A 57,671-nucleotide genomic window follows, 5' to 3' on the forward strand; every position below is an offset into this window, starting at 1 on the left:
GCGCCAATACTCTCCTTCGTCCCGACTGAAGACAAGGATATCTTTCGATACGCCAAATCCAGCCAATGCCTTCCACAGGCGGGTCGCCTCGGCGCGCCGGTCTCTCCCATTCCCAAACGGCATAGATTCCACCACTACAAAATCGTAATCGGAATCTTCTTTTTCGTCGCCTCGAGCACGGGAACCGAAAAGGATAACCGACTCGGGACTGACTTCATCCACGATCACACCTACCATCTGGCGGAGTACATCTTTTTCAGCCGATTTCACGCAATTCTCCTCCAAAGTCCCGCAACTCGTCGTCCCCGATCGGTACCAGAGGCGTGAAGTCCCTGTTGTTCTGGTACCACGGCCTCACCTCGCGCGTGCAGGCGTTGCCGACGGCGTTGTAGATCAGGTAGAAGATGGCCCGTCGCCAGGGCGAGACGTTGTCGGCCGATCCGTGGACGATGTTGCTGTGGATCAGGGCGACCGAGCCCGCCGGGCCGATCAGCGGTTCGATGCCGTTCTCGTCGGCCAGGTGCTGCAGCGTCGGCCGGTCGATGTGGAACAGATCGTAACCGCGGCCCTTCGCGTCCTCGTGCAGTTCAGAGTCCAGCAGGCCCCACCGGTGGGAACCCGGAATGATCAGCAGCGGCGAAGTAACGGGCGTGCAGTCGTCGATGAATACCGACGCCATGATGCAATTCGGCTCGGGCATGCCGTCGACCTTGTACCATGACGGGAAATCCTGGTGCCAGGTCCACGACGCCCCGCTCCCGAAGCCCTGCTTGGGATTCATGCGGGTCTGGTGGAGATAGACCTCGTCTCCCAGCAACTGGCGGACCGGGTCCATCAGGCGGGGAAGCCGCGCCAATCGTTCGAAGGGCTCGGAGTAGGTATGCGCTCCGAAGGCCAGCCGGGCGGCCGTGGGGTCGTCCTTCTCCCGCACCACCTCCGGTCCCTGCCGGCTGAGCACATCCGGTACCGCGTCCTTTAGCGCCCTCACTTCCTGTTCGTCAAGCAACCCCGCGAAAAACAGGTAACCCGATTCGTGAAAAGCGGCGATCTGCTGGTCGTTAAGCGTCATAGGTTTCTCTGCCGTTGTTCCCTTTTGGGTCTTGCTACCTCACGTCGAAAGCACAACTGAAGTCTAAGCACTTGGAAAATCTAAGTTACATCACGCCCGAAACGCCCGAAACAGACTCTGAAATGACGCTACCGTTGTCGGAATGGCATTTTTATGTTGGTAAAAGTGCTGAAATTACGCGTTTCTAGGTTGATAAAAGTGTAGTAGGAAGCACTTAGTATCGTCAAGGTCGAGGTCAAGAGCGCTTAACAGGCGGCCTTACCCTTCTTCCTTCTCCCGATCCCTCTTCCTCTCTTCCACCCGCTCCATCAAACGTTCCATCGTCGGCGCGGGAATCTTCGATTTGTCATAGACGTACGCCAGGGGTACCAGCCGGGCGCCGTCGGCGTTGGCTACGGCGTAACTGTCCCGTCCGGGGAAGTACTCCAGGTATTCATCCGGCATCTGGTACATGGTCGCCCCGCCGAACCGGCCGTCCTTGGCCACGGCGTAGAAGTTCAGGCTGAACATGGGCCGGCCGTCGTCCGTCAGCAGGCGGTCCTCCGTCATGGCCACGGCCCGTTCGAGCGTAGCCAGGCAGGCTTCCTGGGGTGATTTGCCCTGCCGCATGAACTCCACGATGAGAAAAGCACCGCAGACCTTGATGTTCGCCTCGCCACGACCCGTGGAACCGGCGGCGCCCACTTCGTTGTCGCAGTACTGCCCCGTGCCGATGATGGGGCTGTCGCCCACGCGGCCCGGGATCTTCCAGGACAGGCCGCTCGTGGTCGTCACGCTGCCGATATCACCGTTGGCGTCCACGCCGCACATGTTGATCGTGCCGCCCGGACGATCGATCACGATATCGTCCTCGTGGTCGAGCCAGTCGTCGTCCGGGTTGAGCTGTGACCGCCAGCGCAGCCAGTCCTGCCTGCTCTCCTCGGACAACAGGTTCTGCTCCTTGAAACCCATGCCCAGGGCGAAGCGCTTCGCGCCCTTGCCGACCAGCATGATGTGGTCGGTGTAATCCATGATCGCCTTGGCCACCAGCGACGCCGAGGCGATGTCCTCCAGCGCGGCGACGGAACCGGCCCGCCGGGTGGGTCCGTGCATGACGGACGCGTCCAGAGTGACGACGCCGTCCGCGTTCGGACGCCCGCCCAGACCCACGGACTGGTCATATGGATCCAGCTCCTGAATGTTCACGCCGGCGATTACCGCGTCGAGCGGGTCGGACTGGTCCGTCGTCATCATCTCGTAGGCTTTCCTGACGCCGCGGATCCCGTTGCGAGACGCGACAATGGTTGGCGGCGCGGGTGCGCTGTGGTTGGTGGGTACAGGTGCGGCGTGGGCCTTCGCGGACGCGGCGAGGCCGGTCAGCGCGAGGGCGGAAGTTTCCAGGAAGGCGCGGCGGGTAACAGGCATGGGGCGACCTCTTTGTTGTAGAATGATTATGCGGGGATTGCCAGAGTCAGGCCGGTATTATAAGTCGGCTGGTGCATCCATGACAAGGAAAAGTAGTTTTCCGATCTTCTACATTCCGCCGCAATACCGATCGTCGTGCAACCACGTCGATGCCGAATCCAATGCTGTTTTACTAAGGAGGATATTGCATGAGTGTCGCTTCCCCCGAAAAGGCGACGAACGATGCAGACGGTGCGTCCCTGGTTCTGGTCCCCGAAGGTGCATTTACGATGGGATCGGGCCGTAAGGCCGTGCAGGCGCTCTGGCATGGCATGGGATGGGACCAGAAGTGGTTTGATCATCAGGTCGGCGGGAATCGCTGGATCGGCGAGTTACACGAGCACGATGTCGAGATCAGTGCTTTCTGGATGTATGAGGAACCGGTCACCATCGGACAGTACCACGCGTTCATGGAAGATACAGAGAGAGAAGCGCCGGTCGATCAAGATATCCATGGTCCATGGAACAGTGCGTGGTCCGATGGGGCGCCTGTCCCGGGGAGCGAACCGCTTCCGGTCAGTTCGGTGAGTTGGGAAGACGCATGCGCCTATTGCGCCTGGGCGGGCGGCCGTCTGCCTACGGAAGCGGAATGGGAATACGCGGCGCGGGGCCCCGAAGGACGCGTCTTTCCCTGGGGAAACACGTGGATCGAAGATATTTGCCGATGTGCCAACGAAATTTCCGGTCGTCATTTCACCGATAACGATGAATGGAAGGAATGGCTTAACGGCGGCGGGTCCCGTAACAAGGATGGTTCTTACGACAACCCCTGTTGGCTTTCCGAACACGTCGCACAGCTTGAAGGTCCCAGGCCGGCCCTGGACTATCCCGGTGATCGTACCTGGTGTGGCGTTTCAGGCATGGCGGGGCTTGTCCGGGAGTGGTGCAGCGACTGGTACGATCCCGACTACTATCCCGAAAGCCCCAGAAAGAACCCGCAAGGACCGGAGAATCCGTCGAAGCATCCCTGTCGCGCCATGCGGGGCGGAGCGTGGCTCTGTGCCGCGTATCAATGCAGAGGGGCGCAGCGACTTTTCTATCCTCCGGATACAAGAAACACGAACGATCATGGGCTTCGATGTGTCATTGATGTGTAGGATAGGATCAGCCCTCGCCCCGCACCCGGCTCAACACCTCGTACAGCATCACGCCGGCGGCCACGGCCAGGTTCAGCGAATCGGCGCGGCCGGCCATGGGAATGCGCACCACGGTGTCGCAGATATTCACAAGCTCATCTGAAAGACCGTGCTGCTCGCCGCCCAGGCACAGGAGGAGGGGTGGGGCGTAGGTCGCTGACCGGAAGTCGGCCGAAGCGGCGTCCGAAGTGCCGATCACCGGGATTCCGATCCTGTGCTTCCACTGGATCAGCGCTTCGAGCGAGGAACGAACGACCTGCTGCGCGAAGACGGCGCCCATGCTCCCGCGGACGGCTTCCGGATCATAGGGATCCGCCGTGGTGCCCAGCAGGATGACCCCCGCCGCGCCCACGGCGTCGCACGTCCGCAGGATCGAACCCAGGTTGCCCGGGCTGCCTACGTCCTCGAGAATCACCCAGCCGAGCGAGCCGTTCGCGGTAGAATCGACGCGTCCCACACCCGCATCGTCGAGCGCCGTCCACTTCTGCCTGACGACAACCCCAATACCCGCCGGGCCATCTTTCCCGGACAACGATCGAAACACATCGGCGCTGACCTCCAGGATTTCGACGCCATCCTCCCTGGCACACCGCACCGTGTCCCGCCCGAAATCGCTGCGCAGCAGTTCCGGCGCAACCACCAGCGTCTCTATCTCGGCCCCGGTCTGCACGGCCTCTCCGGCAAGCCGGATGCCTTCCGCGAAGAACAAACCGGTTTCCTGTCGTTTCTTGCGCTGCGAGAGGGCGCGGATGGCCTTGATTCGGGGATTCTGCACACTGGTAAGGATCATGAATGACAACCGTAAACGAGGCGGAGGATAGCGTCAAGTCTATCTTCCATCGAAGTATGGCCGTCCGCCGCTCCGAGTAAGGAGAATGACCATGGGCTTCGCAAGAGACTACCCGCCCCTGGCCCGGCACCACGCGCCCGCGGCCACGGACAATCACCTTGACATCGGCTCTCCGGCCGCTATACCCTTTCCTTCACCGGTCGTCCTCGATGACCGACTTGCGTGATGTTCAGAACGCGCCGGCCCGAAAGGCTCCCCCATGTCGGTCACCCGTCCGGAAACAACCCCAGAAAAACGTCAATTCTCCACGCCAAGGGAGATGGTCACCCCACGCGCCGTGGCCGTCGGCATGGCCTGCTCCCTGATTCTGGGAATCGCCGATCCCTACTCCAACATGATCATCCAGGGATCGTACCTGGGCAGCAACTTCACGCCCATCGGCGTGGTCTTTCTCTTCGCCGTCCTCGTCGGGATCATCAACACGCTCCTGCGCACATGGTCGCCGGGCCACGCGCTCACACAGGGCGAACTGGCCGTCGTCTACATCATGTCGCTCATCGCGTCGGCCATCCCGTCTTACGGGCTGACCGAAGTCCTGCTCCCGGCCATGGCGTCCATGTACTACGCCACGCCGGAAAACCGCTGGCTCGAGACCGTGACCCCCCACGTCGAGCCCTGGCTGATGCCCCAGGATCCCGAGACCGTAAGGTCGTTCTACGAAGGTCTTCCTGGGGGCGGAAGCATTCCCTGGAGCGATTGGGCCGTGCCGCTCGCCGCGTGGCTCAGCTTCGTCCTGGTGCTGTACTTCGTGGTGTTCTGCCTCACGGTCATCCTGCGCAAGCAGTGGGTGGAACGGGAACGCCTCGTCTTCCCCCTGGTCAAGCTGCCGGCCGAGATGATCGATCCGGGCGACGACGGTTCCCGTTCACGTCTCACGCCGTTCTTCCGGAACCGGATGATGTGGGCGGGTTTCTCCATTCCCTTCCTGATCAACGCGTGGAACGCCGTACACAACTACATCTACTTTTTTCCCACCATCTACTTCCAGGAGACCATCGGGCTCTTCAACAATCAGTTGGTGCTGCCCATCAATCTCTCCTTCCCACTGGTGGGCTTCGCCTATCTCCTCAGCCTCGAGATATCCTTCAGCCTCTGGCTCTTCTTCCTGCTCAGCCGGCTGCAGAACCTGGCGAACGCGAGCTTCGGCATCGACCTGGCGGGCAGTACCACGCTACCGGGCGAATACCAGATGTTCGGCGCCCTGCTGGTCCTGGCGCTGTTCAGTGTCTGGCTGGCCCGGGCGCACATCCGCGAGATCCTGGGCAAGGTGCTTCGCGGGGGAGGCTCCCCGGACGACGCCAACGAATGTCTCTCCTATCGATTTGCCGTGATCGGCGGAGGGCTGGGCATCCTGTTCCTGCTCGGATGGCTGTGGATGATCGGCCTCTCCGTCTGGCTGGCCGTCATACTGCTGATCCTGGTGCTCGCCGTGTATGTCGGTTTCGCGCGGATCGTGGCGGAAGGCGGCGTGATCTTCGCGGAGACCTTCAACCCCCAGGAGTTCATGATCCACGGATTCACCGGGCCCCTGCTCGGCGCGCGCAATCTGGTGGCCATCGGACTGACCAAGTTCTGGTTGACACATACGCGCACGCTCATCATGCCATCCATGGCCAATGGCCTGAAGCTGGCCGACACGGCGGGGATCCGGAACCAGCGCTGGCTGACCGCGGCCATCGGACTGGCCATACTTTGCAGCCTGGCCAGCTCGATCTATACGGTCATGTACCTGGCGTACGAATACGGGGGCATCAACCTCAACTGGCAGTTCTTCGGGGTGCTCCAGCAAAACCGGTTCAGTTACTTCGCGACGACGATAACCGCCACGTCCGAACCCGCCGGACGATGGTTCTTCTTCGGGCTGGGCGCCGCCATCATGTGGGCGCTGATGTTCCTGCGGCAGAAGTTCATCTGGTGGCCTCTCCATTTCATCGGATTTCCCGTGGGCGCCTCCGCCCCGCTCCTCACCGCCTGGTTCTCCATATTCCTGGCGTGGATGATCAAGGGACTCATCCTCAAGTACGGCGGGATCGACATCTATCGCAAGATGCTGCCCTTCTTCCTGGGATTGATCCTCGGCGAGTTCGTCAGCGCGGGCTTATGGGTCATCATAGATGGATTGACGGGCATTACGGGGCATATCATATTCAACTGAAAACGCCACTGTCGGGCCGCGATACGCCCTTCTGGTCATGCGCTCAACTACCTCGCGTAACGCGACACGCACTATCCCAAGGCAGACCCCGGAGTTTCTCATGAACGGAACCTGCATGCAATCCGTCCTCTGGACCAGCGGCACGGAAGGTTATGATACCTACCGCATTCCGGCGATCATCGTAACGAGCCGGGGAACGGTCCTCGCCTTCTGCGAAGGCCGGAGGAACAGCCGAAGCGATACCGGCGATATCGATATGCTGGTGAAGCGCAGCGAGGACGGCGGCAGCACCTGGTCGGGTCAGGAGGTGGTGTGGAACGACTCGGGTAACACCTGCGGCAACCCCTGCCCGGTCGTCGACCGAGATACCGGGACCGTCTGGCTCCTGATGACCCACAACCTGGGCATCGACCATGAATCCGAGATCATCGCCGGAACGAGCCGGGGCTCGCGGACCGTGTGGGTCACGGCCAGCGACGACGACGGACGCACGTGGCGCGAGCCACGGGAGATCACCGCCACCGCCAAGCTTCCGGACTGGACGTGGTACGCCACCGGACCGGGCAACGGGATCCAGCTTGCCTCGGGCCGGCTGCTGATTCCCTGCGACCATATCGAGGCCGGCACAAACCGCTACTATTCCCACGTCGTCTACAGCGACGACCACGGGGAAACCTGGCGACTGGGCGGCACGACCTCGCGAGACCAGGTCAACGAATGCTGCGTCGCCGAACTAGAAAGCGGCGACGTGTTGCTCAACACGCGCAACTACGACCGGTCGCTGCGCACCCGGCAGGTCACCGTCAGCGAGGACGGCGGGATGACCTGGCGGGACCAGCGCCACGACGACACGCTGATCGAACCGATCTGCCAGGCGGCCCTTGTCCGTTACCCCGGCAGGGGCGACCGGCTGCTGTTCTCGAATCCGGCCAGCCGGGACGACCGGCGCAACCTCACCGTGCGTCTTTCCGAGAACGCCGGCCAATCCTGGCCTCATGAGAAGGTGCTGCATCCCGGACCGGCCGCCTATTCGTCCCTGGCCGTGCTTTCGGACGGGACCGTTGCCTGCCTGTACGAGCGGGGAGACGATAATCCCTACGAGACGATCACGCTTGCCCGGTTCGATCTGGCGTGGCTGGCGGATGGGTGAGGAACGGGCAGACGCAACTCGGATGGGTGGTCAGGAAAGACTTGGGGCGCGCGGACAACGGAAGTCTGTAGTTACTGAATCACATCGGCATAGACGCAGATAACCGGAGACCACAGATGAAGGGCATCATTCTCGCGGGCGGACACGGGTTGCGTCTCTACCCGCAGACCGTCGCCGTTTCGAAGCAAATCATTCCCATCTTCGACAAGCCGATGATCTACTATCCGCTGTCTGTGCTCATGATGGCGAATATCCGGGAAATCCTGGTCATCTCCTCCCCCGAGCACGTCGACCTGTACCGAAAGCTCTTCGGAGACGGAAGCGCGCTCGGGATGCACTTCGAATATGCCGTGCAACCTGCGCCCGAGGGGGTGGCGCAGGCCTTTCTGATCGGTGAATCGTTCATCGGGGATGAACCCTGTGCCCTGATTTTCGGCGACAACTTCTTCCACGGAAGCAGCCTGTCCGAGATGGTCGAAAGGGCTGCGGGGCACAAAGAGGGAGGACTGGTGTTCGCCTGCTACGTCAAGGAACCCGAACGGTACGGCGTGGTCGAATTCGACGCACGGCAACGCGCCGTCAATATCGAGGAAAAACCCCGTCATCCCCGGTCCAACTACGCCGTCACCGGATTGTACTTCTATGACAACGAGGTCGTTTCCATCGCGAAAACACTGCGCCCGTCCGGGCGCGGCGAACTCGAGATCACCGACGTCAACAACATCTATCTCCGCAGGGGAAAACTGACGGTGGAGCGCTTCGACGAAGGGATCGTCTGGATGGATACCGGCACGCCGGAAAGTCTCCTGGAAGCGAGCAACTTCGTCCAGGCCATTGAGCACCGGCAGGGACTGAAGATAGGCTGCGTCGAGGAGATCGCCTACCGGAAGGGGTACATCGGCCGGGACCAGGTGCTCAGGATCGGAAACCTTGTGGAAGATAACCCGTATTGCGAGTACCTGCGCCGCCTATGCGGTCCGGGCGGTCCGGGCGGTCAGGTCGAATGAGCGGCCCCGGCGCCGCACGACCTTAGCGCCGAACGACCTTAGCGGACCGGTTATACCGTCTGCCGCTTCAGCCGGACCTCGGTCAGGTCCGCGCCGTCGAGCAGGGCGTTGCGCATCTCCGTCTCGTACATGTGGGCGTGGGACAGGTTGGCGTTCCGCAGGTCAACCCCCGTAAGGTCCGCCTCGCCGAAGAGACACCAGGTCATGTCGGCACCCTCGAAGCTCGTGGCCGCGGCAAAGGGATCGTCGGACTGGAACTTCGGCACCCCGATGCGGGCCGCCCGCAGGTCCGCCTTCCTGAAGCTGGCGCCCGACGCGGTCGTGCCGTTGAGAAACGCGCCGACCAGGTGGGCGCCGTCGAACCTTGCCCCCACGATGTGGGCGCCGATGAGCACGGCCCGTTCCATCTTCGCGCCCGAGAAATCCGCGCCGTTCATCTTCGCGTCGCGAAACTCCGACTCGGTCAGGTCGGCCTTCGTGAAATCGGTTCCTTCGAGGTTGGCGTCCCTGAAATCGACGCGGGGCAGAACGGCCTCCGACAGGTCCACGCCGCCCAGGTCCACGCCCGTAAGATCGCCCGTGTCCGCCGCCCGGGCCAGCGCCTCTTCCCTGTTCAGTTTCTCCATGATTTTCCTTTACCGGGTTGAACATCGCTCGTAAGTTTTGGCACTCATGCTTTCCACCCTGCACGGCCGCCCGCAGGCTATCGGACGTGGTTCTTCAGCGTGCCGATGCCTTCCACATAGGTTTCCATGTAGTCGCCGGCCTTGAGCAGGATCTTCGGATCGCGGAACACGCCCACGCCCGCGGGCGTACCGGTCGAGATCACGTCGCCCGGCAACAGGGTCATGGCGTTCGATATGCGCGACACCAGGGTGGGTACGTTGAAGATGAGGTTGTCCGTGTTGCTGTCCTGCAGGACCTCTCCGTTCAATGTCAGTTTCACGGCGAGCGTGTTCGGGTCGGGGATCTCGTCCTTCGTAACCAGCCACGGACCCATGGGACAGAACGTGTCGTAGCTCTTACCCTGGTGCCACTGCTGCTGCCGGAACTGGATGTCGCGGGCGCTGACATCGTTGGCCACCGTGTACCCGGCGATGTAGGCGTACGCGTCCGCCTCGGACACGGCGGTGGCGGTCTTGCCGATGACTACGGCGAGCTCCACCTCGTAGTCCACCTGTTCGCTTTCCGTGGGCAGCACCACGTCGTCGTACGGACCGACCACGGACGAGGTGGCCTTGGAGAAGAGCAGCGGGTGCTCGGGCAGCGGCACATTCTGCTCCGTCGCATGATCGAGGTAGTTGAGCCCGACACAGACGATCTTGGGCGGCCGGGGTATGGGAGACGCCAGCCGCGCGCCGTCCAGGGGCGTCCGTGCACCGGCGCCGCTTTCCACCGCCCCTGCTACGTCCCCGAGGGCATCCGCTTCCAGCACGCCGAGAACGGTACCGGGCAGCGATTCGTCGGCGGACCGCAGATCGACGATCTCATCGCCGACAACGGCGCCGATCCGTTCCTGTCCGCTGCCTCCATAGGTCACAAGCTTCATGTCAGGCTCCTGTATCCGGTCATTCCGGCATAGGTTGAAGGTTCCAGATGCTGTCTTGGGACTCAGGTACGATTGATTCAGATTCGATTAACTCAGATCCGATACCGCTTCCATTCCGGGTTCACGCAGTTCGGCGGGTCCGCGCCGTTGACCATGGCGATCAGGTTGGCGGCAGCCATGTTCCCCATCCGGATGCGCGTGGCGACCGTACCGCTGCCGACATGGGGCAGCATGACCACGTTCTCCAGGTCCGCGAGCCCCGGTTCCAGTTCGGGTTCCCGCTCGAATACGTCGAGTCCCGCGCCCGCGATGACGCCGTCTCGCAAGGCCTGCACCAGGGCCTTTTCGTCGACCACGGGTCCCCGCGTGGTATTGATGAGGTAGGCCGTGGGCTTCATCAGGTCCAGCTCTCGGGCGCTAATGAGGTGGGTGGTCTCGAGCGTAAGCGGCACGTGGAGGGACACGAAATCCGATTCCCTGAGCAGATCGTCCAGCGGGAGATACCGCGCGCCCGTACACTCGATGGTCGCATTGCGTCTGCGACTCGTATAAACCACGGACATGGAAAAACCCGCGGCACGCCGGGCCGTGGCCGTGCCGATGCGTCCGCCCCCCACGATGCCGAGCGTCTTGCCCGTTACGTCGCTGCCCAGCATCAGCAGGGGTCCCCAGCCAGTAAACCGTCCTTCCCGCACGAACCGGTCCCCTTCCGCCACGCGCCGGGCCGTGGCGAAAATGAGCGCCCAGGCGATGTCGGCGGTCGTGTCGGTCAGCACGCCCGGCGTGTTGGACACCGGAATACCCCGCCGCGTGCAGGCATCCACGTCGATATTGTTGTACCCGACCGCGTAGATGGCTACGCCCCGAAGCCCGGGAGAAATGTCCAGTACCTCGTCGTCGATGTCCTCCGTCAACAGGCAGAGCAGCCCGTCGCGGCCCCGAACCGCCTCGAGGAATTCATCGCGGGTCAACGCCCGGTCGTGGGGGTTGACGTCCACCACCCCGCAGGCCGCTTCCAGCATCCGGATGGATTCATCGGGGATGCGCCGGGTAACGAGTACGTTAGCGCTCACCGGGTTCGGATTCCTCCCTCCATCTTCGCAGCGCCTCTTCATAATCGCCACGGTAGTCCAGGTCGAACAGTACCGCGTCCGTATCCACGGGCACCTGGCGCACGCTATCGGCGTGCCGGTCGCGCAACGCTTTCAAACCGCCCTGATTCGACTCGAACAGGATTTCTTCCCGATACGCGGGCGATACGATCATGGGATGGCCCAGCTTTCCGTCATACGTCGGAAGTACCATGCCTTCGGGACGCCGCTCGTATTCGGCAATCAACTGGTTCACGATCCCCGCCGTGACCAGGGGCTGATCGCCGAGGGCGACCAGGAATGCCTGTTCGGGATGGATGTACGCCAGGCCGCATCGGATCGAGGAAACCATGTCGCCTTCCGGGTCCGGATTGTAGGCAAAACGGACCGGCAGCCCGGAGATACGCTTTACAATGTCCATGGCGCGGTGGCCCAGTACCACGACGACGTCCTTGGCCAGGCGCGAACGCGTCAGCATCCGGATCACCTGTTCGATCAACGTGACGTTACCGAAGGGGAGCAACTGCTTCAGCGTCCCCATGCGCTCGGACCGGCCGGCGGCGAGTACGAGACCCGTGATCATAGCGTCGACGATGCCTTTACCCGCGCGTCAACCATCAATCGTCCACGTGGGTCGCGTCTATGAAATATACCTTGTCGCGATCGTACCATTGCCGGTCCTCTTCACGGAACCAGGTGTATACGGTCTTCCCGTCGGGGCTGGTCGTGATGAAACGCTGCCCGAGATTCGAGATCGTGGAACCCATGACGATGTTCTCGGCCCTGGCCGGCTCAGGATTCAGCGGTGTAGCCACGCTGGGCAGATCATCCTTGAACGCATTGGCCAGCAGACCGACGGCGATCAGCGTCAACACGACTTTCGTGTAACGATCGACTTTGATTTCCATGTGGCGTGGATCCTCCACGTTGGTGAGGTGAACAACTGCCGAACAGGTCCTCGAAACGCGGAACTTCCGGGAACCTGTTCATACATTCGTTCAGCATGAAGGACGTCGTACCTCGAGACGGCCTCCATACCGTTTTAGGCGAATGCGGAATCGGGGTGAATCTATCCTTTTCGGGCAGGCCGAGTCAATCAAAAAATGCTTGACGCCAACCCCCCGGAAGTGTAAGCTCAACGGACTTTCAACCGCGTTGTAAGTCGAACAGAAACAAGTGATTTAGCGCGACAAACGTCAACCTGTACCAAGCGCTGCAAAGGACACTGGGAGTCCGTCATGGCCACTGAAGTCATCATGCCCGTACTCGGCATGACCATGGAATCCGGAATCATCGTGGAGTGGATGAAAAAGGAAGGCGATTCCGTCACGGAAGGCGAGGTGCTGTTCAACGTCGAAACGGACAAGAGCGTGATGGAGGTGGAGGCCAAGGCTTCCGGCACGCTGCTCAAGATACTGCACGGTCCGGGAGACGACGTTCCCATTCAGCAGGTCATCGCATACATCGGCGAAGCGGGTGAGACGATCGCCGGGGACGGAGATGAAGGCGACAGCAGCGCGGATGGAGGCCCTGACGGTGACGCGGGTGCCGCGAAGACAGGCGCCGCTGAGGCAGCGCCGGAAGCCGTCCAGGCCGCCGGATCTCCCCAACAGAACGGTCAAGGCGCGCCGGCCGCCACCGAATCAGGCGGACAGTCTGGCCAGCCTGGGCAGCCCGCCCGCGTCAAGATTTCGCCCAAGGCGCGCCGCCACGCGCGGGACCTCGGTGTTTCGATCGAAAACATCGTGGGGACGGGACCTGGCGGACGGATCGTATTCTCCGACGTAGAGGCCTTCGCCTCCCAGGCCGGTGCGGCATCGGCTCCGGTGCCAGTTCCCGCAGCGGCCGCGGCATCCACGGCAACACCCGCGACTCCCCCGGCGCCAGCCGGCCCGGGTTCGAAACGCGTCCAGCGCCGCGCCCCGCTCAGCGGACTGCGCAAGGTCGCCGCGACGCGACTGGCCGAAAGCGCGTCGACCATTCCCCACTTCTACCTCACCATGGACGTGGACATGACCCGCCTCGCCGGGCTTCGTGAACAGCTGATCGCCTACGGTGAGAAACGCGGCCTGGCCCGGGTCTCCGTGAACGACCTGATCATCAAGGCCGCGGGCATCGCCTTGCGGTCCTTTCCCGCGGTCAACGCCTCCCTCGAAGGCAGCGAGGTCGTGGAGTATGCGGACGTGAACGTGGGCTTCGCCGTCGCCCTTGACGACGGACTGGTCGTACCCGTCGTGGCAGCCGCCGATCAGAAATCGGTCTTCGAGATCGCCGCGGTGACCAGATCTCTGGGCGAGAAGGCCCGCGGACGCGGTCTCGGCCCCGAAGACTACGGTTACGGCACCTTCACCATCTCCAATCTCGGCATGTACGGCGTAGACCAGTTCACGGCCATCATCAACCCGCCGGAAGCGGCCATCCTCGCCGTGGGGCAGGTCAAGGACACCACCGTCGCGGTGGACGGCAAGGTCGAGATCAGGGCCATGATGTCAATCACCCTTTCCTCCGACCACCGGCTCATCGACGGCGCGGTCGCCGGACAGTTCCTGGCCCACCTCAGGGACGTCCTCGAGCAGCCGCTCGAACTCCTGATCGGGCAGGACGGGATGTGAGCCACTTCCGTGATCGCCAGATTGTGGTCCCGCTGAAATATACGCAGTTTGACGAATTGCGGCCCTGTTTATACCGCGGCGAGCAATGGTATAGAATACCACATGACCAACGATAATCGGCACGATCAAGACCACACGGACCCGCCCCCGGATATCGAGTTGCGCGTGAAAGCGCTCGAATCGCTGCTCGTGGAGAAAGGCCTCGTCGATCCGGAAGCGCTGGACGCACTCATCGACCTGTACCAGGACAAGATCGGCCCGGCGAACGGGAAACACGTCGTGGCGCGTGCATGGACGGATGAAGCGTTCAGACGCTGGCTGCTGGACGACCCGAATGCCGCCATCGCATCGATGGGCTACGTAGGGGCGCAGGGCGAGCAGATGCGTGTCGTGGAGAACACGGACGACGTGCACAACCTCGTTGTCTGTACGCTCTGCTCCTGCTACCCGTGGCCGCTCCTCGGCCTGCCTCCAGTCTGGTACAAGTCCGCGCCATACAGAGCACGGGCCGTCGTAGATCCGCGCGGCGTGATAAAACAGTTCGGAACGGAGGTAGCCGAACGGAAAGAGGTGCGCGTGTGGGATTCCACTTCCGAAATGCGCTACCTCGTGCTGCCGCAGCGTCCCGAAGGCACGGATGGATGGAGTAAGGAGGAACTCAGGGAACTCGTGACGCGCAACGCCATGATCGGGGTCGAGGAGGCGCTGCATCCGGAATCGGAGGTCCGCAAAGCATGAGCGGTGTACACGATATGGGCGGGATGCGGGGGTTCGGGCCGGTGCGGCCGGAGCCGGAGTCCGAGGAGCCGGTCTTCCACGAGGAATGGGAGGGCCGGGTGTACGGAATCGTCCGGCTCATGGGACTTCTGGGCCTGTGGAACATCGACATGTCGCGCCACAACAGGGAACAATTGCCTCCCGCCGACTATCTCGCCAACTCCTATTATGAGAATTGGTTCGCGGGGATCAGGAAGCAACTGGTCAAGTCCGGTCTCGTTTCGAAGAAGGAACTGCAGGCGGGCAGGGCATCGACCCCCGTGCCGGAACGCATCATGGAGAAGGTGGCACATGCCGAACAGGTGCGTGCGGCCCCCTACATGACTACGAGCTACGTCCGGCCTGCGTCTTCACCGCCCCGGTTTTCGTCGGGCGACCGTGTGCGCGCGATCAACCACTATCCACCTGGGCACACCCGGGTACCGGGCTATGTCCGAGGCCACAAGGGGATCGTGCGTGAGCACTACGGATCGCAGGTGTATCCGGACCTGAGCGCCCGGGGCGTGGACGAGGGAAGGCATCTCTACAACGTACGCTTCGAGGGGCGTGATCTGTGGGGGGAATCGGCCAACGTGAACAGCGCCGTCTACGTCGACCTCTGGGAGACTTACCTGGAACCTGCACCATGACAGACACGCAACAGCCCGGCGGCACGAATGGACTGGGGGACATCCCGTTGGAGGACATCCCGCTGGGGAACATCCCGCTTGGGGGCGATGGCTCGCCGGTATTTGCAGCGCCATGGGAGGCATCGGCGTTTGCGATCACGGTGCGTCTCTCAGGCGAAGGTTACTTCACGTGGGACGAGTGGACCGCCACGCTGAGCGAGGAGATACGCGCGGCGCAGCAGGAGGGCGGCCCCGACCTGGGCGATACGTACTACAGGCACTGGCTTCGGACCCTGGAGCGCCTCTGCAGAAAACACGGGCTCGTGTCGCAGGAGGAAGCGTCCGACCGCAAGGACGCGTGGGAAAGGGCGTATCTCAACACGCCGCACGGAAAACCGGTCGAACTAGCGCCAGAACACCATTACAATTTCCCGCGTGAGCCATTCATGCGCCGCTGAACGCGGATTCTGCCAGAACCGGTGATCCATCGCGGACTGGCGACCCATTCAGATCCAGTGATCCATCCAGGTCAGGCAACCCTTCCAAGTCAGGCGAAGTTTGTTTACGAGGTTTGAGGGAACGACGCACACTAATCCATAAAGCGGAGTTCTCATTCAACCTCGATAAAAGGACCTGACCATGAAAACCATCGGCATATTCATGCAGGGAACCACGACCGTAGGCGTGCTCGTCCTGGCGATCCTTACCTTCATGGGACGTTCGACGAATGCGCTGCGGGAGGATATCGCAGCGTTGCGGGCTGAGATGAACGTGAAGTTCTCAGAGGTTCGGACCGAAATGCACGGTATAAACATCCGCCTGGATCGGGTGAATACCCGCCTGGGCAGGGTCGAAGAACATCTTCGGATTTCCGACGACCATCAGGTCGACCGCTGATTTCTAAATTGGAGAACTCCGTTGACGGACTCCGGAGACGAAGCCTTTCAAGCCGTGCGGGACACCGCACCGAAGCATACTTATCGCGGCGCCGTGATCGGTTGCGGCAGGATGGGCAGCACCATCGACGACGAGCACGTCGGTCAGCCCCATTACCCTTGGCCGTGGGCGCACGCGCCCGCCATGATGGAGGCACGGGGGATCGATCTCGTGGCCGCCGCGGACGAGGATCCCGCCAAACTCGCGGATTTCGGGCACCGCTGGGGCGTTTCGGCCCTGTACACCGACTACCGCGAAATGGTTGAGAAGGAAGCGATCGACGTGGTCTGCCTGACCACCCGGCCCGAGCCGCGTGCGGAGATCACGGCGGGGTTGGCCGAACTCGGGGTCAAGGCCATCTTCGCCACGAAACCGATGTGCCGCACGCTCGCCGAAGCCGATGCCATGATCAATGCCTGCGCAAGGAACGGCGTCATCCTCGCCATGGCCTGCCATCTAAACTGGTACGGTTACTACACGAACGCCCGGAAACTCATCGCCGATGGCGCCATCGGACCCTTGAAGACCATGGTCTGCCACAGCCCGTCGACGCTGTCCAACATCCAGAGCCACACCCTGGCCCTGTTGCGGCTCTTTGCCGGTGCGCCGGCCCGATGGGTAGTCGGCCTGATCGACACGGACGAGCAGGCGCGGTCCGATACCGATATTCCCGGAACAGGTATCGTAGTATACGAAAACGAAGTCCGGACCATACTGAACTCCCGGTCCGAATCGCATGTTTACTCGTGGTCCCTAGAGTTCATCGGCGAAACCGGCCGTATCGTCTCCCGAAACTCTCACGCACAGTTCGAGTTGTGGACCCCGAATGCCGTAACGGGCGCACCTGCTCAGACCCACCTGCCCGGACCCTGGCATCCCCGGAGCTCCATGGTCGATGCGATAGAAGGCGTATGCCGTTCTATCGAAGCGGGAAGGGAAACGACTTGCCCGGGCGAATTCGGCCGCGAAGCCCTCGAAATCGCCATTGCCATCCGGGAATCCCACCGCCGGGGCAACGTGCGCATTGACCTGCCGCTTGAGGATCGGAGTTTAAGGATTGGGTAGCCGGTATGGGTGGGAACATGTGCTGACGTCAGGCACAGCTTTTTGTTGTTTCACTCGGCACCGGTCCTTTGCATATGGTCCGGCGCATCGGGGCCTCCGCCGAGAGTACCCGCCCCATCAACTTCCACCAAAGAAGATCAACTTTATTGCGATCATCACTGCTGCAACCGCGACAGGGATTGCTATCCCTATATAGAGATAAACATCCGCTTTAGTGAGCAGATGTGCTGTATGTTCTTTTACTGCGGCTATCTCCCTCTCAAGGGATCTCATGTCATCCCTGGTAGCTAGAGGTCCAAGCTTAGCGTCCCGTGTTGTATCGCATATCCGCATTTCAGGATACCTTGACAAGTACGTACAAGACCGGTTCATTTTCTCGGATGCGCGTGGAGCAGCGCCCACAGTAGTACACCTCCATCTACTTCACAAGACAGGCAATCCTGATGCGTCTTTCGTGGAACGAGGTCCGTACACGCGCCGCCGCTTTCGCCGAAGAGTGGCGCGACGCGTCCTACGAGAAGGGCGAGACACAGTCATTTTACAACGACTTCTTCCAGGTTTTCGGAGTTCGACGACGAAACGTAGCTCGGTACGAAGAGCATGTGAAGAAGCTGAACAACAGCCAGGGCTTCATCGATCTGTTCTGGCCCGGGGTATTGATCGTCGAGCAGAAGAGCGCCGGCCGCGACCTCGAAAGTGCCTACGAGCAGGCCGGCGACTATTTTGACGCCCTGCCCGATCACGAAAAACCCCGCTACCTCCTGGTTAGCGACTTTCAGAATTTCGAACTACGAGACCTGGACGAGTCCCGAACCGACTCTTTCGAACTCAAGGACCTTTCTGCCCACGTGGAGTCATTCGGCTTCATCATGGGCGTGCAGCGCAAGACTTTTCGCGACCAGGATCCGGTCAACATCGAGGCCGCCGAACTGGTTGGAAAGCTGCACGATGCTCTTGATTCAGTCGGCTACCGGGGAGAAAATCTCGAACGTTTTCTTGTAAGAATCGTCTTTTGTCTCTTCGCAGATGACACCGGTATCTTCGACACGCGCGATATATTCAGTGACTTCATCGAAACACGCACGAGCGAGGACGGTTCCAACCTGGGCGCGTTGCTGGCCGAACTGTTCCAGGTGCTCGATACGCCGGAGGGCGAACGCATTTCGACGCGGGACGAAGACCTCGCGCGGTTCCCCTACATCAACGGCGCGTTATTTGACGGGCCATTGCGCATACCCGCCTTCGACGCGTCTATGCGGCGCCTGTTGCTGGAAGCCTGCAACTTCGACTGGTCGAATATCTCTCCAGCGATCTTTGGCGCATTGTTCCAATCGGTCATGGATCCCGTTGAACGCAGGGCTTCAGGGGCGCACTACACTACCGAGAAGAACATCCTCAAGGTAATCGAACCGCTGTTCATGGACGACCTCCGCACGGAGTTCGAGCGGCTCAGGTCTCGCAAGGACAGCCGGCGCGTCAGCGAACTTCGAAGGTTTCAGAGAAAACTGGTGGACTTGCGGTTCTTCGACCCGGCATGCGGCTGCGGCAACTTCCTCATCATAGCCTACCGGGAATTGCGGCTGCTAGAGATGGACGTGATCAGGGAGATCAGGACAGCGACCGGCGCCAGCGGACAGGCAATGCTGGACGTAGAGTTGATTTCGCTCGTCAACGTGGATCAGTTCTACGGTATCGAGTTGGGTGAGTTCTCTGCTCGTATAGCCGAGACGGCATTGTGGATGATGGATCACATCATGAACAACAGGCTCAGCCTGGAGTTCGGCCAGACCTATACCCGCATCCCGCTGAGCACTTCTCCTCATATCGTCCAGGGAGATGCGTTAGAAATAGATTGGGCGACGATTTTACCGCCCGAAGAGTGTTCGTATGTACTTGGAAATCCTCCATTTGGTGGATTTGTGATGCGCGATGAGAAAAAGCAGTTACAGACTAAGGCTTTAATGACCAAGCTTGGCACCGGTGGTTCACGTCTTGACTATGTAGCCGCATGGTTCTTAAAAGCGGGTGCGTATTACAAAGGAAAGCAGGCACGAATTGCTTTTGTCGCAACTAACTCTATCACTCAGGGCGAGCAGGTAGCTCAACTCTGGCCGGCGTTATTCGATCGGTACAATCTTGAAATAACATTTGGTCACAGGACCTTCCCTTGGGGTTCAGATGCCAAGGGGAAAGCTCATGTACATGTCGTAATCGTCGGCATGTCTGACCGTGAATCCACACCGCCTAGACGTCAGCTCTTCTCCTACGAGAATCCTGGTGATGAGCCCGAGTCAATCGAACCCAGCTACATTAGTCCGTATCTCTTGGATACTAGCCAACTCAATAACCATCATCTCGTGGTCAAACGGCAACGAAACTCGATATCCGGTCTTCCCAAAATCGGAGTCGGCACAAAGCCCGTCGACGATGGGCACTACATTCTCAATAGAGAAGAACGAGAGGAATTCTTAGTGTGGGAGCCCCAAGCCGAAATGTTGCTCAGGCCCTTCATCGGTGGGCGAGAATATATCAATGGCGTTGAGCGTTGGCTGCTCCATGTAGATGAAGAGTCGCCCTCTGTTTTGCGGTCACTACCGAGCGTTATGAACCGAATCCGCGCTGTGAAGGAATTCAGGTTAAGGTATGCAGGGAAACTGGGTAACTCACTAGCTGAACGACCCACAAAGTACCATGTCGCCGTCGTTCCGACGACCGATTTTCTGGTCATACCGGAAGTAAGCTCCGAGCGACGGCAGTACACGCCTATAGGTTATTTGAAGCCGCCTGCTATTCCAAGCAATCAGCTACTGGTCGTTCAAGATGCGACGTTAACTCTTTTTGCCTTGTTAACCTCGGCCATGCATATGGCTTGGATGCGTCATGTCGGCGGAAGACTGAAAAGCGATTATCGCTATTCTAGTGGCTTAGTTTACAATTCTTTTCCTACACCGGTCGATTTCAGGGAAGAGAATGAAGAACTTTCTAAACTTGAGCCGTATGCCCAGGCCGTGCTTGATGCCCGTAATGCCCATCCTGGCGCGATAATGGCTGACCTTTATGATCCAGATCTAATGCCCTCCGACCTGCGCCGTGCACATCAGGCACTTGACCGCGCTGTAGATCGGTTCTATCGTCCAAAACGTTTTGCCTCAGAACGAGAGCGGGTCGAGCATCTTTTTGTGCTTTATGAGAGGACGCGGATGCCGCTCGAATTGAGGAACTACTGATCAGATCGGTTGTTCGAGGGGGAAGTATGATGTGGGGGTGGTTTAATCTTCTGATTGACTCGTTTGAGGGGGGCTCGCATCTTTATTCTTACTATCCACTTAAGCCGGTCTGCAACTTCGTATCCTTCCCTTGTAACCAAAATGACTCGCTTCCGAGTGCCTTTCAAAACGTTACACCATGGCGCCTTCTCTACACTGGTCCTTGATCGGCATCTGAGCTTGCAGGTACCTCAGTGGAGTGCCCGAAATAATGATCGAAGGCGGTTCGTGCCTGATATTGGGTAAACTTCGTAAGCAACGCACCCGACCACGGTTGTCGAAGTCGCAACATCCGCTTTACGCCGTACTTTAAGATCTTGCCGGTTACGATTGGCCCGAACTTCAGAGAGGTGGTCGATCCCGGCAAGGCAAGTGAGGGTGTTTCTTCGTCGAGATCCTTATTTTTCAGTTCTTCATACCGATCCAGCGCCTTGTCATAGAAACTGCGTAACTTCTGGTAACGCTTTTCCCAAGGTTCAATCAGCAACGCTGGACATTCCGCGTTCACATCTATCTCAGCTGAGCCTTCCTCGCATACCGCGCAAAGATCCAGTACGACAAGCGGTACTTGATAAACTCTCGCGAGATTGGCGAACGCAGAGCTGCCAGTTTCTTCCTCGTAGAAAGGAAGTTCTTCCCAGTTTTCCCGTTTCTCGGTGCAGCCGAACACCAACTCCACCACAGCCGCCATACGTCCAAACTTTTTGTCCTCGTAGTTTCGCATTCCGTCCTTGCGGACCATCAGGTCACACGGTTGTGCAAGCAGGATGTAATACTTTTCATTCGTACTGAACCAAAAGACGTCACCGATATCTATCGGTGTGTGAAAACGGTTTAGTTCGTCGTCCGAGTCGTAAATCTCGAATCGTTGTATTCGCAACGATTCGTCTGAGTCGTTGTCGCCGTCAAGAGCTGTAGCGATTGCCTCGGGGGCGGCACTCAACCTTCGTGCAGCCGCAACCGAATCGGGCATGTCCTGATCCTGGAGCAAACGCGAACGCGCCTCTCGTTGCATAAGAATATGGAAAATCCGGAGCAGCGTTTCAGGTTCCCAAATTCCTTCTTTTCGCGAAGACGCGAACACCATCCTGTCAAAATCCAAGACTGACAGAGACTCCATCGCCTTTTTTGCTTCGCTGAGAGAATCCTTAAAGATCGACCAAGCCTTGCTTTTCACACGCGCATAGCGGCCGCTCAAGGCCGTCAAACGCAACATGCCCAGAAACCCGTAGTAATTCGGCGGGTCTTGCAGCCGTCCCTTCGAGATAACAACGAATCGGTCGCGCTCAAGGCCGTGTTCCTCTGACAGGTTGACCCACGCTTCAAACTCGTCATTCAAAGGAACCGTGTGGCTAATCAGACCGACGTATCCAATGTTTGTGGACTGCGCCTCGTGTATCTGTTTCAAGCCCTCGTTCTCAGCCTCTGGCTCTTCCCGGCTAAAGTCTCGATCAAAAAGCACCAATGTGTTCTGGGCCTTCGCACCCTTGAGAAGGGTGGTCCCTTTCTCCCTCCACTCACTCAGGGAAAGCAGAACGAAGTCAAGTCCCGCAAGTCCACCCAGGATTTCCTCGAGCGAACCCGCCGCCTTGAAGTCATCGGCCGCCGTCTCATCCTGCCCGGTTTCGCCATCTGCTAAGGATGCAGACGACGCGGCATGCAACTTGCGGGCCTCCACTACCACACGCCTCCGCTCCGTGTTATTCAGTTTCTCCCAAGTTTCTCTAACTTCATCAGTCCATACCGCATGCGGAGCGTCAAAGTAAATCTCTTCTAAATGAGGCAGCCGCGACGACTCTGCGGGCACCAATTCTGAACATATCCCCAACAACTCCTCGACGTTGGCCGCGTATTCGTCATCTATTACCACGACTCGAGATATCCCTACGGTATCGAGAAGTTTCTTAGCATCCCTTCGGACTTTATTCAGCACCTCCGCTGCACTATTCACCGGTTGCTCCCGACAGGTCGAGTTCGAATACATACCTCCTGCCGCGTTCGTTGCGATCTGCCAGAAGCACAAGATCGCAGGACTCCGAGTCAAGAAGTTGGCGGCAGACATACAGACCCAATCCTCTACCTTCCCCGGTGCGCTTCATCGTTACAAAAGGCTCGAACAGAGAGTCCTCTACACTTTCGTCCACACCTGCACCATTGTCCGCTACCCGCACGTAGGGCTCGGCGACGACGATCTTTATCTCACCCGTTTCTACCAAACCAGCACGAATCGCTTCCTTAAGCCAGTACTCCGCGTTTAATACCAAATTGTCAAACACCTGTGTTAACTTGCCCTTGTTCATATAAACCGCGAATCCGTTAGATTGGGTTTGCACATCCAGCTTTATTACGTTCTGAGCCAGCCTCTCTTCGTAGAAACCTCCGAACTCGTTGAAGAAGGCGACTGTGTCGATTCGTTCCCTTCGTTCGCGCAGATAGCGCAAGGAAGGAGTAAGATGAGCGAGTTGCTTACGCATTGCGGCCACACTGGATCTAACTTCCTCGATAAACGCTATCATCAATGCCCTGCGGGCCCGTCCTTCCATCTCCCGTATCAATACTGAACTCTTTCTCGCGAGCCGATCTGCGATGTTGTGTATCTCGTGGGATAGCGCCTCAGCAGTAAGACCCAGGCTAATGCTCTCGTACATGGCGGACAATTGTTCGTTTAAGGCCTCCCAGCGTCGATCCAGAACATCTTTCATCGCCTTAAGTTCCGTAGCTTCATCCAGAGCCGAAGAGACCTCGTCTAACAACTCCTCCTCTCTCATCACTTCGTTCGACACAGTCGAAAGTTCTGCTTCGAGGCTCTCAAGAGCACTCGACTCGGGAGAACCTGCTATGAGTCTCTTGTCCAATTCGTTACGTACCGCACCTAGCATCTTGGCAGCTCCTGCCGTAGCTTTTGTTAGTGATCCGGTTCTTTGCTGCACCTTAGTTTTTTCCAACGACAGTTTTCCCGCGATGCGGTCGATACGCTGAGTGACCGCCGAGTGTGGTTCTTCTGGTGTTACCCCTGCTTGCTGGTCACGATGTGCGTTCAGGAAGCTAAGTACACCGCGCCTGAAATAGTTTTGAGCGTCACCCGCGAACCTGATAAACTCCGTCAACAGTGCAAAAAAGTTTTCGTAGTGAGGGGTCACCAGAAACCCCTCCCGACTCGTAGTCTCCTTGAGGTCCGGGTTATCCCGCGCACTAATCGCAACGAATCCCAACACGTTTCCAGGTCGCAGGCCGTAATAGGACGTAGCTTCCGTCTGTTGCTTCCCCAAGCCCAGCCAATCTTCTCCGACGCGGATACCGAACCCATCACGGTATACTCGAATACCGGCGAGGTCCTTAACCAGCTCCCGGTACTCGGATTGCCGGCTCACCGCGTCATCCTTGAACTCGGAGCTTTCAAGCGACACAGCATCAACCTCCCCCCGGAAAGGACCTGGACTTACTGCCGACTTCGTGACTCGCCTGATACGGTCCAGATCATCCAGCGAGCGCTGCGTTCTAAACTCGACGAACCATCCCTCGCGTTCCGAGCGAACAAAGTGCCTTGGTCGGCCCTTGCCTGTCCTACTGGTAAAAAACTCAAATAGTGCCTCGCCGCTGTCCACTAAGCAAAGTGACTTGAAGAGTTGCTCGTTATCCTTACCACTTGGCTGGAAGAACTTCAGCCGCGCAGTGCCCGATATATCTAAGACTTGTCCGTCGAACTTGAATACGTACTTCAGCAGTGCTGCTTCGCGCACTTTCTTCGCGATTTCCGCAAGCTCCAGAGTCTTTCCGTCGACTTCCAAGTGCACGTGGAAATCGTCCGCTTCTTCGAATGGGGAGAGCATTCCCGATAGTTTTCGCTGAAGGTCCAATACATGCTCACTTGCCTGCCACATTTCGCGTTCACGGAGACCCGACAGAATGAGCTTTGTCCCGTGCTGCTTGCCGCACACGTTGTTTCGCTCGAACTGGACTGGCACCTCGCCTAGGTTGGTCGTGTCGCGGAAGTCCTTCCAAGAGAAGGCGATGTACTGCTCGATATTCGGTTGTTTGCGAGACTGAGTGATGATCTCGACGTTATGCGCCAGCCTTTGACTACCCAACCGCCCTAGACCTTTGTCTCCTATGGGTGTTCGTCCTCGAAGAGTCTCTCGCCCTGCGTCCTTCTGCTCTCGTTTTGGAGAGTTCGCGATGGTGAGCCAGCCACGCCGAATTGTTTCCTCGTCCATACCATTGCCGTTGTCCTCGACGAGAATCGACCCTGCGGCGTCAGAATACCCCCGTCCCAATTTGTTCTCAGCGCGAGTATCGATAGTTACGTTCACCCAAGTGGCGTCAGCGTCGTAGCTGTTCTTCACAAGCTCCACGAGCGCCTGAACGACGTCCGTAATGAGTTCCTCGCCAAGTCGAAAGACTACTGCCGCGTTGATGTCGAATCGAGGTTGAAAGCGTTCTTCTGCCAAGGTCGTACCCTATGCCTTCCTAAACACGAGGATCGCCTCCGCACGCATCGTGTTCGCGATGGAGTTCCTCGTCGCCATCCTCTTACTCGGGATTTTCCGCTCCAATTTCGTCACTGGACGACACCCTTTGGCCACAAGCAATTCCTCAAGTATGGCGTCGGTCGGAATCGGCTCACCGCCGACCCGTCTATTTCCGATTGTCCAGATCAAATACGCTCCAGATCTGAGCACGGCGACAGCAGACCGAAGAGCACGGTCCAGGTCACGACAAAAAGCAGCAACTCGCTTCCCTCTGTCTGGTGGAAACGCTTCAAGTCTGCTCAACGTGTGCTTTAGACTCGGGCTGATTTCAAGCAAATGCTTGGCCTCTTGAACTGCCTTCCTCCGCAACCCACCCAGACTCTGTGTGTCGATCTCATGGGTAGTACGAAGGCAGCAGGCGTGGGCACCCTCGTCGATATCCTCCAAATCTATCCACTGAAGTGGGAGGTAGGAGTACTGACCATATGGCACAGTCGTCGTATTGTCTCCATAAGGCGGCGATGTGATTAACAGGTCTTGTAGACGCGCGCCGGGCCTCAACTTCGTCGAATCACACAATCGAATCTCCAGATCGCCCCGATAATACCCGTTGGTGGTCAAGCGTCTGGATTCCCGTAAAACTTCCGCCTCTTCGTTAAGGCGCGTAGTCATGTCGGATACGACCGTAGCGAAGGTTTCTAGCGGATTGACATTTCGAGACTCTATATCTACTTTATTCCGGACATGTAACTTGAATGTGGAGGTGCGCGAGTTGCTCGTCAGCCTGACCGTCTCCGCAAGACCGGTCCAAAGCACGCGGCGACACCAACCGTGATCTACGTAGCGTATCGCTCGACGAATGCGAGAAAGTTGGTTAATGGCGACCGCGCAGAACCACTTATTCAAACCTGGGAACTCCGCCTCAATCTTACTGCCTCGATCCGCACTCGCGCGTTCGACAACCTCCTTGGCGATGTTCTCAAGTCTATGGACGTGGAATGGCCCTGCCTTCGTCCGGCACAACAGCACCGCAAGAGGGTTGATGTCTTGTCCCTCATAATTCAACCCTAGGCGCATACTTTCAACTAGCGTGGTTCCAGAACCGGCGAACGGGTCAAACACTCGCGTCACTCGCCTATCGACCCCCGTCACGACCTTGATAAGCACAGCCTGCATTCCAGGTACCATCATCGCGGGGTACTGCGTCAAGCCCTGGCTTTGTCCCCGTGCCGCCCGCCCCCTGAATGCCCAGTAGTCCTCGTCTGCATGGGACAATCGGTGGAGTTCGTTGGCAATTCTGTCGTCGGTCGAAGCACTCAAGTCGGTGTAATCATCTTCTTCCAGTCCGTCCACCTCACCGAGCACCGGTTCGCGCTGACTCGTTTGACCCACCCTCGTAGCCGTACAGTCTTTGGTCATCTCAAGGATTGACATCGGTTTCAAACCCCTATCATTCCTGTCCGGCACGCCGTTGGCAATTATCGTAGAGGGAAGTCGTTGCTGACGCTATGTAAGCATATCTCTGTCGGGTAGTCATGTATCCGCACTTTATCATCAGGATTTAACCTTAGAAGGCTGCGGACGTTACTGAACGGTATTTCAAGTTCAGGGTCTGGGTCCACAACCTAAAATCCCCTTTCATAAACCGAGGACCAATTTTAACAGTCGAATATCGACCGGATTCCTCTACTCAAAAATACGGTTTACGAGATGTACAACAATTGTTTTTCTGACGATTTTTATTAATCTGGCCCAATATATGGTAACTTGACCGCTATTTCATACGCATACGTAAATATCGAAATTACAATATGATATATCAGTAATCTTCATCCATTCTGCTTTACGAATTCACCATTTTGACCTTGTGTAAACTCATTCGATTTTTGGAGGAGATTAAACATTATTTACGTGTATATTCACAACATTATTGACTTGTGATTCTACATCATTATATACTTGTACATCCACGTCTATCAAACCAACAAGCTTACGCGGAAGTCCAGCATGGCCAAACCCAACGAAAAACTCGCCGCGTCGCTGATACGACTCGAAAACCTCCAGAAAGGAGGAAGACGGGTTTTTCGCTCCATCGAACTTACGCGCGTCCACCGCGAACGCCTGCTTCGAAACGGCTACCTGCAGCAGGTCATGAAGGGCTGGCTGATCTCGTCCAGCCCCAATGCCCATCCGGGTGACACGACTTCGTGGTTTGCTTCATTCTGGGCATTCTGCGTTTCCTACTGCACGGCGCGGTTCGGCGAAGCCTGGCATCTTGCCCCCGAGCTGTCCCTGTTGCTTCATGCTGGAAAAACAGTTATCCCTCGACAGGTTGTCATCTATGCGCCCAAAGGCGCCAACAATACAGTCCAACTACCATTCGGTACGTCGCTCTACAATCTCAAGCAAGAGGACACGCGGGCCGAAGAGGACGTAACGACGCGGGACGGTCTGAGGATCCTTGTACCCGAAGCTGCCCTCATCAAGGTCCCTAAAGCGTTCTTTGTCCGCTACCCGGTTGAAGCCCGAATCGCACTTTCCGGCGTACGCGATGCGGCCGACGTACTGGGCCGCCTTCTCGACGGCGGCCATTCAGCCGTTGCCGGTCGGCTTGCCGGGGCCTTCCGCCGGATCGGCCTGGCAGCAATAGCCGACGAGATTCTCAAAGTTATGAAAAGCGCCGGTTACGATGTGCGCGAGTCCGACCCATTTGAGCCAGCGCAGGCATTCAGTGCGTTAAAAGGGACCAAAGAGCCGATTGCCAGGCGACTGCAATCCTTGTGGGAGACTTTTCGGGAGCCGGTAATTGCGGCGTTCCCGAAGTCTCCTGAACCACCTTCGAACCCAAAAGCCTATCTGGCTTTTGTCGATGGCATCTACTGCGACGACGCTTACCATTCGCTATCGATTGAGGGGTACCGCGTGACACCGAGCCTGATTGAACGGGTGCGCTCGGGCAACTGGGATCCAGATGACAATGAAGCTGACCGGAGAAGCCAGGATGCGCTTGCCGCGCGCGGTTACTGGCAGGCCTTTCAACTGGTTCGAGAGGCGGTCGGTGAAGTGATCGCCGATGCCAATCCAGGCGACTTGGTCCGTAACACTCACCGGGACTGGTATCGCGGGTTGTTCCAGCCTTTCGTTGCCGCTGGGCTGTTCTCGAGTTCGGTTCTTTCCGGCTATCGCAACGAAGCCGTATTTCTACGAGGTTCACGCCATGTACCGCCACGTGACGAGGCGGTCAGCGACGCCATGCCGGCCTTGTTCGGCTTGCTTGAGGAGGAAACTGTGCCCTCAGTACGCGCCGTGCTGGGACACTGGCTGTTTGGCTACATCCATCCCTATCCTGACGGCAACGGGCGTATGGCGCGGTTTGTAATGAACGTCTTGTTGGCCTCGGGCGGTTACCCGTGGACGGTCATTCGCGTCCAGGATCGCACCGCCTATCTTGCCGCGCTCGAAAGCGCGAGTACTGATCAGGATATCAAGCCATTTGCGCGGTTTGTGGCGGAGCAGGTCACGCGGTCCAGAGGAGCAGATGGGGTAGTTCGGCACAAGTCTGGCTCGAAATACTAATTGTCCGATTATTAGTAATTTGGGTCACGTGACGTCCGACCGTGAGGTTCTCCATACATCCCACGTATGGCGTCCAACTGCCTTGATCAACGACTATACTGACTCCGATCACAACTCCTCCACCTCGTCCGGCTCCGGCATCTCCGCAAAGCGCACTGCTTTCACCGTCTTTCGTCCTTCGAGTAGGGCCCGCGCCAGTCGGTGACCGCCGTCCATCAGTCGTCCGTTGTCGTTTATGATCACGGGGTTGCGCGGATCGGTCTCATTAATCCGCCTGCAGTGCGCGGCAATCTCCCGGATCGTCGGCGTCTTGCTCTCACCGAACCAGCAGTCGCGGTCCAACTCCGCAAAACTCTCCACGTCTACATCGTATTCCGGAAGATCCTTCGCCAGTTTCCATAAGCGTTCGGTGTACCAGATGTATCGCTTGCCGTCGCGTTCGGTCGAATGGGTTTGCCTGGGTCTCCGCAATTCGCTATTTCTCCTCTGGCTTCGTATTCTTATTGAGGGACCTCAGCAGCTTCACGACTTCCGCGGCTTCCTTGCCTCCCTTTCTCGCGTGGGCCATGAGCGAAATCCCATGGGGGCCCGGCTTGTCTTTTTCAGATGGATTGTCGGCGAGAACGGCCTGCACGACGCTCAGCTTCCCCAACATGGCCGCGGCATAAAGGTCGATGCGCGCCCCATGCTGAAGCAGATATTCCGCGATGTCCTTACGCCCCATATGGGCCGCCGCCCCCAGCCCCGTTTCCCAGTCGCCGCGCCCCAGTCCCAGCAGGCGTTGACCAGTGCGGGCTCTTTGTCGAGCAATGCCTTGACACTCTCGAAATCGCTATGGGCGTCGTAAACGAAACGATGTACAGTTTCCGGTTCTAATGCTGCCTTCTTGGGAGACATATGCTTGTATCCTTTCTCATTTTGTCGGAATCGTAAGACGGATCGTTCACCCGCACAATGTCTTCATACCTTGTTTCACTTCACTCCTCCTTCACCCCTCCTTCACCGCCGAAAACCTCAACCGGATGTAGTCCGCCGTCCAAGCGCCGTCCGCATCGCACAGGTTGGGCCGCATGGTTTCCCGGACCTCGTCCAGAAACCCCGGGCGATCCGCGGTCGGCACCCGGGACGTGAAGCTTTCGGCAAAGGTTTCCAGCCAGCCTCCGATGTCGCCTGGCAGCGGTGTGGGCCGGGGGATGAGCGCGATGTACTTCACGTCGAACCCTTGCCGCGTAAGCCGTCCCCTGTACTCCTCGTCAGTCGGGAAATACCAGGGATTGACGCCTTCCTCCCAGAGGCCGCGCCGCTTCAGAGCCTCCGTAAGCGCGTGTACAATGGTGTCCACGCACCCGTGTCCGCCGCATTCGGCCACGAATCGGCCGCCGGGTTTCAACGCACGGTGCACACCCGCGATCACCTCGTCGGGATGGCCCATCCAGTGAAGGGCGGCGTTGCTGAACACCGCGTCAAATTCACCTTCGAAATCCAGCGCGTGCCCGTCCGTGACTTGGGCCTCGAGGCCCAGCTTTCGCGCCGCCTCGATCTGCTCCGCGCTGCTGTCGACGCCGACGACGCTGCAGCCCATATCGACGAGTTTCGCCGTCAGCGCCCCGTCGCCACATCCCAGGTCCAGGATGCGTTCGCCCGGCTGCGGCTCCAGCAACTCGACCACCGGCATACCCAGGTCGGCCACAAACCGGGCGTTGCGCGCGTAGCGTTCCGGGTCCCAGGATTGCGCGGATTTCAGCCGGTCCTCCATCCGGTCTCCCATTCGATCCACCATTCGTCTCCCCGTTTCTCACTCACTGCGCAGCACTTCCGCGGGATTGGTAAGCGCGGCCCTGATCACATGGTATCCGATCGTCATCATCGTGATGATCAGGGCTGCCCCGCCGGACGCGAAAAAGATACCCCATCCGAATTCCTCGCGGTAGGCGAAGTTCTCCAGCCAGCGCCCCATGATCAGCCAGGCCGACGGCCAGGCCACGATGTTGGCCACGAGCACCAGGCCGACGAATTCGGCGGACAGCATGGCGAGCAGACGGCGCACGGTAGCGCCCAGCGCCTTGCGGATGCCGATCTCCCGAGTGCGCCGTTCGACCGTGAATGAAACCAGCGCGACGAGACCCAGGCAGGTCAGGAAAACCGCCACAAGGGCAAACACGCCGAAGAAGTAGCCGATACGCATTTCATTCCGGTACAGACGGTCGATGTCTTCGTCGAGAAACGTATAGGCAAAGGGGAAATCGGGGAAGAAATCCGACCATGCCTCTTCGATGTATTCCAGGGTGCTCCTGATATCTTCCGGTTGGATCCGGACCACCAGGTGCAGGCCGGTGCCGTGAAAGAGTACGAGCGGCTCGATGGGCAGGTGAAGCGTCCTGAAGTGGAAGTCCCGGATTACGCCGACCACCGTGTGCGTGTATCCACTGGCGAAACGGATCTGTTGCCCGATGGCCTCTTTGGGTGTTTCCCAGCCCAGGACACGCAGCGCCGCCTCGTTGATCACGATGTTTTCCCATTCCGTGTCGTTTCTGAATGCCCCGCGATGGGACCGGCCTGCGAGCAATTCCATGCCCATCGTCTCTACGAAGTCCACGGAGGCCTGGAAACCCTGGACGTCATGCCTTACGTGGTCCGGGTCCTCGACGCGCTGCATCGTGCCCGACGACGACCGGCCGATGGTGCCGAACAGTCCGGGCAGGGTTATGGCCTGGCTCACGCCGTCCACACCGGGGTACTGCAGCAGGACGTCTTTCCACGGCTGGTAGTTGACCGCCACTTGCTCGACCGTCGGAATTACGATCACCTGGTCCTTCTCGAAGCCCAGCTTCTTGTGCTGAACGAAGTCCAACTGACTGAACAGGAGGCCGGTGCCGATGATCAGCGCGGTGGAAATGGCGAACTGAAAAACGACCAGGATCTTCCTGGACCACGCACCGCCCGGCAGGTAAGGCCGACCTTCCTTGAGCCCAGGAATGGCCCGCACGGAGGAAAACACGAGGGCCGGGTATCCGCCCGAAAGGAGTCCGATGAGGATCGCGACGGCCGGCAGGGCGAGCCACCACAGGGGGTGCAGCGCATGGGCCGAGGCTATCGGCTGGCCCAGCAGGGCGTCGAAATACGGGCCAATGAAATAGATGGCCAGGAGGGCGATTAACAGGGCCAGGATGGTCATCAGGACCGATTCCCCCAGGCACTGCCGGATCAACTGTCCCCGGGACGCCCCGAGTATCTTGCGCATGGCGATCTCGCGGGCACGGTGCACGAACTGTGCCGTGGAGAGGTTTACATAATTCACCGAGGCGATGACCAGGATGAACAGCCCGATGGCGATCAGGATGTACACGTAGGTGACATCGGTGTTGGCGCCGTGCTCGTGCTCGAGATGGGAGTAAAGATGGATGTCGGTGAGGGGTTGCAGCGTCAATTCGTAACGGGCGAGGTTTTCCAGGTAACTCGCGTCGACGTGTCTCTCCACGAAACCGGGCAGTTTCCGCTGGGTCTCCTCCGGCGGATGGCCCTCCGGCAACACGATGTAATTGTAGAAAAGGGTGGTGTACCACACTTCGGGATACCCGCTCCAGCCGAATTTGTCGTAACCGGATGCCAGCGAAATCAGCAGATCGGCTTGGAAATGGGCGTTTTCCGGGAAGTTTTCAATGACGCCGGTGACGGTCAGCAGCATGTAGCCGTTGTCGGCGATGATCGTCTTCCCCATGGGATCTTCATCGCCGAAGTACTTCCGGGCCGTATCCTCGGTGATCACCACGGTGTAAGGCGCTTCGAGGGCGTGATCCGGATCGCCCTGGACGAAGGGCAGGGTAAAGACGTCGAACATCCCGCTGTTGACCCAGTACACGTTCTTTTCATAGTAAACCCGGTCTTCATACTTCATGATCCAGGTGCCTATCGTGGGAAGCATCCGGGCGTAGTGCTGGATTTCGGGGAAGTCGGCCTGGAGCATCGGAGACAGTTCACGGGGAGACCGAGCGCTGTCGTTGAGCGTTACCCGGTAAATGCGGTCGGCCTTTTCGTGGTAGCGGTCGTAGCTAAGTTCGTAGCGCACGTACAGGAAGATCAGGATGGCGCATACCAGGCCGACGGCCAAGCCGAGGACGTTTATGGCCGTGTAACCCCTGTACCGGCTCATGTGCCGCAGGGATATGTTGATCTGGTTCCCTGGCATCATTCGTCCTTTGCAGATCTTGTCTCGTGATTGAGCCCGCCGAATCGCCACTCGCGTTCGACGATAAGGCGCGCGCCGCGCCGGAACGTCACATAGGACCAGGCCCAGTGCAGCAAGACGAGCAATCGGTTCTTGAAACCCACGAGGAAGTAGACGTGGACGACCAGCCAGGTGACCCACGCGAACCAGCCGGAGAACCTGAGCCTGCCGATTTCCGCCACGGCGCGGCTGCGGCCGATGGTCGCCATCTGGCCCCGGTCGACGAACCGGAAGGTCTCGCGCGGTTTACCGGCCAGCTCGCGGCAGATCAGCCTCGCCACGTAACGTCCCTGCTGGATCGCCACGGGCGCCGTACCGGGAAGTGGGCTGCCGGTCTGGTGGGTAAAGCAGGCCTGGTCGCCCGCAACGAACACGGTCGGGTGTCCCGGGATGCTCAGGTCTTCGTTGACGATAACACGTCCCCCGCGGTCCGTCTCGATGCCGTCCTGCTCATGCTGCCCATCCAGTTCAACGCCACGTGTGGGCGCGGCAACCGCAACTTCAACGCCCCGTACGCCCGCCGCCCAGAGCACCGTCGAGGACCGGATGCGTTCCGGGCCCGCTTGCACGCCGTGCTCGTCGATATCCGTCGCCAGGGTGTTCGGCCAGACCTGCACGCCGAGTTTTTCCAGGTCCCGCGCCGCCCGCGCCGCCTGCTGCTCGGAGAACATCGAGAGAATGCGCGGACCCGACTCGATCAGGATGACTCGCGTGAGGCGGGTGTCGATGTTTCGGAAATCCCTGGCGAGCGTGAATCGGCTCATCTCCCCAATGGCGCCCGCCAACTCGACGCCGGTCGGGCCTCCGCCGATGACTACGAAGGTCAATAGCTGCCGGCGTGTCTCGGGATCGTCGGTCCGTTCCGCCGCTTCGAAGGCGCTCAGCAGCCGGCGACGGACCTCGGTGGCCTGCGGAATCGTCTTCAAGCTCGGCGCGTGCTCCTCCCAGTCCCCGTGGCCGAAATAGCTCGGGATCGACCCGCAGCAGAGCAGCAGGTAATCATATTCGAGCTTTCCGAAATCTGCCGATACGGTCCCCGCCTGCAGGTCGACGCCTTCCACCGATCCCTGCAGCACCGAGATGTTTCGGCAGCGTGCAAGCACGCTTCGTATGGGCGTGGCGATATCGGCGGGCGACAGGCCGGCCATGGCCACCTGGTAGAGCAGCGGCTGGAACAGGTGGTAGTTCTGCCGGTCGACCAGCGTTACGCGGACGTCTGCCCGGCCGCCGAGTTTCTTGGCTGCGTTCAGGCCGGCGAAACCGCCTCCCACGATTACGACGTGTTTCATCGGGTTTACCGTCCTGTTACGTATGGCCTGCGCCCGCGAACATTCTGGATGGCCGCGGCGGCCGTATCACCAGGCACCGGTCACGCCTTCTGAACCGTATGGCGTTACTTCACTCATTTCGCAACACCTTTGCCGGATTGGTCAAAGCGGTCCTGACCACGTGGTAACTGATGGTGATCAGCGTAATCAGCAGGGCGGCGGCACCAGAGAGAAAGAAGACCTCCCAGCCGACCTCCGTACGGTAGGCAAAGGACTCGAGCCAGCGTTGCATGATCAGCCAGGCCGCCGGCCACGCAAAGACATTTGCGATGAGCACGAATCCTACGAATTCTCCCGACAGCAACACCAATACCTGTCGTATGGAAGCACCCAGCGCTTTGCGTACGCCGATCTCCCTGGTTCTCCGTTCCACGGTGAAGGAAACCAACGCGAACAGGCCCAGGCAGGCAAGGAAAACTGCCACCAGGGCAAATACGCCGAATACGTAACCGATCCGTACTTCAGACCTGTACAGGCGTTCGATGTTTTCGTCGAGAAACGTATACGCAATTGGGAAACCCGGGAAAAAACTCGACCACTGGCTTTCAATGTAATCCAGCGTATTCTCCGTGTCGTCAGGGTGGAGGCGGACGGCCAGATGAAGGCCGCCGCCCAGGAACAGCACGATCGGCTCTATCTTCAAATGCATCGATCGAAAATGGAAATCCCTGACGACACCGATCACCGTTTTAGTCGAGCCGTTACCGAAACGGACCTCCTGGCCAATGGCCGCCTCCGGCGTGTCCCAGCCCAATACACGCTGCGCCGTTTCGTTGATCACGACGTTCACTTCCTCGGATTTCCTGACCAGCGCGCTGCTATGCGCCCGGCCGGCAAGCACAACCATGCCCAGGGTCTCCACGAAATCCAGCCCGACGTTCAGGCCCTGCACATCATGCCTGGCATTGTCCGGATCATCGACCCGCTGTATCGTACCAGTCGATACCTGTCCGATGTTCCCTTCGAGCCCCGGAAGGGACCTGCTGTGGGTCACCGCTGCCACGCCGGTATGTTGCAGCAAGGCTTCTTTCCAGGGCAGGAAGTCTTCTAATACGTCACCTACGGTTGGTATCACGATCACCTGTTCTTTGTCGAAACCCAGTTGCTTGCTTTGGAGGTATTCCATCTGATCGAACAGGATGCCCGTGCTGATGATCATCGCGATGGATATCGTAAACTGGATGACCACCAGGATCTTCCGCGACAGTCCTCCGGCCGCTTCGAGCTGCCGGCCTCCCTTCACGCCCTGTACCGGCTGCATGGCGGAAAGCAGCAACGCCGGGTAGCTTCCGGACAGCAAACCCACAAGCAGCGCGCCGACTGGAAGGACGAGCCACCAGATACCAGCACTCGTGAATTCCGCCGTTACCGGCTTCCCCGCGAAACCGTCGAAATACGGTGAAATCATAAAAAGAGCCGCCAGGGCGATCATCAGCGCCATGGCGGTTACCAGGACCGACTCTCCCAGGAACTGCCGAATCAACTGGGAGCGATACGCGCCAAACACTTTGCGCAAGCCCACTTCTCTGGTCCGGCCGGCAAACCGGGCGGTTGACAGGTTGATGAAATTGATACAGGCGACGACCAGGATGAAGAGAGCTATGGCCGAAAGGATGTAGATATAGGCGATGTCGCTGTTGGCGCCAGTCTCGTGCTCGAGATTGGAATGGAGATGGATGTCGGGCACCGGTTGCAGGATGAGTTCGAAGCGGCCGCCCCGTTCCCTCAGCCCTTCCCCGATGTGCCTGTTGACGAAGTCGGGAAGCTGCTCCTCGATCGCGGCCCGGGAATGGCCTTCAGTCATCACGATGTAGGTGTAGAAATTGATCCACGACCAGTAACGCAGATCACTCGCCGACGACGAGGACAGCGAAATGAAGAAGTCGGCCTGAAAGTGGGTGTTTTCCGGCGTGTTTTCCATGACACCGGTAACGGTCAGCATCATAAAACCGTTATCTGCGTTGATCGTCTTGCCCATCGGATCTGCTTCACCGAAGTATTTTCGAGCCGTATCTTCGCTGATCACAACAGAGTAGGGCGCCTCCAGGGCCGTTCGGGAATCGCCGCGGATCAGAGGAAAGGTAAAGATGCCGAACAGGGCGTTGTCCGCCCAGTAGACCCGGTTTTCATAGTAGATCTTCTCTTCGTGTTTCATAATCCACGTACCGGTCGTCGGGAGCAGCCGGACAAAACTCAGGATCTCGGGGAAATCCTCCTGAAGCGCCGGACCCACGGGCGGAGGCGTCCGGGCATCGTTGTTGACCGCTACTCTGTAAATGCGATCCGCCTTCTCATGATAGCGGTCGTAACTGAGTTCGAAGCGGACATAGAGAAATATCAGCATGGCGCAGACCATCCCCACGGTCAGCCCGAGGACGTTGATCGCCGTGTATCCTTTCTGCCTTGTCCAATGGCGAATCGCTATGGTTACGTAGTTCTTGAGCATATCGGGAAACTGGAGATCATACCTTCTAGATCAGGAGGCATCCTGCTGACTTAGTGCACGCAATCAACACTTTACAACACAGCAGCGGCAATACACAGTTGACTTGCGCTTGCGTTCGGAATTTACGCTAGTGAGTCTGTATTTATACCAACGCCCAGATGCATAATGTATATTTCTCTTCATCGTCATGTTATTTGAAAAGACCTGCGACCGGATCGATCCCGTAGCAGGTCCGTGCTTATCCAGGGAGTTTCTGTAATGGCAAAACCCGAGATCAAGACCACCGTCGTCGGCAGCTATCCCATCCCCGACTGGCTGGCAGCCTATCCCAGCACGCCCAACCTGATCGACGCGGCCAAGGTGATCCTGAAGACCCAGGAACTGGCCGGAATCGACGTGCTCACCGACGGGGAGCTGTCCCGTTTCGACGTCGGCCACCCGGAGACCAACGGGATGATCGAGTATTTCATCCGGCCCATGTCCGGGATCACGACGGAGGTATCGCGGGAGATCCTCGCCGAATTCAGAGCGCGTGAGGGAATGGCTTTCCGTAGTACCCCGGGCGGCATCGTGCGCGGTAAGATAGGAGAAGGCGCGCTCAACCTCCCGGCCGCGTGGCAGTCCATCCGGCCGCTCACGGACCGCACCCTCAAGTTCACGGTCACCTCGCCCTACATGCTGGCCAAGACGCTCCTGGATGAGCACTACGGCGATCTGCGCGCCATGACCATGGACATCGCCGAGGTGTTGCGCAGGCAGGTCGCCGAGATCGACGCGCCGATCCTGCAGGTGGACGAAGCCAACCTCACCGGCCATCCCGAGGACGCGGACTGGGCCCACGAACCCGTCAATCACGTGCTCAGCGCCGTGCAGGACGAGAAGGGGCTGCACCTCTGCTTCGGCAACTACGGCGGGCAGAGCATCCAGTCCGGCCTGTGGAACGACCTGATGGGATTCCTGAACAACCTGGACGTCGACCATCTCGTCCTGGAGTTCGCCCGGCGAGGTTATGACGAACTGCCGATGTTCAGGGAGCTGCGCGAAGAGATCGCGCTGGGTGTGGGCGTGGTGGACATCAAGGACAACGGCGTGGAGTCGCCGGACGAGGTCGCCCGCCGCATCGAACACGCCGTCGACGTGCTCGGACCGGAACGCGTGCGCTGGGTGCACCCCGATTGCGGATTCTGGATGCTCCCCCGCAGCGTGGCGGACCGCAAGATGGCCAGCCTGGTAGCGGGGCGGGACCTCGTGCTGGGCCGGGACCTGGCGCTGGGACAGTAACAGCCCGTCCCCGCGCCCGGATTCAGCACGCAAAATCCGGCGGCTTCTTCCAACCTCTTTCTCACTCGCCGCGCAACACTTCGGCCGGATTGGCCAGCGCGGTCCTGGCTACATGGTAACCGATGGTCAGCACCGTGATCAGCAGGGCCACGCCCCCGGCGCCGAAAAAGATCCCCCACCCCAGGTCGATCCGGTAGGCGAAAGATTCGAGCCAGCGGCTCATGAACAGCCAGGCGGCCGGCCAGGCGATGGCATTGGCGAGGAGCACGAGGCCGACGAATTCGGCGGACAGCATGGCGAGCATGCGACGCACGGAAGCGCCCAGCGCCTTGCGGATGCCGATCTCCCGGACCCGGCGCTCGACCGTGTATGAGACCAGCGCGAAGAGGCCCATACAGGCGAGCAGCACCCCTGCCACCGCGAAAACCGCGAAGACGTACCCGATGCGCTGTTCGGCCCGGTACAGCCGATCGATATCCTCGTCGATGAAGGAGAAGGCGAAAGGGAAGTCCGGGAAATACCGCGCCCAGGCCTGTTCAATGTACTCCAGCGTAGTTTTCGTGTCCTCGGGTTGGATCCTGACCGCGATGAGTTGTCCGCGGCCGTAAAGGATCACGAGGGGTTCGATGGGCAGGTGCAATGAACGAAGGTGAAAGTCCCGAACTACGCCAATGACGGTCTGCGTCATGCCGATGCCGAACTGGACCTGTCGGCCCAGGCCCTCTTCGGGCGTATCCCAGCCCAGAAGGCGCATAGCGGTCTCGTTGAGCAGGATCTTGTCGGATTCGGCCTGGCTGTCCAACGGACCGATGAACGACCTTCCCGCCAGCAATTCGAATCCCAGTGTCTCCGCGTAGCCCGCGGCGACGATAATGCCCTGAAGGTCGTGCTTGACCTGTTCCGGATCTTCAACGCGCCAGGCCGTTTCGGAGGTCACCCACCCGATGTTCCCTTCCAATCCGGGCAGGTAGATACCCTGGCTCACGTCGGCTACCCCGCTGTATCCGAGTAGGTCGTCCTTCCAGGGCTGGTACTTGTAGGCCACCTCGGCGATCGAGGGTATGGCGATCACCTGCTCCTTGTCGAATCCCAGGTGCTTGTTCTGGATGTAGCTGATCTGGCCGAACAGGACCCCCGTGCCGATGAGCAGCGAGATGGATATGGCGAACTGGACGACGACGAGCACCTTCCTCGTAAGCGCCCGGTCCGTTTCGTTCGGCCGGCCTGGCCGGCCCTTCTTGAGACCGGGAATCGTCCCGGTGGACGAGAGCCTGAGCGCAGGATAGCCGCCGGATGCGAAGCCGACGAAAACCGCAATGGCCGGCAACACCACCCACCACAGGACATGCCCCATGAACCCGGCCGATGCCGGCATTCCCGTCAGCGCATCGAACAAGGGAGATACCAGCCAGACCGCCAGCAGCGCGATCAGCAGGGCCGCGACCGTCAGCAGCACCGACTCTCCCAGGTACTGCCGGACCAGGTGCAGACGAGACGCGCCAAGGACCTTGCGCATGCCGATCTCCCGCACCCGGTGGGCAAATTGCGCGGTGGACAGGTTTACATAGTTGATACACACGATGACCAGGATAAACAGCCCCATGGCCAACAGGATGTAGACATAGCTGATATCGGTATTGACGCCGGGCTCGTTCTCGAGGTGGGAATACAGGTGAATGTCGGTGACCGGTTGTAGTGAAAACTCGTATCGGCCGCCGCGCACCTTGAGTTGCTCTCCCACGTGCCGGTCCACGAGTTCGGGAAACTTCGCCGCCAGGTCCGCCGGCGAAACGCCTTCTGCCAGCATGATGTACGTGTAGAAGAAGAACGAGTCCCAGTTCTCCCGCGACCAGCGACCGTACTCCTCGTACCCCGATGCCAGCGAAATGAAGAAATCGGCCTGGAAATGGGTATTCGCCGGCATGTTTTCCATGATCCCGGTGACCGTCAGCAACATGAAGCCGTTATCGGCATCGATCGTCTTGCCCATCGGATCTTCGTCGCCAAAATACCTGCGGGCCGTATCTTCGCTGATGACCACGGTATACGGCGCTTCAAGCGCGCGGTCCGGATCTCCCTGGACCAGGGGCAGCCTGAAGAAATCGAACAGCGAGCTTTCAGCCCAGTAAACCCCTCTTTCGTAGTAAACGCGGTCTTCGTACTTCATGACCCAGGTGCCGGTCGTGGGGTGCATGCGCAGATGGCGCCGGACTTCGGGGAAGTCGGCCTGCAGCGCCGGGCCCACGCTGCGGGGCGTCTTGGCGTTGTCGTTAAACACAACCCGGTATATCCGATCGGCCTGCTCGTGGTAGCGGTCATAGCTCAGTTCGTGCCCGACATACAGGAAGATCAGGATGGCGCAGGCCAACCCGACCGCCAGGCTCAGGACATTGACCAACGTATAGCCCTTGTGTCGGCTCAGGTGACGCAACGCTATGGTCAGGTCGCTGTTGAGCATAAGTCACTTCCCGGTTGGGACGCGTCCGGTGACTATCCAGGTGATCTTTCACTCCGGCGGAAACGCGGCTGGTCCAACTCCGCACGCGGTAGCGCGGGTTCCCCTCGATCTCCAACTCAAACGCCCAGCATCCGCATCATCACCGTATATACCAGCACGGTAATCAGTACGACGCCCAGCAGGTTCAGCCAGAACCCGGCGCGGATCATCTGCTGGATGGTGACGTGGCCGGACCCGAAGACGATAGCGTTGGGCGGCGTGGCGACCGGCAGCATGAAGGCGCAGCTGGCGGCGATGGCGGCCGGTACGATCAGCATGAAGGGGTGCAGGTCGAATACCGGCGCCAGGGCGGCCAGGATCGGGATGAACGTGGCGGTGGTGGCGGTGTTGCTGGTCAGTTCCGTGAGGAAGATCACGAGCGCGATGACGGCCATGACGAGGAGCAGCGTAGGGATGCCGGACAGGATCGCCAATTGGTGTCCGATGTACTCCCCCACGCCGTTGACCCGGATGGCCGCGGCCAGGCTGAGCCCGCCTCCGAAGAGCAGCAGGATCCCCCAGGGGATCTTCAGGGCAGTTTCCCAGTTCATCACGAAAATCCGCCGTTTCACGTCCACCGGCACGACGAAGAGGACCAGCGCCGCGACCATGGCGATGACCGGATCGGACAGGCCCGCCAGCGGGTTCATGTCTCCGATCTGGACGTTCACCAGCAACGGCCTCGTAATCCACGACACGGCCGCGAGCAGAAACACCGCCAGGACGACCCTTTCCCCCCGCGACATGACCCCCAGTTCCCGGTAGGCCCTTTCCGTCACTTCTCTGCTTCCCTCGATGCGCTCGCCCCGAAGGGGATACAGGACCCGGGTCAGCATCAGCCAGACCAGCGGCAGGAAGACGGCCACCAGGGGGAGCCCCACGCCCATCCACCGCACGAAGCTGATTTCCTGGCCGAGGCTGGACTGGATAAAGGAAGCGAGGAAGACGTTGGGCGGGGTGCCTATGATCGTGCCGATGCCGCCTATGGACGCCGCGTAGGCGATGCCAAGGAGCAGGCACAGAGCGAAATGCGGCCGCGCCTTCGTTCCGTTGCCGCCGTTCCCGTCACCGCCTTCTCCGCTACCCATCCCCAAGCTTCCGGGTTCCACCTGCTCCACCAGGGCGATGATGCTGAGCGCGATGGGTAGCATCATGACCGCCGTGGCCGTGTTGGATACCCACATGCTGAAGAAGGCCGTCACCCCCATGAAGCACGCCACGATACCCGCCGGGTGGTCGCCCGCCGCACGTAGCGCCTTGAGCGCCAGGCGCCGGTGAAGTCCCCATCGCTGCATGGTCAGGGCGATGAGGAAGCCGCCCATGAAGAGGAAGATCAATTCGTGGGCGTAGGGCGCGGCCGCCGCGCGCACCGACGCCGCTCCGGTCATGGGGAGGGCAACCAGCGGCAGGAGCGCTGTGGCGTAAAGCTCAACGGCCTCCGTCATCCACCAGACCGCCATCCACACCGCCAGGGCCGTCGTGGCCCGACCCGCGTTAGAGAACACGACCGTCTCGCCCGCGCCGTTCGGATACGCGTGGGGCAACAGGCCGTAGAGCAGAACCGCGAGCAACGGACCCGCGATAAGGCCGATCCATTGAATGGTGGTTTTGAGGCTTTTGGAATTCGCAGAGATTTGAGACCGTCCCTATTTCAGGTGGACTTGGCTCACTACCGAATCGATGGAGACGGCACACCGAAGAAACTGGCATGCTTACACGGCAAGCATGGGTTAACTAAAGGAACAGTAGCGGTGATTAGTCAAGACAATAAGACGCTATGGATTGACCCGTCCGACCGACCAGGACTACAGGCGAAAATGCTTGCAAACAAGGCGCATTGGGACTATTTTAACTTCCCTATTTCGGATACGCCGGGAATCGGCCAAACCCACAGGAGGACCCATGAAAGACCAGATCGCACACTACGAGAACAAGCTGAAATACGAGATCGATTCTTATGACCTGTGGGAGTCCATTACCCTGGGCAAGGACATCGTCGTAGTGGACGCGCGGTCCGAGGAAGCCTACGCAGAACGCCATATCCCTGGCGCCGTGAACATCCCGCACCGGACCATGGACCCCGATACCACGGCCTCCCTGGATAAAGACGTGCTGTACGTGACCTATTGCGACGGCATCGGGTGCAACGCGTCGACCAAGGGCGCGCTCAACATGGCCAGGCTGGGTTTCAACGTCAAGGAACTCATGGGCGGCCTCGACTGGTGGATCCGGGACGGATACGAAACAGAAGGCCTGCAGGCCACCGAGGGCAGGGCACTGGTCTGCGGTTGCGGATAGCATTCGTTCCTGCGTCTATGCCTCCCCATCCCGCCTCCCCATCCTCCGGAACAGCGCCCTGATATCGCCCAGGGCGCCAACGCTGACATACACGGCCACGACCGCAAATAGCAGCAGGCAAAGCACAAAAACCACCGCCCAGAGCGTGCTCCAGAACTCCATCACGCTTCCTCCTTTCGGTCCGTGCGGGCCGGGTGCTCAAGACGGGCCAAGCTGTCCGAGCCGTCCGAGCCGTCCGGACGGTCCGGACGGTCCGGAAACACCAGCGATCCGGCGAACATGAGGACCAGGGCCAGCGCGGTGATGGCCAGCCCGATCTCGTCGCTTTGGTACATGCCCAGTCCCAGCGCCTGATTCACGGGTCCGAGGCCCGCCACGGCGCCGATGCCCGCGATGAGCGCCAGGTAGGCTCCCACGGTGCTCGCCCGCTTCCAGTACAACCCCGCCAGCAGCAGCGTGAAGGCGCCGGTGAAGTAGATGGCGCCGCTCACGGCCATGTAGTCCCACAGGTCCTGCCCCAGGTCGTACCAGAGTCCCCATACGAGCAGGAACAAACCGATCACCAGGATGAAGATGCGCGACAGCGCCAGACGCCACCGGGTGGTCAGGCGCTCGTTCGTGGCCGGCGCCACGACGTCGTGGGTCAGCACCGACGCCCAGCAGAGCAGGTAGCTGTCGTGGGTCGACATGAAGGCGGCGAGGAGCCCCGCGCCGACGAGGCCGATGATGCCGGTGGGCAGGATCTGGGACAGGAAGAGGGGCATGGCCTGCAGCGTCATCGTGGGGTCGGCGGTGGGCGACCCGGTTTCATCGAAGAAGAACCCGCGGAACTCGGGGTTGTTGAAAAAAAACGTGAGCGCGCAGATGCCGAGGAACTGGGGGATCATGAACCGGATCAGGAAGCCGATGGAGGACCACCGGTACAGCCGGCGCACCACTTCCACGCTTTCGGCGGCGCAGGCGCGCATGACCGAGGTCTGCCATACGGCGCAGGATACCAGCCCCGCCGTGAAGATCATCCACATGATGTAGGAGGGTCCGAAGCCGCTGCCTTCGAGCAGGGGATTGAAGCCGGGCTCGCCGTGGACGGCCGCCACGGTTTCGACGATGGTCGGCCAGCCGAGGGCGTACACCGCCATGCCGCAGGTGAGGATCATGCCGAAGGAGAGGATCACGAACTGGATGTAGTCGGTGATCACCACCGAGACCATGCCGCCCATGATGGTGTAGGCGATGACCAGCGCCAGCATGACGGTCATAACCACGGCGACGGCGTTGGGATCGGTCAGGCCCGTCAGGCCGGTCACGAACAGGGCGCCCGCCTTGAGGAACAGGCCCATGTTCAGGATGCCCGCGAAGGCGAGGAGCAGGCCGCCGAATACGCGCACACCCCGGCTGAACCGTTTCTCGTAGAATTCCGGGATCGTCATTACACCCAGCCGGCGCAGGGGCACCACGATGAAGCCGGTCATGCCCACGATAAAGGTAACGACGCCGGCGATGACCGCGATGTGGAAGGCGGCGAAACCCCCGGTGAATCCCTTCTGGGCCGAGTACATGACCGTCACCAGCCCCAGCTCGCTCCCGATCATGGTCGCCACGGCCAGGCGGGACTTGAGCGACCGGCTCGCCACGATGTAGTCCCCCATGTCCCGGATGTACCGGTTCATGTAAAGGCCCACGCCCACCGTGGCCGCCATGTAAACCGCGACGATCAGCCAGTCCAGGGTACCGAAATTCGTAGGGAGAGACGGCATGGATTGGTGGAGCCGAGATGAGTTCTGGATTACCAGGAGGAACCGTCTTCGCAGGCGCGCATTTCGTAGGCCCGCATTTCACGGGCCTGCATCGGGATCAGGCGCGCATCGCGTTTTCAGACGCGTATCGGGATCAGGCGTCTTCTCCGTCGGCGCCCGGAGCATCCTGTTTGCCTGCCGCGCGTTCCGGTACGATGTCCTCGCCCTCCCGGGCGATGTGCCGGGCCAGTTCCGGCGCAAGACCGACGTAATCCGCGGGGGTCAGGGCGAGCAGGCGCAGCTTGTCGTCGTCCGGCAGGTCCAGGTCGCGGATCAGGTCCTCCATGATCTCCTGGGTAATGGCCTGTCCCCGGGTCAGCGCCTTCATCCGCTCGTAGGGGTTCTCATGGCCGGCCTTGCGCATGACCATCTGCACCGCTTCCGCCAGCACCTCCCAGGCCCCGTCGAGGTCGGCGCTCACCGCGTCCCGGTCCACTTCCGCGCGTTCCATGCCCTGGATGGCCGAATGGATCGCCAACAGTGAGTGGCCGATGGCCACGCCGACGTTCCGCAGGGCGGAGGAGTCGCTCAGGTCGCGTTGCTGACGCGATACCTGCAGCTTTCCGGCCAGGTGTTCCAGCAGCGCGTTGCTGACGCCCACGTTGGCCTCGGAATTCTCGAAATCGATAGGGTTCACCTTGTGGGGCATGACCGAGGAACCCGCCTCGGTGTCCACCACCTTCTGACGGAAGTAGCCCAGGGAAATGTACGACCACATGTCCCGGTCGAAATCGAGCAGCACGGTATTGAAGCGCATCAGCCGGTGGAAGAGCTCCGCCAGGTAGTCGTGGGGTTCGATCTGTATGGTGATCGGATTGAAGGTCAACCCCAGGCGGTCCTCGACGAAGTGACGGGCAACGGCCTCCCAGGGCACATCGGGATACACGACGAGGTGGGCGTTGTAGTTCCCCACCGCCCCGTTGAACTTGCCGAGGTATTCGCTACGAGCGACCTGGTCGAGCTGGCGACGCCAGCGGGCGACGAACACGGCCAGTTCCTTGCCGACGGTGGTGGGCGTGGCGGATTGCCCGTGGGTGTGGCTGAGCATCGGAATGTCCGCCGTCTCGCCGGCGAGGGTGGCCGCCGCGGCGATCAGGTCCTGGCTTCCGGGCAGCCACTCCTGCTGGATCCCGTCCCTGAGCATGAGGGCGTAGGCGAGATTGTTGATATCTTCGGAAGTACAGCAGAAATGGACCGATTCGGTGACGTCCTCCAAGGAGGTCCCGGCAATGGCTTCCCGTACGTAGTACTCCACCGCCTTGACGTCATGGCGGGTTTCCTGTTCGATTTCCTTGATCCGCCCAGCCTGCGCGTCGGTGAAATCAAGGACCAGCGACCGCAGGAAACCGGTCTCTTCCTCGGAAAAGACACGCACGTGGCCGATCTCGGGCCGCTCCGCCATGGTGATCAGCCATTCGATCTCCACGTGCAGCCGGTACTTGATCAGCGCCCATTCGGAGAAATAGGAGGAGAGGCCCTTCAGCCGGTCGCCGTAGCGGCCGTCCAGGGGAGATAGTGATCGCAGAGACATGAGTCGCCCCGAATCCGGAACCTGCCTGTTTTCGCTTTGCCGCGGTTTCAGTATACCTTCCGACCAAGGGAGTCGGCAAGGTTCTTTATTTCAGCGTCCGGCAAAACGCCGGTTTCGTGGGAGCTGATCTGCTTGATTCAGTACGCACCGCCCTCTATATTCAGCCCACCTTTGTGACTCCGTTTGTGACTCCGCGCGTGTAACCTTTCTGACTCCGCGCGTATTCTCTGGGCTCCGCGCAGGTACCTCCATTCATCCGGCCGCGCGCGTCGCGTTTCGCGTTTGAGGTTCGCGCGGATGTTCAAAGGGTACGATTTCAGTCGGACACGGCTTATGTTCCCTGGAGCAACTGATCCGTGAACCGTCCATCCTCCTCATACGACGTCATCGTAGTCGGCGTGGGCGGCATGGGCAGCGCCGCGGCCTGGCACCTTGCCCGGCGCGGCTGCCGCGTGCTGGGCCTCGAGCAGTTCAACATCCCCCACGATCGGGGGTCTTCCCACGGACAGACGCGGATCATCCGCCTGGCCTATTCCGAGCACCCGTCCTACGTGCCGCTGCTCCGGCGCGCCTACGCGTTGTGGCGTGAAATCGAGGAAAGGGCGGGCGAGCGGCTGCTGCACATCACGGGAGCGCTGGACGCCGGCCCCGCGGACGACTGGGTCTTCCGGGGTTCGAAGGCATCCTGCGAGGAGCACGGCCTGCCCCACGAGATCCTCACGGGAGAGGAGGTGAACCGCCGTTTCCCCGGCTACCGTTTGCCGGAGGACATCATGGCGGTTTTTCAAACGGACGGCGGCTATCTCCTGCCGGAGCGCTGCATCGTCGCCCACGTGGAGGCGGCACAGGAAGCGGGCGCCGAGATACGGGCGTGCGAACCGGTATTGGACTGGAAGTCGAACGGCCGAAGCGTCACGGTAGAGACTTCGAAATCGACCTACACGGCGGACCGTTTGGTGATCACGACGGGCGGCTGGATCGGCAAGGTGGTGACACTGCTGGATCGGGTGGTGCAACCGGAACGCCAAGTCCTCGGCTGGTTTCAGCCCCGGCGACTCGATCTCTTCCTGCCAGACCGGTTCCCGGTATTCAACCTGCAGGTTGCCGAGGGCCGGTACTACGGGCTTCCGGTGCATGGCGTGCCGGGATTCAAGATCGGGCGGTACCATCACCTGGAAGAAACGGCGGACATGGACGGGATCGACCGATCCACCCATCCCCGGGACGAGGCCGTGCTCCGGAAATTCGCCGAACGCTACTTTCCCGATGGCTCGGGGCCCACCATGAGTCTCCAGGTCTGCGTCTTCACCAATACCGCCGACGGCCATTTCATCCTGGACGCGCACCCGGAGTATCCGAACGTCTACGTCGCGTCCCCCTGCTCCGGCCACGGTTTCAAGTTCTGCAGCGTTATCGGAGAGGTCATGGCCGACCTGGCCACCACGGGCAAAACCTCGCACGACATCGCCCTGCACAGACTGGCGCGGCTCAATTCCTAAATCCACATGGCGAAGGAATCCGGGGAAGCCAGCCGAAGCGCCTACCCCCTCAGGTCAGCCTGCTCGCGCAGGTCAGCGCCTATCCACGCGGTTCGTAGTTCAGCCTGAGATAGGTGACCGTGGCGTGGGCGACTCGAACGCCGGCGTCGTTGGTGATCACGACCTCGCCGTAAATGACCTTGCGGCCGTTCTTGATGACGCGGGCCTCGGCGTTCAGGGCTTCTTCGCTGGCGGCATGGAGGTACGTGACCGTCAGGTTGGTGGTCACCGTGTCCCGCGTAATACCGTTCAGCGTGGCATGGGCCATGTACGCCATGGTATCGACCAGGGAGGCCGTCACCCCGCCGTGCACAAGGTTGTAGGACTGGGCGAACCGGGGCTGATAAGGCAGCCGGCCATGACATACGCCTTCATCCACCTCGACGATCCGCAATCCGAGATCATGGACGAAGGGCACGCCGTCTACGAATTCCTGGAGCTCTTCGACGGTTACCTGGGGCATGGGAATTGCGTGGTCTGTTCGCCTTCCTGCGGGATCGGGACGGTCGGTTAACGCTAAGGCGGATGATAACCAGAAAACCGCCGCCTGTCCATTACTATATGGCCCGGCCGCGGACCCGGGCGAAGCGGGCCGCCTGACGGACGATGCGGACTGCCTGGCCATCACATTCCGGCCGGATCGGCGCGGGCGATCCGGGCAGCTCAGGCGGTCCAACTGTGCCATCACGATCCGGTCGGAACGCCCTCCCGGTTGAATCCTTCCTTGCTGTACGCGACGCGACCGGCGCCGAGGGAATCCTTGAGCGCATCCACCAGCGCGTGATGGGCGCCGAGCCGGTACCATTCCCCGTAACCGAACCGCTGGTACATCTCCCGCACCTGGAGGCGCTCGGTACGCATGCCGCCCGACCCGTCCCCGTCGAAATAGGTATCCACGACCACGGAGTGGCAGCGGTCCCGGATCGTTTCCACGAACGTCTCCGGGTCGTTGGGCAGCATGGGGCTGATCGTGATCCGGACCGCAAGGCCGGCATCCATGGCGGTGTCGAGCGTCTTGAGCCGAGCGGCCACGGACGGCGCATGGGGCGTTAGATCGCGCCTTACGGTCTCGTCGTGGGTTTCGAGCGTCAGGTTCAGCTCTACCCGGTCGATGCGCTTCAGCACGTCGAAGTCCCGGCGGACCATGGGGCTGCGGGTCTGCACGACGAGCCGGTCCGGTTGCAGACCGGCAAACACCTCCAGGCACCGCCGCGTGATCCGGTACTTCGACTCCGCGCCCTGGTAGGGATCCGTGGCGGAACTCAGGAACACCCGCACCTCTTTGTCCCTTCTCTTCAGCCTGGCCATCTCGGCCTCGAGCCGTTCGGGCGCGTTGATCTTGACGTCCACGTAGTCGCCCCACGCCCCGCCGTGGTAGAGGTGGACGGGCAGGGCCTGCACGTAGCAGTAGGGACACCGGTACACACAGCCGACATAGGGCTGCAGGGTGTGGGTAAAGCCATCCAGGAACCCGCCCGTGCGGGTCAGGATCGACTTGCAGGTTATTTCACGTACGTTTGTGGCCATTCGCTTCGACCTTCGGCGGCCGGGCCTTTCCCATTCTGCCGGATCTTCCCGCCGGTCCTGTTACGGTCACATCAACCCCACCGGGTCCACGTCGATTTTCAGATGAATACGCCGGTTGTCCGCGGCGCGCTCCCAGTGCAGCCGGGTCCGCCGCACGGTGTCGCGCAGGCGGACGGAATGGCTGCTCCGCGCGATGATCTGCCAGCGATACTGGTTTCGCACGCGGGCAATCACCGGGGGCGCGGGACCGAGTATGTTCAATTCCGCCGCGTACTTCCGCATGATCCCGGCGAATCGGCGCGCTTCCCGCATCACGTATTCGTCCTGCTCGCCCTGGAACAGGATTCCGACCATGCGCCCGAAGGGCGGATAGCCAAGCGCCTTCCTGTCGGTGATTTCCCGGGCGTAAAAAGACTCGTAGTCGTGCGCCTGCGCGCTGGTCACGCTGTGATGGCCCCGGGAATAGGTCTGGACGATCACCTCCCCGCCCAGCTTCCCCCGTCCGGTCCGTCCGGCGACCTGCGTCAGCAACTGAAAGGTCCGCTCGCTGGCCCTGAAATCCGGGAGGTTGAGCGACGTGTCGGCCGAGATGACGCCCACGAGCGTCACGTTCGGAAAGTCGAATCCCTTGGCCACCATCTGCGTGCCGAGCAGGATATCCGCCTCGTGATTGAGCACCTGGTGGAAGATGTCCTGGTGGGAGCCTTTCCGCGTCGTGGTATCCATGTCCATGCGGACGATCCGGGCGTCCGGAAACCGCTCCTTCAGTTCCTCCTCGACGCGCTGGGTGCCCACGCCCCGGTAGCCGATCGAATCGGAACGGCACTTCGGGCAGGCCTCCGGGGCCTGTTCCCGGTGATCGCAGTAGTGGCACCGCATGAACAGGCTGTCGGCGTGGTAGGTCATCGTCACGCTGCAATGGGGACAGGACACGGACAGTCCGCAGTCATAGCACTGGACGAAGGGCGAGAATCCGCGCCGGTTCAGGAAGAGGATGATCTGCTCCTTCCGGGCGAGCCGGTCCCTGATCCGGTCGGCCAGGGGAGCGGAGAAAATCGAAAGGCGGCCCAGCCTGCGCTCTTCCCGCATGTCCACGATCCGAACGCCCGGCAGGGGCCGCCGGTCCACCCGCCTGGTCAGGCGGCTGCACGCGAATTTTCCGTTCTGCGTATTGGCGTAGGTCTCCAGGGAAGGCGTCGCGCTGCCCATGACCGTCACGGCGTTCGCCATCCGGGCCCGGACGACCGCCACGTCCCGCGCATGGTAGAGCGGGGGGTCGTCGAACTGCTTGTAGGACGGCTCATGCTCTTCGTCGATGACGATCAGGCCGAGGTCGGACAGCGGCGCGAACACGGCGGACCGGGCGCCCACCACGATGCGGTAGTCCCCGGCGCGGGTCCGCCGCCAGGAGTCGTACCGCTCTCCCGAAGACAGGCCGCTGTGCAGGACGGTGACGAGATCGCCGAAGTGGGCGCGGAACTGCCGCACGGCCTGCGGGGTCAGGGCGAGTTCCGGCACGAGCACGATAGCCGATCGGCCCGATTCGAGGGTCTTTTCTATGGATTTCACGTATACGTGCGTCTTCCCGCTGCCGGTGACGCCGTAGAGGAGCAGGGACTTGAACGCGCCTTCGCCGATGGCGCCGTGGATCGCGCGCAATGCGGCGGCCTGCTCGTCCGTGGGATCGACCGCGCCGGGATCGGGCAGTTCGGCATCCCGGTAGGGGTCGCGTATCGTCTCGACCTCGCTGAGCGACACCAGGCCCTTTTTCTCGAGTCTTCTGACCACGGCCCGTTCGATCCGGCCCAGATGGCGCAATTGTTCCGTGGTCAGCCTGCCGTCATGCCGCGCCAGGAGATTGACGCAACTGGCCTGCCGGGGCGAGCGGGGGATCAGCCTGGAAATGATCTTCTCCGCATCCTCCCTGGACGGGATCAATTCGACCCAGGTCTCGTACCGGATGCCCGGACCTCCGCCGGAATCTCCGATTGATATCGATACCAGACCCTTCGCCTCGAGGCCTCGCAGGGCCGCAAAGGGCTGGCGCATGCGGGTCCGGCGCCTGAGACCGGACAGGGTGATGGCCCCCTGTTCGGGAACCTCGGCGAGCAGTTCGGCCTGGCGGGGCGCGGTGCGCCGGAGCCGGTCCATGCACTCGGGGGGACACGGACCGTCCCGGCTTACGATCTGATCGCCTTCCGACAGCAGACCTGCGGGGAGGGCCGCCTTGATCGCTTCGCCCCACGGGCAGAGATAATACCGGCCAATCCACCGCGTGAGTTCGAGCAACGTGGCGTCCAGGACCGGCTCGCGGTCGAGGACGTCCGATAGCGGTTTGTAGCGTTCCACGGGACAGGTTTCGGAAAGTCCCGTGATGACGCCGGTCATCCTGCGGTTCGTGAAGGCGACGGACACCCTGCGGCCGGGCAGCGCCGTGTCGAGGAGTTTATCCGGAATGCTGTAGGAGAAAACCTGGTCTACCGGAAGGGGGAGGGCTATTTCGGCAAACCGGACGGAGGCCGCCATAGGCTGTCACCGCCGTTTCAATATACCCGATAGAGCTGGTATCTTCCGTAGCCATCGAAGTCGACGAAAACGAAACTGCGGCTGATGTTGTAGTAATGCCACACCTGGTAGGGATGGGAGTAGGACCGGTCCCAGGTGTGCCTTTCCACTTCGTCCGGCGGACCATAGACGATGTAGATCCGCCCCTGGTCGCTGCGCCAGCCTTTCCTCAGTCCGTCGTCAAAGTTCTCGTTCGCGTACGCGATCCGCCGGTAGTACATGATCATGTTTTCGTTTCGATCCGTACCCGGCGTGGGGTCCCGCCTTTTCCAGAACGCTTCCAGCGCTTCTTTCTGTTCGCCGGCCGGGGCGTCCCTGTACTTCTTGAGCACGTCCAGTTCGTCGTTCTTGGCGATATACCTCAACTGCTCGGTGATCTCCCTGAAATTCTTGGCCGCCGTCAGGGGCAGCAGGAACTGCCAGGTGATATGGAATTCCGACTTGGACTTCGCCCGGTTCCGCACGGCCCGGTCGTCGACCTCGATTTCCAGGGTGTATACGCCCTGGGACAGTTCACTGGTGTCGAACCGGCCGCTGTACGCGCCGATATTGCCCTGTCGCTCCAGGGGCTCCTCCCGGTTCAACACTTCCCGGCCCGACGACGACTTGATCTTGTATGCCACTGTCAAGGGCTGTTGCGCCTCCTCGGCCGCGTCCGTATACACCTCGTAGTAGATGTACATGTCGGTGTGGTCCTCGCCGAAGGCGCGGGACAGGTTGGGAACGACCCGGATGCCTCTGCGGTCCAAGCCGACGTTGGCGGGGCCCTCCAGGACCAGGCCGGCGAATTGAATGTCGCTTATGCTGAGCCGGTCCTTGTAGTAATCCGGCACCTCGAAGGGCCTGGAAATGTCTTGCTGATCGCCCGCGTCCTGGTCATAGAGCGTGATTTGCAGGTCGTACTTCCCGGGCGGGAGGTAGGTGGTGTACAGCTGCGCGCGGGACGGGTCCATCACGCGCGTCTCGGCGTCCGTATCCACCACGACCGAATCCCGGAGGGTCTCGGCGGAAACCTGGTAGTCGTCATCGTCGATCACGATCAGGGAAAGTTCGAAACGGGCGGCGTAGCGGTCCCCGGACTTGACGAAATTGAACAGTTCGTTCGAAAGGCGGTAGTAGCAGTCGACACGCGTGCTGTCGACCGAATCCCCCCGGGAGGTCACGATATCCACCACCGCGAGCCCGGGGTTGATGCTGCCATGCTCGTCTGGAGGAGCGGGACCGGGCGGCGCCGCTCCCGCCGAGACGGCCGGAACCGTCAGCAGCAGCGCAATCCCGACTCCCCGCCATAGCCGGTTGCCGGTTTCAGTCATACGGACCATCGGAACCCTCACTGAGCATCTGAAGAACACGAATGCAGGCGAGCCCGGCCGGCGATCGACAGCGTCCTTCCCGCGATCGTCCGGGCACCCGCCAAAGGCGTCGATACGGTTGTTACGGGATACTGCTTTCAATATATTTGCATAACACAGGCCCACAAAGTTTTATTTGCTCCCGCGCAGCGGTCGAATCCCGACGAACCGATTTGACATTACGCTTTACCGCCGGTAGCCGGCCACATTATATAGAATCCACAAACCGCAGTATCGGTTCCCTTTTTGAAGCGGCCGAAGACGGTATCCAGGTGCCGAAGACGGTATCCAGGTGCCGAAGGCCGGTTCCGGCCGGTCGCGGTCGGTACGATACACCTGCAGTCCGGAAGAAGAAAGGATGGAGGCGTGAGCGGAACGAGAGTGGGCTTCATCGGCGGAGGCGGAATCGCCCGGGAACACATGAAGTATCTGTCCGAGATGGAGGACGTGGAACTGGCGGCGGTGGCCGACATCAGCGCGGACGCGCTGGATCTCTGCCGCGAAATGTACGGCATTCCCCACTGCTTCACCGATTACAGGGAACTGCTGGGCATGGATTCAATCGACGCGGTCACGGTCGGCACGCCGAACAGCGCCCATTGCGAGCCGACGGTCGACGCGCTCCGGGCCGGCAAGGACGTGCTGGTGGAAAAACCCATGGCGATCACGGCGGAGGAGGCGGCGGAAATGGTCAGGACGAGCCGGGACACGGGCCGCATCCTGGTCATCGGCTTTCAGCACCGGTTCGCGCCCGAGGCGCAGATGCTCAAGCGGTTCATCGACCGGGGGGAATTCGGCAGGATCCTGTACGGACGCTGTCTCGCGCTGCGCCGCCGGGGGATTCCGAACTGGGGCGTTTTCGGCCGCAAGGATCTCCAGGGCGGCGGGGCCTTGATCGATATCGGCGTGCACATGATCGAAGCGGCCCACTATCTCATGGGATCGCCGCAACCCGTCAGCGCCTTCGGAAGCGCATACACGTACCTCGGCGACCGCCCCAGCGACACCGTGTCCATGTGGCCCGACTGGGACCGCGAGACGTATTCCGTCGAGGATCTGGCCGTGGGGATGATCCGGTTCGACAACGGCGCCACGCTCTCGGTGGAGGCCTCCTTCGCGGCCCATATCGGCAAGGGCGAATGGACCTTCTCCCTCATGGGCGAGAAGGCCGGCGGCCAGTTCAGTCCGCCCATGGTCTTCAAAGACCAGTCCGGCACCATGGTCAACATGACGCCGGACTACCTGCCGGACACGGACGGCTTTCGGTACAAGCTGCGGCACTTCGTGGACTGCGTGCAGACCCGGAAACCGTCCGAGGCGCCGGGGGAACACGGCCTCCTCGTGCAACAGATCCTGAACGGCATCTACCGCTCCGCCGAAACGGGGCGGGAAGTCCCGTTGGAACCCATGATATGAACCACGGGAATCGCCGGGACTCCAGTGGATATCTGCCGGTTCCGAACGCGGATTTCGATTGCGGGGACGGCGCTTTCCAATGCCGGGAGGTATGCGTTGCTGACCGTTGAACAGCGGTCCTGCTGGCATGACTACGGTTCCGAGAACACCCCCCGGGCAGTCCCCGAATCCCACCTGTCGGCCACGATAGCGGCCATCGCCGCGTTCCTGGACCTGGACCCCGACGATCCGGCAACGTGGTACGAGGGTCCGCCGCGCCGTCTCGGATTCGTCGAGATGTACCATCACCAGTCCATATGGGACAACCGGCAGCATCCCCGCGTATACGAGGCCTTCAGGAGCCTCTGGGAGGAGGAGAAACTGTGGGTCAGCATCGACCGCGCCAACATGACGCCGCCCGAGCGGGAAGGCACGGCGCACGGGTTCAACGAGCCGCTGATACACTGGGACATCGACACCTCGGATCATCCCGGACGGTTCAAGGTGCAGGGGGTGCTGTACCTGACAGATACGGCGGGAAACCAGGGCGGCTTCCAGTGCGTCCCGGGGTTCCACAGGCAGTTTTTCGAATGGGTGAAAACCCAGCCTGCCGATCGTGATCCCTGGCGTCCGGACCTCGGCGGGTTGACACCGGAAACGATCCCCGGAAAGGCGGGCGACCTGCTCATCTGGCACAGCCTGCTTCCCCATGGAAACAGCCGCAACACGTCCGACAGGCCCCGCTGGTGCCAGTACATTTCCGCCAGCCCGAGCCGGGAGCAAGACGAGTCCATGCGCCAGCACCGCGTCTCGCTCTGGCGAGACCGCATGCACCCGGACGTATTTCCGGGCGATCCCCGCGGCGTCGAACGCCGGGACGGCCCCGCGCGCCTTACCGCCCTGGGCCGCCGGCTGCTGGGCCTGGATCGCTGGGAATAACCTTCCGTATTTCGATTCGGATAAGACCGATGGCGAAGCATTGTATTCCAGTGGCCGGGATGGTCTATACTCCGTCCTCTCCACAGGACTCCCGTACGATGAGGCGGGAACGGAGCGTGACCTGCTCCGTCGTATCTTCTCCACCGATCTGGCGAAGCATCAGATCCATCGCCGACCGGGCTATCTCCTCGTACGGGACGGCCATCGTGGTCAGCGCGGGCGACAGGTAGGCCGATACGTCTATGTCTCCAAAACCCACCACGGCGACGTCTTCCGGAACCCGAAGGCCCACGTCGCGCAGACCGCGGCAAACGCCGATCGCCGTATAGTCATCCCTGCACAGCAACGCGGTAAAGCGGTCCCGGAGGTTCTGGCCCTGGATGTAGCCGCCTTCGCCACGGATGCCCAGGGGAGGTATGATCTCATGCGGCAGGTCGTTGTCCCTCATCGCCCCGGCGTATCCTCTACCCTTGGACGAAACCGGGCTTTCCATATCCAGATTCTGGCCGATGAAGCCGATCCTGCGGTGTCCCAGCTCGATCAGATGGTTTGTCGCCTCGTAGAAATCGGCCTCGAGATCCAGAACGACCCCCGGGATGTGATCCGTGGGGTAGTGATACGTTACCACCGGAATGTGGTTCCGCACCATGCCGCGAATTCGATCCGATTCCTCTCTGTCGCCCCGCGTGTTGATCAGGAGTCCGTCCACGCCCCTTGAGATCAACTGCCTGATCTGCATGCCCTGGTCGTCCTGCGAAGACCGGGAAGTCCGGTTCACCGCCATGCCCATCAGCAGCCTGTACTGCTCTTTTTCCGCGACCCTGAGAATCTGTTCGGTCTGCGTTCCGTACGTTTCAAGCGAAATCTGGTAGGTGAGCAGACCCAGGGTGCCCGTCTTCCCGGTTACGAATCCCTGCGCCATCAGATTGGGGGTATACTGCATCTCCTCCGCGGTCTGCTTGACCAGCATCCGGGTCTTTTCGTTGACGAGATAAGACGCAGTACGGGATAGCGCCCGAGAAACCGTGGAATGGGAGATTCCCAGTCGCTGAGCAATGTCCTTAATGGTTACCAGCTTGACTCTCATGGACCGATCCGATCTACTTCGGTTTCGGGAACTGATAGGCAATCGGTTGCCATCCAACGCTGAACGAGCCCGGTTCGACCGATCCCGGATCGCTGGGTCTGAGGCATTCGAGTTTAAATGTGAATCGTGCTGGCTGGAACGCCAGGGCGCCTTGTTCGAATCAGTACGATGGCAGAGATTTATACCATCACTAAAGATAAAATGGGGCGGTCGACTGTCAAGAAAGTTGAGATTCGGGAATAGAGGGATAGAGGTGGGATCAGGTAGGGCCCGGAGCATGACTATGCCCGAGAAAATCAACCCGGCGAAGCCGATCGCGAAGGAGAAAGTTGATTTGAACGCCGTAGATCACTTCGGCGTCCGGGAGGAGTCCATGATGGCCGATCCACAGGATTCCCGTACAATCAGGCTGGACGTCAGGACGACCTGGCACACGACTTCCTGGCCTTCGATTATCTTCAGCATCAAGTCCATCGCCGTACGCGCGATTCCCCTGGCCGGCGTCGACTGCGTGGTCAGCGCGGGCGTCACGAAGGCCGATACGTCCGAATCGCCGCAACCCACGACGGCGACGTCCTGCGGTACGCGGATCCCCGATTCGCCCAGGCCGCGATACACGCCGATGGCCGTGTAATCGGTGCAACAAACGAGGGCGGAGTACCGGTCCTTTACTTCTCGGGACAGCCGATACCCCGATTCGGTCTCCTGTCGGCCGACGGCCAGGCTTTCAGGATGGAGACCGAATTCATTCATGGCGTTGAAGTATCCTCTGCCCTTGGAAGAACCCTGACCGGGTCCTTCCCAGTTTTCGCCGAGGAACCCGATACGTTTGTGTCCCAGCGCGATCAAGTGTTCTGTCGCCCGGTAGAACCCCGCGGCGAAATCCAGTACGACGCCCGGAAAGCCCCGGGCAGGATAGTAAAAGGTCACCACGGGTACCCGGCCGTCAACCGCGCCCAGGATACGTTCCGGCTCTCCCATGCCCCCTGTGGTCTGCACCAGGAGTCCATCTATCCCCCTTGATATGAACTGCTCGATCTGCGCCGCCTGATCGACCTCCGAAGACGAGGAATCCCACTCGGCGGACATGCCCACCAGGAGCCGGTA

General features: G+C 60.4%; 47 protein-coding genes and 1 pseudogene (1 of these 48 running past the window's edge). 18 read left to right on the forward strand and 30 right to left on the reverse strand.

Features of this window, described 5'->3' with window-relative positions:
* From OXG98_11135 to OXG98_11145, 3 genes are all read right to left on the reverse strand, one after another.
* A partial coding sequence (locus tag OXG98_11135) for a nucleotidyltransferase domain-containing protein (GenBank protein MCY3772557.1) occupies positions 1 to 270 on the reverse strand: 270 nt, incomplete at its 3' end.
* On the reverse strand, positions 257 to 1,069 hold the full coding sequence (locus tag OXG98_11140; protein MCY3772558.1) for a phytanoyl-CoA dioxygenase family protein: 813 nt from the start codon (positions 1,067 to 1,069) through the stop codon (positions 257 to 259). The genes OXG98_11135 and OXG98_11140, both read right to left, overlap by 14 nt.
* A gap of 258 nt (positions 1,070 to 1,327) precedes the next feature.
* Positions 1,328 to 2,473 (reverse strand): N(4)-(beta-N-acetylglucosaminyl)-L-asparaginase, encoded by a 1,146-nt coding sequence (locus tag OXG98_11145; GenBank protein ID MCY3772559.1) that lies wholly within the window; start codon positions 2,471 to 2,473, stop codon positions 1,328 to 1,330.
* Between the two features lie 188 nt (positions 2,474 to 2,661).
* Between OXG98_11145 and OXG98_11150 the strand changes: the two genes are divergently transcribed.
* The gene (locus OXG98_11150; GenBank protein MCY3772560.1) at positions 2,662 to 3,609 is read left to right on the forward strand and encodes an SUMF1/EgtB/PvdO family nonheme iron enzyme; all 948 of its coding nucleotides are present in this window, start codon (positions 2,662 to 2,664) and stop codon (positions 3,607 to 3,609) included.
* Between the two features lie 7 nt (positions 3,610 to 3,616).
* Here the strand turns inward: OXG98_11150 and OXG98_11155 are convergent, their stop codons facing one another.
* Entirely contained in the window at positions 3,617 to 4,438 is an 822-nt protein-coding gene (locus tag OXG98_11155) for an RNA methyltransferase (protein MCY3772561.1), read from the reverse strand.
* Positions 4,439 to 4,529: 91 nt separating this feature from the next.
* Between OXG98_11155 and OXG98_11160 the strand changes: the two genes are divergently transcribed.
* From OXG98_11160 to rfbA, 4 genes are all read left to right on the forward strand, one after another.
* Positions 4,530 to 4,664 (forward strand): hypothetical protein, encoded by a 135-nt coding sequence (locus OXG98_11160; protein ID MCY3772562.1) that lies wholly within the window; start codon positions 4,530 to 4,532, stop codon positions 4,662 to 4,664.
* Between the two features lie 93 nt (positions 4,665 to 4,757).
* Positions 4,758 to 6,653 carry a hypothetical protein gene (locus OXG98_11165; protein MCY3772563.1) on the forward strand — a complete coding sequence of 632 codons (1,896 nt, stop codon included), beginning with the start codon at positions 4,758 to 4,760 and terminating at the stop codon, positions 6,651 to 6,653.
* A 100-nt stretch (positions 6,654 to 6,753) separates the two neighbouring features.
* Positions 6,754 to 7,803 carry a sialidase family protein gene (locus OXG98_11170; protein ID MCY3772564.1) on the forward strand — a complete coding sequence of 350 codons (1,050 nt, stop codon included), beginning with the start codon at positions 6,754 to 6,756 and terminating at the stop codon, positions 7,801 to 7,803.
* Between the two features lie 116 nt (positions 7,804 to 7,919).
* Positions 7,920 to 8,810, forward strand: a complete 891-nt coding sequence (gene rfbA / locus OXG98_11175) for a glucose-1-phosphate thymidylyltransferase RfbA (protein MCY3772565.1) — start codon at positions 7,920 to 7,922, stop codon at positions 8,808 to 8,810.
* Positions 8,811 to 8,860: 50 nt separating this feature from the next.
* Here the strand turns inward: rfbA and OXG98_11180 are convergent, their stop codons facing one another.
* The 5 genes from OXG98_11180 to OXG98_11200 form a co-directional block, all read right to left on the reverse strand.
* A complete protein-coding gene (locus tag OXG98_11180; GenBank protein MCY3772566.1) occupies positions 8,861 to 9,436 on the reverse strand; it encodes a pentapeptide repeat-containing protein in 576 nt (191 codons plus the stop codon).
* A gap of 77 nt (positions 9,437 to 9,513) precedes the next feature.
* Entirely contained in the window at positions 9,514 to 10,359 is an 846-nt protein-coding gene (locus OXG98_11185; GenBank protein MCY3772567.1) for a fumarylacetoacetate hydrolase family protein, read from the reverse strand.
* A 92-nt stretch (positions 10,360 to 10,451) separates the two neighbouring features.
* Positions 10,452 to 11,432 carry a D-glycerate dehydrogenase gene (locus OXG98_11190; protein ID MCY3772568.1) on the reverse strand — a complete coding sequence of 327 codons (981 nt, stop codon included), beginning with the start codon at positions 11,430 to 11,432 and terminating at the stop codon, positions 10,452 to 10,454.
* On the reverse strand, positions 11,422 to 12,033 hold the full coding sequence (locus OXG98_11195; GenBank protein MCY3772569.1) for a nucleotidyltransferase family protein: 612 nt from the start codon (positions 12,031 to 12,033) through the stop codon (positions 11,422 to 11,424). The genes OXG98_11190 and OXG98_11195 overlap by 11 nt, the downstream gene beginning before the upstream one ends.
* Before the next feature lie 34 nt (positions 12,034 to 12,067).
* A complete protein-coding gene (locus tag OXG98_11200; GenBank protein ID MCY3772570.1) occupies positions 12,068 to 12,358 on the reverse strand; it encodes a hypothetical protein in 291 nt (96 codons plus the stop codon).
* A 330-nt stretch (positions 12,359 to 12,688) separates the two neighbouring features.
* Between OXG98_11200 and OXG98_11205 the strand changes: the two genes are divergently transcribed.
* The 6 genes from OXG98_11205 (at position 12,689) to OXG98_11230 (ending at position 17,448) form a co-directional block, all read left to right on the forward strand.
* Positions 12,689 to 14,062, forward strand: a complete 1,374-nt coding sequence (locus tag OXG98_11205) for a dihydrolipoamide acetyltransferase family protein (protein MCY3772571.1) — start codon at positions 12,689 to 12,691, stop codon at positions 14,060 to 14,062.
* A gap of 102 nt (positions 14,063 to 14,164) precedes the next feature.
* A complete protein-coding gene (gene nthA, locus OXG98_11210; GenBank protein MCY3772572.1) occupies positions 14,165 to 14,800 on the forward strand; it encodes a nitrile hydratase subunit alpha in 636 nt (211 codons plus the stop codon).
* Positions 14,797 to 15,468 carry a nitrile hydratase subunit beta gene (gene nthB, locus OXG98_11215; protein ID MCY3772573.1) on the forward strand — a complete coding sequence of 224 codons (672 nt, stop codon included), beginning with the start codon at positions 14,797 to 14,799 and terminating at the stop codon, positions 15,466 to 15,468. Before nthA ends, nthB begins: the two co-directional genes overlap by 4 nt.
* A complete protein-coding gene (locus tag OXG98_11220; protein ID MCY3772574.1) occupies positions 15,465 to 15,905 on the forward strand; it encodes a nitrile hydratase accessory protein in 441 nt (146 codons plus the stop codon). The genes nthB and OXG98_11220 overlap by 4 nt, the downstream gene beginning before the upstream one ends.
* A 181-nt stretch (positions 15,906 to 16,086) precedes the next feature.
* Positions 16,087 to 16,344 carry a hypothetical protein gene (locus OXG98_11225; protein MCY3772575.1) on the forward strand — a complete coding sequence of 86 codons (258 nt, stop codon included), beginning with the start codon at positions 16,087 to 16,089 and terminating at the stop codon, positions 16,342 to 16,344.
* A gap of 21 nt (positions 16,345 to 16,365) precedes the next feature.
* Complete coding sequence (locus OXG98_11230) at positions 16,366 to 17,448, forward strand: Gfo/Idh/MocA family oxidoreductase (protein MCY3772576.1); 1,083 nt, start codon at positions 16,366 to 16,368, stop codon at positions 17,446 to 17,448.
* A gap of 117 nt (positions 17,449 to 17,565) precedes the next feature.
* Here OXG98_11230 and OXG98_11235 read toward each other — a convergent pair whose 3' ends face one another.
* Positions 17,566 to 17,721, reverse strand: coding sequence for a hypothetical protein (locus tag OXG98_11235; GenBank protein MCY3772577.1), 156 nt, complete (start codon positions 17,719 to 17,721; stop codon positions 17,566 to 17,568).
* A 170-nt stretch (positions 17,722 to 17,891) separates the two neighbouring features.
* Here OXG98_11235 and OXG98_11240 point away from each other — a divergent pair, with 170 nt between their 5' ends.
* Positions 17,892 to 20,675, forward strand: coding sequence for a class I SAM-dependent DNA methyltransferase (locus OXG98_11240; GenBank protein ID MCY3772578.1), 2,784 nt, complete (start codon positions 17,892 to 17,894; stop codon positions 20,673 to 20,675).
* Positions 20,676 to 20,865: 190 nt separating this feature from the next.
* Here OXG98_11240 and OXG98_11245 read toward each other — a convergent pair whose 3' ends face one another.
* The 3 genes from OXG98_11245 to OXG98_11255 all read right to left on the reverse strand — a co-directional run bounded on the left by OXG98_11245 (position 20,866) and on the right by OXG98_11255 (position 26,575).
* Complete coding sequence (locus OXG98_11245; GenBank protein MCY3772579.1) at positions 20,866 to 22,584, reverse strand: hypothetical protein; 1,719 nt, start codon at positions 22,582 to 22,584, stop codon at positions 20,866 to 20,868.
* Between the two features lie 73 nt (positions 22,585 to 22,657).
* Positions 22,658 to 25,162 carry an ATP-binding protein gene (locus OXG98_11250; GenBank protein MCY3772580.1) on the reverse strand — a complete coding sequence of 835 codons (2,505 nt, stop codon included), beginning with the start codon at positions 25,160 to 25,162 and terminating at the stop codon, positions 22,658 to 22,660.
* A gap of 9 nt (positions 25,163 to 25,171) precedes the next feature.
* Complete coding sequence (locus OXG98_11255; protein MCY3772581.1) at positions 25,172 to 26,575, reverse strand: site-specific DNA-methyltransferase; 1,404 nt, start codon at positions 26,573 to 26,575, stop codon at positions 25,172 to 25,174.
* Positions 26,576 to 27,190: 615 nt separating this feature from the next.
* On the opposite strand from OXG98_11255, the gene OXG98_11260 reads away from it, so the two are divergent.
* On the forward strand, positions 27,191 to 28,759 hold the full coding sequence (locus tag OXG98_11260; protein MCY3772582.1) for a Fic family protein: 1,569 nt from the start codon (positions 27,191 to 27,193) through the stop codon (positions 28,757 to 28,759).
* Positions 28,760 to 28,867: 108 nt separating this feature from the next.
* Here OXG98_11260 and OXG98_11265 read toward each other — a convergent pair whose 3' ends face one another.
* From OXG98_11265 to OXG98_11290, 6 genes and pseudogenes are all read right to left on the reverse strand, one after another.
* A complete protein-coding gene (locus tag OXG98_11265) occupies positions 28,868 to 29,230 on the reverse strand; it encodes a chromosome partitioning protein ParB (GenBank protein ID MCY3772583.1) in 363 nt (120 codons plus the stop codon).
* Between the two features lie 4 nt (positions 29,231 to 29,234).
* Positions 29,235 to 29,656, reverse strand: a pseudogene (locus OXG98_11270) (ankyrin repeat domain-containing protein).
* Between the two features lie 91 nt (positions 29,657 to 29,747).
* Positions 29,748 to 30,539, reverse strand: a complete 792-nt coding sequence (locus OXG98_11275) for a methyltransferase domain-containing protein (GenBank protein MCY3772584.1) — start codon at positions 30,537 to 30,539, stop codon at positions 29,748 to 29,750.
* Positions 30,540 to 30,554: 15 nt separating this feature from the next.
* Entirely contained in the window at positions 30,555 to 32,948 is a 2,394-nt protein-coding gene (locus OXG98_11280; GenBank protein ID MCY3772585.1) for an ABC transporter permease, read from the reverse strand.
* The gene (locus tag OXG98_11285) at positions 32,945 to 34,273 is read right to left on the reverse strand and encodes an NAD(P)/FAD-dependent oxidoreductase (protein ID MCY3772586.1); all 1,329 of its coding nucleotides are present in this window, start codon (positions 34,271 to 34,273) and stop codon (positions 32,945 to 32,947) included. Before OXG98_11285 ends, OXG98_11280 begins: the two co-directional genes overlap by 4 nt.
* Before the next feature lie 109 nt (positions 34,274 to 34,382).
* A complete protein-coding gene (locus OXG98_11290; GenBank protein ID MCY3772587.1) occupies positions 34,383 to 36,758 on the reverse strand; it encodes an ABC transporter permease in 2,376 nt (791 codons plus the stop codon).
* Between the two features lie 258 nt (positions 36,759 to 37,016).
* Between OXG98_11290 and OXG98_11295 the strand changes: the two genes are divergently transcribed.
* Positions 37,017 to 38,039 carry a cobalamin-independent methionine synthase II family protein gene (locus tag OXG98_11295; protein MCY3772588.1) on the forward strand — a complete coding sequence of 341 codons (1,023 nt, stop codon included), beginning with the start codon at positions 37,017 to 37,019 and terminating at the stop codon, positions 38,037 to 38,039.
* A 61-nt stretch (positions 38,040 to 38,100) separates the two neighbouring features.
* On the opposite strand, the gene OXG98_11300 is transcribed toward OXG98_11295, so the two are convergent.
* Entirely contained in the window at positions 38,101 to 40,497 is a 2,397-nt protein-coding gene (locus OXG98_11300) for an ABC transporter permease (GenBank protein ID MCY3772589.1), read from the reverse strand.
* Between the two features lie 116 nt (positions 40,498 to 40,613).
* Positions 40,614 to 42,107 carry a DASS family sodium-coupled anion symporter gene (locus OXG98_11305; protein ID MCY3772590.1) on the reverse strand — a complete coding sequence of 498 codons (1,494 nt, stop codon included), beginning with the start codon at positions 42,105 to 42,107 and terminating at the stop codon, positions 40,614 to 40,616.
* A gap of 331 nt (positions 42,108 to 42,438) precedes the next feature.
* Between OXG98_11305 and OXG98_11310 the strand changes: the two genes are divergently transcribed.
* Positions 42,439 to 42,834 (forward strand): rhodanese-like domain-containing protein, encoded by a 396-nt coding sequence (locus OXG98_11310; protein ID MCY3772591.1) that lies wholly within the window; start codon positions 42,439 to 42,441, stop codon positions 42,832 to 42,834.
* A 15-nt stretch (positions 42,835 to 42,849) separates the two neighbouring features.
* Here the strand turns inward: OXG98_11310 and OXG98_11315 are convergent, their stop codons facing one another.
* The 3 genes from OXG98_11315 to purB all read right to left on the reverse strand — a co-directional run bounded on the left by OXG98_11315 (position 42,850) and on the right by purB (position 46,161).
* Positions 42,850 to 42,996 carry a hypothetical protein gene (locus OXG98_11315; GenBank protein ID MCY3772592.1) on the reverse strand — a complete coding sequence of 49 codons (147 nt, stop codon included), beginning with the start codon at positions 42,994 to 42,996 and terminating at the stop codon, positions 42,850 to 42,852.
* Positions 42,996 to 44,591, reverse strand: coding sequence for a sodium:solute symporter family protein (locus tag OXG98_11320; protein MCY3772593.1), 1,596 nt, complete (start codon positions 44,589 to 44,591; stop codon positions 42,996 to 42,998). Before OXG98_11320 ends, OXG98_11315 begins: the two co-directional genes overlap by 1 nt.
* A gap of 133 nt (positions 44,592 to 44,724) precedes the next feature.
* The gene (purB, locus tag OXG98_11325) at positions 44,725 to 46,161 is read right to left on the reverse strand and encodes an adenylosuccinate lyase (GenBank protein MCY3772594.1); all 1,437 of its coding nucleotides are present in this window, start codon (positions 46,159 to 46,161) and stop codon (positions 44,725 to 44,727) included.
* Positions 46,162 to 46,517: 356 nt separating this feature from the next.
* Here purB and solA point away from each other — a divergent pair, with 356 nt between their 5' ends.
* The gene (gene solA, locus OXG98_11330) at positions 46,518 to 47,660 is read left to right on the forward strand and encodes an N-methyl-L-tryptophan oxidase (GenBank protein MCY3772595.1); all 1,143 of its coding nucleotides are present in this window, start codon (positions 46,518 to 46,520) and stop codon (positions 47,658 to 47,660) included.
* A 79-nt stretch (positions 47,661 to 47,739) separates the two neighbouring features.
* On the opposite strand, the gene OXG98_11335 is transcribed toward solA, so the two are convergent.
* From OXG98_11335 to OXG98_11350, 4 genes are all read right to left on the reverse strand, one after another.
* Entirely contained in the window at positions 47,740 to 48,162 is a 423-nt protein-coding gene (locus OXG98_11335; protein MCY3772596.1) for a PaaI family thioesterase, read from the reverse strand.
* Between the two features lie 221 nt (positions 48,163 to 48,383).
* Positions 48,384 to 49,226 (reverse strand): radical SAM protein, encoded by an 843-nt coding sequence (locus OXG98_11340; GenBank protein ID MCY3772597.1) that lies wholly within the window; start codon positions 49,224 to 49,226, stop codon positions 48,384 to 48,386.
* Between the two features lie 66 nt (positions 49,227 to 49,292).
* On the reverse strand, positions 49,293 to 51,752 hold the full coding sequence (gene priA / locus OXG98_11345; protein ID MCY3772598.1) for a primosomal protein N': 2,460 nt from the start codon (positions 51,750 to 51,752) through the stop codon (positions 49,293 to 49,295).
* 17 nt (positions 51,753 to 51,769) lie between these two features.
* Positions 51,770 to 53,104: a GWxTD domain-containing protein gene (locus tag OXG98_11350; GenBank protein MCY3772599.1), complete on the reverse strand. Its 1,335-nt coding sequence runs from the start codon at positions 53,102 to 53,104 to the stop codon at positions 51,770 to 51,772.
* A gap of 405 nt (positions 53,105 to 53,509) precedes the next feature.
* Here OXG98_11350 and OXG98_11355 point away from each other — a divergent pair, with 405 nt between their 5' ends.
* Both OXG98_11355 and OXG98_11360 read left to right on the forward strand, forming a co-directional pair.
* Positions 53,510 to 54,559, forward strand: a complete 1,050-nt coding sequence (locus tag OXG98_11355) for a Gfo/Idh/MocA family oxidoreductase (GenBank protein MCY3772600.1) — start codon at positions 53,510 to 53,512, stop codon at positions 54,557 to 54,559.
* A gap of 96 nt (positions 54,560 to 54,655) precedes the next feature.
* Positions 54,656 to 55,477: a phytanoyl-CoA dioxygenase family protein gene (locus OXG98_11360; protein MCY3772601.1), complete on the forward strand. Its 822-nt coding sequence runs from the start codon at positions 54,656 to 54,658 to the stop codon at positions 55,475 to 55,477.
* 64 nt (positions 55,478 to 55,541) lie between these two features.
* On the opposite strand, the gene OXG98_11365 is transcribed toward OXG98_11360, so the two are convergent.
* Together OXG98_11365 and OXG98_11370 are read right to left on the reverse strand one after the other, a co-directional pair.
* On the reverse strand, positions 55,542 to 56,564 hold the full coding sequence (locus OXG98_11365; protein ID MCY3772602.1) for a LacI family DNA-binding transcriptional regulator: 1,023 nt from the start codon (positions 56,562 to 56,564) through the stop codon (positions 55,542 to 55,544).
* Positions 56,565 to 56,912: 348 nt separating this feature from the next.
* Positions 56,913 to 57,671, reverse strand: the 3' portion of a protein-coding gene (locus OXG98_11370; GenBank protein ID MCY3772603.1) for a LacI family DNA-binding transcriptional regulator. It continues 285 nt past the right edge of the window; the window shows 759 of its 1,044 coding nt (coding positions 286-1,044); its start codon lies beyond the right edge, outside the window; its stop codon occupies positions 56,913 to 56,915.

Source organism: Gemmatimonadota bacterium (assembly GCA_026706345.1).
Classification (GTDB): domain Bacteria; phylum JAAXHH01; class JAAXHH01; order JAAXHH01; family JAAXHH01; genus JAAXHH01.

Bases quoted from the DNA above. Each gene is read 5' to 3' on its own strand.
- OXG98_11140 (MCY3772558.1), bottom strand. From the start codon at position 1,069: ATGACGCTTAACGACCAGCAGATCGCCGCTTTTCACGAATCGGGTTAC.
- OXG98_11145 (MCY3772559.1), bottom strand. From the start codon at position 2,473: ATGCCTGTTACCCGCCGCGCCTTCCTGGAAACTTCCGCCCTCGCGCTG.
- OXG98_11150 (MCY3772560.1), top strand. From the start codon at position 2,662: ATGAGTGTCGCTTCCCCCGAAAAGGCGACGAACGATGCAGACGGTGCG.
- OXG98_11155 (MCY3772561.1), bottom strand. From the start codon at position 4,438: ATGATCCTTACCAGTGTGCAGAATCCCCGAATCAAGGCCATCCGCGCC.
- OXG98_11160 (MCY3772562.1), top strand. From the start codon at position 4,530: ATGGGCTTCGCAAGAGACTACCCGCCCCTGGCCCGGCACCACGCGCCC.
- OXG98_11165 (MCY3772563.1), top strand. From the start codon at position 4,758: ATGGTCACCCCACGCGCCGTGGCCGTCGGCATGGCCTGCTCCCTGATT.
- OXG98_11170 (MCY3772564.1), top strand. From the start codon at position 6,754: ATGAACGGAACCTGCATGCAATCCGTCCTCTGGACCAGCGGCACGGAA.
- rfbA (MCY3772565.1), top strand. From the start codon at position 7,920: ATGAAGGGCATCATTCTCGCGGGCGGACACGGGTTGCGTCTCTACCCG.
- OXG98_11180 (MCY3772566.1), bottom strand. From the start codon at position 9,436: ATGGAGAAACTGAACAGGGAAGAGGCGCTGGCCCGGGCGGCGGACACG.
- OXG98_11185 (MCY3772567.1), bottom strand. From the start codon at position 10,359: ATGAAGCTTGTGACCTATGGAGGCAGCGGACAGGAACGGATCGGCGCC.
- OXG98_11195 (MCY3772569.1), bottom strand. From the start codon at position 12,033: ATGATCACGGGTCTCGTACTCGCCGCCGGCCGGTCCGAGCGCATGGGG.
- OXG98_11200 (MCY3772570.1), bottom strand. From the start codon at position 12,358: ATGGAAATCAAAGTCGATCGTTACACGAAAGTCGTGTTGACGCTGATC.
- OXG98_11205 (MCY3772571.1), top strand. From the start codon at position 12,689: ATGGCCACTGAAGTCATCATGCCCGTACTCGGCATGACCATGGAATCC.
- nthA (MCY3772572.1), top strand. From the start codon at position 14,165: ATGACCAACGATAATCGGCACGATCAAGACCACACGGACCCGCCCCCG.
- nthB (MCY3772573.1), top strand. From the start codon at position 14,797: ATGAGCGGTGTACACGATATGGGCGGGATGCGGGGGTTCGGGCCGGTG.
- OXG98_11220 (MCY3772574.1), top strand. From the start codon at position 15,465: ATGACAGACACGCAACAGCCCGGCGGCACGAATGGACTGGGGGACATC.
- OXG98_11225 (MCY3772575.1), top strand. From the start codon at position 16,087: ATGAAAACCATCGGCATATTCATGCAGGGAACCACGACCGTAGGCGTG.
- OXG98_11235 (MCY3772577.1), bottom strand. From the start codon at position 17,721: ATGAGATCCCTTGAGAGGGAGATAGCCGCAGTAAAAGAACATACAGCA.
- OXG98_11240 (MCY3772578.1), top strand. From the start codon at position 17,892: ATGCGTCTTTCGTGGAACGAGGTCCGTACACGCGCCGCCGCTTTCGCC.
- OXG98_11260 (MCY3772582.1), top strand. From the start codon at position 27,191: ATGGCCAAACCCAACGAAAAACTCGCCGCGTCGCTGATACGACTCGAA.
- OXG98_11275 (MCY3772584.1), bottom strand. From the start codon at position 30,539: ATGGTGGATCGAATGGGAGACCGGATGGAGGACCGGCTGAAATCCGCG.
- OXG98_11280 (MCY3772585.1), bottom strand. From the start codon at position 32,948: ATGATGCCAGGGAACCAGATCAACATATCCCTGCGGCACATGAGCCGG.
- OXG98_11285 (MCY3772586.1), bottom strand. From the start codon at position 34,273: ATGAAACACGTCGTAATCGTGGGAGGCGGTTTCGCCGGCCTGAACGCA.
- OXG98_11290 (MCY3772587.1), bottom strand. From the start codon at position 36,758: ATGCTCAAGAACTACGTAACCATAGCGATTCGCCATTGGACAAGGCAG.
- OXG98_11295 (MCY3772588.1), top strand. From the start codon at position 37,017: ATGGCAAAACCCGAGATCAAGACCACCGTCGTCGGCAGCTATCCCATC.
- OXG98_11300 (MCY3772589.1), bottom strand. From the start codon at position 40,497: ATGCTCAACAGCGACCTGACCATAGCGTTGCGTCACCTGAGCCGACAC.
- OXG98_11310 (MCY3772591.1), top strand. From the start codon at position 42,439: ATGAAAGACCAGATCGCACACTACGAGAACAAGCTGAAATACGAGATC.
- OXG98_11315 (MCY3772592.1), bottom strand. From the start codon at position 42,996: ATGGAGTTCTGGAGCACGCTCTGGGCGGTGGTTTTTGTGCTTTGCCTG.
- OXG98_11320 (MCY3772593.1), bottom strand. From the start codon at position 44,591: ATGCCGTCTCTCCCTACGAATTTCGGTACCCTGGACTGGCTGATCGTC.
- purB (MCY3772594.1), bottom strand. From the start codon at position 46,161: ATGTCTCTGCGATCACTATCTCCCCTGGACGGCCGCTACGGCGACCGG.
- OXG98_11335 (MCY3772596.1), bottom strand. From the start codon at position 48,162: ATGCCCCAGGTAACCGTCGAAGAGCTCCAGGAATTCGTAGACGGCGTG.
- OXG98_11340 (MCY3772597.1), bottom strand. From the start codon at position 49,226: ATGGCCACAAACGTACGTGAAATAACCTGCAAGTCGATCCTGACCCGC.
- priA (MCY3772598.1), bottom strand. From the start codon at position 51,752: ATGGCGGCCTCCGTCCGGTTTGCCGAAATAGCCCTCCCCCTTCCGGTA.
- OXG98_11350 (MCY3772599.1), bottom strand. From the start codon at position 53,104: ATGACTGAAACCGGCAACCGGCTATGGCGGGGAGTCGGGATTGCGCTG.
- OXG98_11365 (MCY3772602.1), bottom strand. From the start codon at position 56,564: ATGAGAGTCAAGCTGGTAACCATTAAGGACATTGCTCAGCGACTGGGA.